Genomic DNA, 55,667 nt, shown 5'->3' with positions numbered 1-55,667 from the left:
TGGTGCCCAGGAGAAGACTCGAACTTCCACGGTGTTGCCACCGCTAGGACCTGAACCTAGTGCGTCTACCAATTCCGCCACCTGGGCACTGGAGTCGATGATTACTCATCGTTTCCGTGTTACAACGTCTGTCTGACGCTGTGGGCGCGAACTATACGGAGAGCGTTTTCGCTTGTAAACCCCTGATGCGATAAAAAATTTATTCTTGCCCAAAGCTGACCGACGAGCGGATTTCGCGCTTCAATAAGCACATGGCGATCCATACCCCTATATATAAGGTGACCGCACTTTAATGGCCGATTGGCAAAACCTCGATCCCGAGGCCGCCCGCGAGGCGGAAAAATACGACAACCCCATCCCCAGCCGTGAACTCATCCTGGCGCACCTCGCCGAGCGCGGCGCCCCCGCGACGCGGGCCCAGTTGCTGGAAGAGCTCGGCCTCTTCGGCGAAGAGCCGGAAGAAGCGCTGCGTCGCCGACTGCGCGCCATGGAGCGCGACGGCCAACTTATCTATACCCGCCGTGGCGCCTACGCGCCGGTGGACAAGCTCGACCTGATCCTCGGCCGCATTGCCGGCCACCGCGACGGCTTCGGCTTCCTCATCCCCGATGATGGCAGCGACGACCTATTCCTCAGCCCGACGCAGATGCGCCTGGTGTTTGACGGCGACCGCGCCCTGGCGCGCGTGTCCGGCTTCGATCGCCGTGGTCGCCGTGAAGGCGCTGTAGTGGAAGTGGTCGAGCGCGCACACGAGACCATCGTCGGCCGTTACTTCGACGAGAGCGGCATCGGCACGGTCGTGGCCGACAACCCGAAGATCCAGCAGGAAGTGCTGATCCCACCGGGCAAGGCCGGCAAGGCCAAGCACAACCAGTTTGTCCAGGTGCGCATCGATGTCTGGCCGAGCGTGCATCGCCAGGCCCAGGGCGAGGTGGTGGAAGTGCTCGGCGACTACATGGCGCCAGGCATGGAAATCGAAGTCGCCTTGCGCAGCTATGACATCCCTCACACCTGGCCCGAGGCGGTGGAGAAAGAAGCGGCCAAGCTCAAGCCCGAAGTGCTGGAGAAGGACAAGGAAAAACGCGTTGACCTGCGCGCCCTGCCTTTCGTCACCATCGACGGCGAGGACGCCCGGGACTTCGACGACGCGGTCTACGCAGAGAAGCGCAAGGGCGGCGGCTGGAAGCTGTTCGTCGCCATCGCCGACGTCTCTCATTATGTGAAGGTCGGTTCGGCCCTGGATGAAGAGGCGGCCAAGCGCGGTAACTCGGTGTACTTCCCCGAGCGGGTGATCCCGATGCTGCCGGAGATTCTCTCCAACGGCCTGTGCTCCCTGAATCCGCTGGTCGATCGCCTTGCCATGGTCTGCGAGATGAATCTCTCCAAGGCCGGCAAGATGACCGACTACCAGTTCTATGAGGCGGTCATCCATTCCCATGCGCGCCTGACCTACACCAAGGTCAGCCAGTATCTGGAAACCCCGGACAGCCCCGAAGGCCAGCGCCTGAAGGAGCAACTGCCGGCGGTGGTGCCGCACCTCAACACGCTTTATGACCTGTACAAGGTCCTCGTCGGTGCTCGCCACGTGCGCGGGGCGATCGATTTCGAGACCCAGGAAACCCGCATCGTCTTTGGCGCGGATCGGAAAATCTCGGAGATCCGCCCGACCCAGCGCAACGACGCGCACAAGCTGATCGAAGAGTGCATGTTGGCGGCCAACGTGGCCACCGCCAAGTTCCTCGAGAAGCACGCCATTCCGGCGCTGTACCGCGTCCACGACGGCCCGCCGCAGGAGAAGCTGAACAACCTGCGCCAGTTCCTCGGCGAGCTGGGGCTGACGCTGTACCGCGGCAAGGGCGATCCGACCCCGGCGGACTACCAGAAGCTGCTGGAGTCCATCCAGGGCCGCCCGGACCTGCAACTGATCCAGACCGTGATGTTGCGCTCGCTGAGCCAGGCGGTGTACAGCCCGGAGAATGCCGGCCACTTCGGCCTGAACTACGAGGCCTACACCCACTTCACCTCGCCGATCCGCCGCTACCCCGACCTGCTGACCCATCGTGCCATCCGTGGCCTGATCCGCTCCAAGGCGGCCTCCGAGCATGTGCAGCGCGTCGGCGCCGCCAGCATGCCCAAGGCGCGCATCTATCCGTACGACGAGGCGCGTCTTGCCCAGTTGGGTGAGCAGTGCTCGATGACCGAGCGCCGCGCCGACGAGGCAACCCGCGACGTCACCAACTGGCTGAAGTGCGAGTTCATGCGTGAGCGCGTGGGCGAGACCTTCCCCGGCGTGATCACCGCGGTGACCGGCTTCGGCATCTTCGTCGAGCTGAGCGACATCTATGTCGAGGGCCTGGTGCACGTCACCGCGCTGCCTGGCGACTACTACCACTTCGACGCCGTGCACCATCGCCTGAGTGGCGAGCGCACCGGCCGCAGCTTCCGCCTTGGCGATACCGTCGAGGTGGTGGTGGCGCGTGTCGATCTGGACGAGCGCAAGATCGACTTCGAGCTCTCCGACAATGTGCTCAGCGCGCCCATCGGCCGCAAGAAGCGTGGTGAGAAGGCCGAGCCGGTCGCCAAAGGCAAGGCGGCCAAGGGCAAGGCGCCCAAGGGCGCGGTTGCGAAGGACAAGCCAGCCAGGGCGCCGCGTGCCGTCGCGGACGACCCCTACCTCGCTCCGGATGTCGCTGTGCAGCCGCGCAAGCGCAAGGTTGGCGTGGTCCAGGCGTTGCCGTCGGTGGCGCCGGAGATGCTCGCCAAGGCCGAGGAAATGCTCGGCAATACCGATGTGCGCAAGAGCCGCGAAGTGAAGAAGGCGCTGCTCGAAGAGGCCAAGGTTGGCGGCAACAAGCCGGCAGCCGGCAAAGGCAAGTCCGCGCCTGCTGCGGGCAAACCGCGCAATCCGTCGAAACAGAAAGCCCGGTCCGCCAAGCCGTCCAAGCACCGCAAGGGCTCTGCCGCACCCAAGGCGGGTGCCACTGGCGGCGCACCGGCAAGCAAGCGTAAGGCGAAGAAATGAGTCAGTGGGAAAAGGTCTACGGGGTCCATGCCGTAGAAGCGTTGCTGCGCCATCACCCGAAACGGGTCAAGCAGCTGTGGCTGGCCGAAGGCCGCCAGGATCCGCGCGTCCAGGCGCTGGTTGATCTGGCCGGCCAGGCGCGCGTGCCGGTGGGCACGCGTGACCGCAAGGAACTTGATGAGTGGGCCGAGGGCGTGCACCAGGGCGTCGTCGCCGAGGTCAGCCCGAGCCAGGTGTGGGGTGAGAACATGCTGGAGGAGTTGCTGGAGCGCTCCACCGGCCCGGCGTTGCTGCTGGTGCTGGACGGCGTGACGGACCCACACAACCTCGGCGCATGCCTGCGTACTGCCGATGCGGCGGGGGCGCTGGCGGTCATCGTGCCGAAGGACAAGTCCGCCACCCTCAACGCGACTGTGCGCAAGGTCGCGTGCGGCGCCGCCGAAGTGATTCCGCTGGTGGCCGTGACCAACCTCGCGCGCACTCTGGAGAAGCTCCAGCAGCGCGGCCTGTGGATCGTCGGCACTGCCGGCGAGGCGACCCAGATGCTCTACGAACTCGACCTCACCGGGTCGACCGTGCTGGTGATGGGCGCCGAGGGCAAGGGCATGCGACGTCTGACCCGCGATCACTGCGACTACCTGGCCAAGTTGCCGATGCAGGGCAGCGTCAGCAGCCTGAACGTCTCGGTGGCAACCGGCGTCTGCCTGTTCGAGATCGTCCGCCAGCGCCAGCTCAAGGCTGGCGCCTAAGTTTTTTGTAGGAGCGAGCTTGCTCGCGAACGGGCTCCAGCTCTGCGCTGACTCGTTTCGCGAGCAAGCTCGCTCCTACAAGTACCTGCTGCGTCAGCTGTACAAATAATCGTCAATTGCCTTGCGCCGCTTTCCCCCCTTCTCTAGAATGTCGGCCCTTGTCGTCCGGGCAGGCGTTTGCGCGTCCTTCCGAGCGGCAAGGAAAAAATCATTCACTCCTTGTCTGACCGCTTAGTCGGCAGGCTGCAATCCGTAAGGAGCATTTATGCGTCATTACGAAATCGTGTTCCTGGTTCACCCGGACCAGAGCGAACAAGTCGGTGGCATGGTCGAGCGTTACACCAAGGCCATCGAAGAAGACGGCGGCAAAGTTCACCGTCTGGAAGACTGGGGCCGTCGTCAGCTGGCTTACGCCATCAACAACGTGCACAAGGCTCACTACGTTCTGATGAACGTCGAGTGCACCGCCAAGGCCCTGGCAGAGCTGGAAGACAACTTCCGCTACAACGACGCCGTGATCCGTAACATGGTCATCCGTCGCGACGAAGCCGTTACCGGCCAGTCCGAAATGCTGAAGGCCGAAGAGAGCCGCAACGAGCGCCGTGAGCGCCGTGAGCGTCCCGAATCGAACGAGGGCGAGTCCGCTGACGGCGAAGATAGCCGCGACAGCGCTGACGAGTAATCCCGGACCAGTATTGAGGAGCCACACACATGGCACGTTTCTTCCGTCGTCGTAAGTTCTGCCGTTTCACCGCTGAAGGCGTGAAAGAGATCGATTACAAAGATCTGAACACCCTGAAGGCCTACGTTTCCGAAACCGGCAAGATCGTTCCGAGCCGTATCACCGGCACCAAAGCCAAGTACCAGCGTCAGCTGGCGACTGCTATCAAGCGCGCCCGTTACCTGGCCCTGCTTCCCTACACCGACAGCCACGGCCGTTGATCGGGCAGTCGACTGGAATTGATGGATAGATCGCATGCGCGCATTGGCTGAATTTGTCATGCGAGGCCGCATGCAGGCGACCCTGGTGGTCGTCGCAGCCGCGGTACTGCAGCCGTTGTTCTGGCTCGGTGCCGCAGCAGGCAGTCTGGTGCTGTTGCGCCGTGGCGCCGGCGATGCCTTTGGCATCCTGGTGTGGGCGCTGCTTCCGGCACTGGCCTGGTGGTACCTGGGTGACCCCAGCGTGAGTCTGGTTCTGGTGGGTAGTGCCGTGCTGGCGCAGGTTCTGCGCAGCAAGGTGTCCTGGAACCAGGTGATGCTGGCGAGCGTTGTGCTCGGTGCGGTGTTCGTGCTGCTGCTCAGCACGGTGTCGGCCGGGTTGGTCGCGGGTCTTGCCGATGCATTCGGCAAGGCACTGCCGCAGGTTCTGGCCGAAGCCAAGCTTTCGCCGGAACAGATGGCCGCCCTGCAGGCGGAGATGGTTCCGACCATCACCGGCCTGATGGCAGCCTCGCTGCAGACGATCAGCCTGTTGTGCCTGATGCTGGCGCGTTATTGGCAAGCAGTACTGTTCAACCCGGAAGGGTTTGGCCGCGAGTTCCGCGCACTGCGCCTGTCGCCGGGCACGGCTGTAGCGCTGCTGGTCGGCGTTGTGGCACTGCCTTTCGCAGGGCCCGCGGCCACCATGCTGGCGCCGCTGTGCATGATCCCGCTGCTGTTCGCCGGGATCGCACTGGGGCACGGCCTGGCCGCGCTGAAGAAGCTTCCGGGCTTCTGGCTGGCACCGCTGTACCTGCTGGTATTCGTACTGGGCAATGTGATCTGTCTTGTCGCCGTAGTCGACAGTCTGTTTGATTTTCGCGGTCGTCTGGCGAAACGCCAGAAAGCTGCGAACGGTGAAGGTTAAAAGTTAAGAGGTAAGACTCAAATGGAAGTCATCCTGCTGGAAAAGATCGCCAAACTGGGCAACCTGGGCGACAAGCTGAACGTAAAGGGCGGTTACGCTCGTAACTACCTGCTGCCGCAGGGCAAAGCCACCGCTGCCACCGCTGCCAACGTCGCTGCTTTCGAAGAGCGCCGTGCAGAGCTGGAAAAAGCCGCTGCTGAGAAAAAAGCCGCTGCTGAAGCTCGTGCTGCCCAACTGGCCGAACTGATCGTGACCATCGGCGCCCACGCTGGCGACGAAGGCAAGCTGTTCGGTTCGATCGGCACCCGCGACATCGCCGACGCCGTTTCGGCTGCCGGCTACCCGCTGGAAAAGAGCGAAGTTCGCCTGCCCGACGGCGCCCTGCGCGCTGTAGGCGAATACAACATCGAAGTGCAACTGCACATGGATGTTGATGCAACCCTGCACGTGGTTGTAGTCGCCGAGTAAGCGATCCGTCGCTAGGACGTTTCGCACATCTTGCATGGGCGAATCAGTCCGCTAACATCGGGCACGGTACTGAATCTCGGTACCGTGCCCTTTGTTTTTTCCGCCTTTGAATTTCTACGAAGAGCCCGCACGAAGCGCCCATGAACGACATCACCGTCCCCGAGCAATACGACCTGCAGACCGCTTCCCTCAAGGTGCCGCCGCACTCGATCGAAGCCGAACAGGCAGTGCTGGGCGGTCTGATGCTCGACAACAACGCATGGGAGCGCGTCTCCGACGCCGTGTCCGATGGCGACTTCTACCGCCATGACCATCGCCTGATCTTCCGCGCCGTCTACAAGCTCGCCGAAGCCAACCAGCCGATCGACGTGGTCACCCTTTCCGAGCAGCTCGAGCGTGAAGGCCAGCTATCCCAGGTCGGCGGTCTGGCCTACCTTGCCGAGCTGGCGAAGAACACGCCCTCGGTGGCGAACATCAAGGCGTATGCGGGCATCATCCGCGAGCGCGCCACGTTGCGGCAGTTGATCGGCATCAGCAGTGACATCGCCGACAGCGCTTTCAACCCCGAAGGGCGCAGCGCCAACGAAGTGCTCGACGAAGCCGAGCGCAAGATTTTCGAGATCGCCGAAGCGCGCCCCAAGACCGGCGGCCCGGTGGGCATCGGCGACATCCTGGTCAAGACCATCGACCGCATCGACCACCTGTTCAACACCTCGGACGCGCTGACCGGTATCACCACCGGCTTCACCGACCTCGACGAGAAGACCAGTGGCCTGCAGCCGTCCGACCTGATCATCGTTGCCGGCCGTCCGTCGATGGGCAAGACCACCTTCGCCATGAACCTGGTGGAGAACGCCTTGATGCGCAGCGACAAGGCGATCCTGGTGTACTCCCTGGAGATGCCCTCCGACTCCATCGTGATGCGTATGCTGGCCTCGCTTGGTCGCATCGACCAGACCAAGGTACGTACCGGCAAGCTGGATGACGAGGATTGGCCGCGCCTGACCTCGGCGGTGAACCTGCTCAGTGACCGCAAGCTGTTCATCGACGACACCGCCGGCATCTCGCCCTCGGAAATGCGCGCGCGGACCCGCCGCCTGGCGCGGGAGCACGGTGAGATCGGCATGATCATGGTCGACTACCTGCAGCTGATGCAGATTCCCGGTTCCGCCGGCGATAACCGGACCAACGAGATTTCCGAGATTTCCCGCTCGCTCAAGGCGCTGGCGAAGGAATTCAACTGCCCGGTGGTGGCGCTCTCTCAGCTCAACCGCTCGCTGGAACAGCGCCCCAACAAGCGCCCGGTGAACTCCGACCTGCGCGAATCCGGAGCGATCGAGCAGGACGCCGACGTGATCATGTTCGTCTACCGCGACGAGGTGTATCACCCGGAGACCGAGTTCAAGGGTGTCGCCGAGATCATCCTCGGCAAGCAGCGTAACGGCCCCATCGGCACGGTGCGCGTGGCCTTCCTTGGCCGCTACAGCCGCTTCGAGAATCTCGCGCCCGGCATGTACAACTTCGAAGACGAGTAACGATGCCGCATTCCGCGTGACCGACGGGCGCCTTAAGATAGGCGCCCGTTTTCATTGCAGAGGCCGCCATGCGCCCGCTCGTCGCCCACGTCGATCTAGCCGCCATTCGCCACAACTACGCCGTCGCCAAGCGCTGCGCGCCCGGCCGTGAGGCCTTTGCGGTGGTCAAGGCGAACGCCTACGGGCATGGCGCGCGTGAAGTGGTGAGCTGCCTGCATGATGACGCTGACGGCTTTGCGGTGGCCTGCCTGGAAGAAGCCGCCGAGGTGCGCGCCTTGCACGCCGACACCCGCATCCTGTTGCTGGAAGGTTGCTTCGAGCCGGCGGAATACCTGATCGCCGCCCAACTGCGCCTGGACGTGGCAGTGCAGGGCCCCGAGCAGGCCCAGGCACTGCTCGCCGCGCAACTGCCCAGTGCGCTCAATGTGTGGATGAAGCTGGACACCGGCATGCACCGCCTGGGCTTCTCGCCCGAGGCACTGCGTGACTGGCATCCGCGCCTGCGCCAGGCGCCGCAGGTGGCCGAGCTGAACCTGATGAGCCACTTTGCCAATGCCGACCTGCGCGGCGACGAGCTGACCGAAGATCAGGTGGCGTGCTTCCTCAGTGTGCTGGATCTGGATTTCGACCAGCGTTCGCTGGCCAACTCCGCCGCCGTGCTGACCATTCCCGCCGCGCACATGGACTGGATTCGTCCCGGCATCATGCTCTATGGCGCCACGCCCTTCGCCGACATCGGCGCGACTGAACTGGGCCTGCGCCCGGCCATGAGCCTCGAGGCGCAGCTGATCGCCGTGCGCGAGGTGGCGGTCGGTGAGAGCGTTGGTTACGGCGCGAGCTGGGTGGCCGAGCGGCCGTCGCGCATCGGCACCGTGAGCTGCGGGTATGCCGATGGTTATCCGCGCCACGCGCCGAGCGGCACGCCGGTGCTGGTGGATGGGCAGCGCACGATGCTGGCCGGGCGCGTGTCCATGGACATGCTGGCGGTGGACCTGACTGATCTGCCCAACGCCGCTGTAGGCGACCGTGTCGAGTTGTGGGGCGCCAACCTGCCGGTGGACGAGGTGGCGGCCCATGCCGGGACCATCGGCTACGAGCTGCTGACCAAGGTCACCGCCCGCGTGCCGCGCCGCTACCGCAGCTGATCAGGCACGGTCCTCGCTTTCCAGCCATTCGTTTTCCTGCCAGAGCTCGCTGGTCTCGCCAGCAGGCTCGCTGGCCATGGCATAGGCCGCCCGGCCGTTGCCCTTCACCTCGTAGAGCGCCTGGTCGGCGGCCTTGTAGAGCTTGCTGAACTGCATGGCATGGCTGGGATAGATGGCCACGCCGATGCTCGGCGTGACGCGCAGTTCCAGGCTGTCGAACTTCACCGGGCGTGACAGCTCGTTGAGGATGCGGCAGGCGATTTCCTTGGCGTGCCCCTCGGCATCCGGGCCCGAGATCAGCGCGGCGAATTCATCGCCGCCCAGGCGCGCCACGCAGTCGCTGCCGCGCACGCACTGGCGCAGGCGGTTGCCGACGTTCTGCAGCATGAAGTCCCCGGCGTCATGGCCGTGGCTGTCGTTGATCGGCTTGAAGTGGTCCAGGTCGATCAGCATCAGGGCCAGCGTCTCGCCATTCTGCTGCGCCCTGGTCAGGGCGTGCTCGGCGTGTTCCACCAGATAGCGACGGTTCGGCAGGCCGGTCAGCGGGTCGTAGTGTGCGGCGTGCTGCAACTGTACTTCGCGTTCGCGCAGCAACTGGTTGCTCTGGGTGAGTTCGGCGGTGCGCTCGGCCACGGCGGTGGCGAGGTCCTGCTGGGCGCTCTGCATCAGCGTCAGGCGCGCGCTTTTCTCGCGGTCGGCCTGTTCCAATGCCTGGGCGCGTTCGCGCTTGAGGCCCTGGATGCGTGAGGTGAGGGCGAAGGAGAACAGCACCGATTCCATGGCCACGGCGATGGGGAAGATGTAGGAGGTCAGCGGCGAGGGTTGTACGACACCCGCGGCGCGCAACACCGAGATGCTCACGCTGGTCAGCACCAGGCCGAAGCCAAGCAGGTAGAGGAAGGCCGGGAAGGAACCCTGGCGCCAGCGCACCAGGGCGCCGCCGAGGGCTGCCGGCACGCCGATCAGGGTAATCGCCACCAGCATCCAGCCGGCTACGCCACGCAGGTGCAGGGCGCCGAGGACGATGGTCAGCACATACAGCGCGCAGTTCAGGTTCAGCAGCCAGTGCGACCAGCGCACATGGCGACGGGTTTGCAGCAGGGTGATGGTGAAGCGGTGCACGCACAGGCCCCAGAGTGAGGGCAGGGTAATGCGGTCCAGCCACCAGGGTACCGGGTGGTTCGGCCAGAAGTACTCGAAACCGTGGCCAGTCATGCCCAGGCTGAACAGCAGCGCGCTGGCGGTGGTCAGCACGTACCAGAAGTACGCCCGGTCGCGGAGGGTCAGCAGGATGAACAGGTTGTACAGCAGCAGCGCGGCGATCAGGCCGTAGATGAAACCGAGGAACAGGCTGGTATCGGCGCGATGGTCCTGCAGGTCGTTCAGCGACCAGATGCGCAACGGGAAGGAGTTGCCAGCCGGATCGTAGACGCGGGCATAGAGGCGTACCGGGCCGGTGCCTTCGGGCAGGTGGAAGACCGGGCGGCGATAGTCGCGATCTCGCCCTTCGGCGAAGGGCACGGCCTCGCCGGACAGCACCTGGCGGTAATTCCCCTGGGCGTCCGGCAGATAAAGGCGCAGGTCCTTCAGGTTGACCGCATCTACCTCCAGCCACCAGCCACCCACCGGCGAGGTGCGGCGGTCGAGGTCCAGGCGCAGCCACCAGCCGTCGGGGCTCTGGCCGACACTGGTGCGGCCGTTGGCCGGTACGAAGTCGCGGCTGGCCTGCACGGCCTCCAGCGTCATGGGGCTGCCGTGTTCCTGCAGCAATTCGAGGTGATCATTGAGCCAGGCGCCGCTGGCCTTGTCGTCCAGTTCGAAGGCGAGCGCCGTATGGCAGAACAGCAGGGTAAGCAACAGCACGAAGGCACGACGCACGACAGGCACTCCCTGGCCTGGTCGGGATGGCCAGGCGTACTGCGGATAGTGGCTGAAGTATAGCCAGATGATGGCATTGGCAATCTACCGTGCGCCGGTTAAATGCCCCCCTAAATCTGAGTTCGATGGTCGGATTTGTACACTTTTTGTGCTATATTCCGCGCCCGCGTTTTTCCGCGATACCTACTTAGAGATACCCGGTGCCCGTGATGCAAGCCGCCAAGCCGTTGTTCGACTATCCCAAGTTCTGGGCCGAGTGTTTCGGCCCGGCGCCGTTCCTGCCCATGAGCAAGGAAGAGATGGATCAGCTGGGTTGGGATTCCTGCGACATCATCATCGTCACCGGGGATGCCTACGTTGACCATCCGTCGTTTGGCATGGCCATCATCGGTCGTCTGCTGGAGGCCCAGGGCTTCCGCGTGGGCATCATTGCCCAGCCGGACTGGCGCTCGAAGGACGACTTCATGAAGCTCGGCCAGCCGAATCTGTTCTTCGGCGTGGCGGCGGGCAACATGGACTCGATGATCAACCGCTACACCGCCGACAAGAAGATCCGCAGCGACGATGCCTACACGCCGGGCGGCCTGGCCGGCAAGCGCCCGGATCGCGCCAGCCTGGTCTACAGCCAGCGCTGCAAGGAAGCCTACAGTGACACGCCGGTAGTTCTTGGCGGCATCGAGGCTTCGCTGCGCCGCATCGCCCACTACGACTACTGGCAGGACAAGGTGCGCCGCTCCATCCTGATGGACGCCACCGCCGACATCCTGCTGTACGGCAACGCCGAGCGTGCCGTGGTGGAGATCGCCCAACGCCTGGCGGCCGGCGAGCAGGTCGAGCAGATCACCGACGTGCGCGGCACCGCCTTCGTGCGCCGCGACACCCCTGAAGGCTGGTTCGAGGTGGACTCCACCCGCATCGATCGTCCGGGCAAGGTCGACAAGATCATCAACCCGTACGTGAACACCCAGGACACCGCCGCCTGCGCCATCGAGCAGGAGAAGGGCGAGCAGGAAGACCCGAACGAAGCCAAGGTCGTGCAACTGCTGGCCCACCCGCGACTGGAGCGCGAGCGCACGGTGATCCGCCTGCCGTCGTTCGAGAAGGTGCGCAGCGACGCGGTGCTCTATGCCCACGCCAACCGCGTACTGCACCTTGAGACCAACCCGGGCAACGCCCGCGCCCTGGTGCAGAAGCATGGTGAGGTGGACGTGTGGTTCAACCCGCCGCCCATCCCGATGAGCACCGAGGAAATGGACTACGTGTTCGGCATGCCCTATGCGCGCGTGCCGCACCCGCTCTATGGCAAGGAGAAGATCCCGGCCTACGAGATGATCCGTTTCTCGGTGAACATCATGCGTGGCTGCTTCGGTGGCTGCACCTTCTGCTCGATCACTGAGCACGAGGGGCGGATCATCCAGAACCGCTCCCACGAGTCGATCCTCGCCGAAATCGAGGAGATGAAGAAGGTGCCGGGCTTCACCGGCGTCGTCTCCGACCTCGGCGGCCCGACCGCCAACATGTACCGCATCGCCTGCAAGGACCCGGAGATCGAGCGTCACTGCCGCAAGCCGTCCTGCGTGTGGCCGGGCATCTGTGAGAACCTCAACACCGACCACTCCTCGCTCATCGAGTTGTACCGCAAGGCCCGCGCCCTGCCGGGCGTGAAGAAGATCCTGATCGCTTCCGGACTGCGCTACGACCTGGCCGTGGAGTCGCCCGAGTATGTGAAGGAACTGGTGACGCACCACGTCGGTGGCTACCTGAAGATTGCCCCGGAGCACACCGAGGAAGGCCCGCTGTCGAAGATGATGAAGCCGGGCATCGGCACCTACGACGCCTTCAAGCGCATGTTCGAGAAGTTCTCCAAGGAGGCGGGCAAGGAGCAGTACCTGATCCCGTACTTCATCGCGGCGCATCCGGGCACCACCGACGAGGACATGATGAACCTCGCCCTGTGGCTCAAGCGCAACGGCTTCCGCGCGGACCAGGTGCAGGCGTTCTATCCCTCGCCCATGGCCAGCGCGACCGCCATGTACCACTCGGGCAAGAACCCGCTGCGCAAGGTCACCTACAAGAGCGACGGCGTGACTATCGTCAAGAGCGACCAGCAGCGCCGCCTGCACAAGGCCTTCCTGCGTTACCACGACCCGAAGGGCTGGCCGATGCTGCGCGAAGCGCTGGAGCGCATGGGCCGCGCCGACCTGATCGGCAACGGCAAGCACCACCTGATCCCGACCTACCAGCCGCAGACCGACGAGTACCAGAGCGCGCGCCGCAAGAACTCCACTCCGGCCGGCAGCAAGAAGACCGGCAAGCCGCTGCTGACCCAGCATACCGGCCTGCCGCCGCGGGCCAGCAACGGCTCCAAGCCGTGGAACAAGGCCGAGGAAGGCAAGGCCAGCGGCTACGCCAAGGGCAAGAAGCGGACCACCAAGCGGCAGCCGAACATCCCGCGCTGATCCGTCCGCCTGTGCTGTAAAAAAGGGCGTGCCCGCTAAGCGGTCACGCCCTTTTGCTTGAAGAAGCTCACGTAGGCCTTGTCCACCTTCAGGATGTGGTGGATCAGCCAGGCCTTGAGCAGCTCCAGCGCCTCGACTGAAACAACCTCGCCATCCTCGTGGCGGTACAGCAGGTCGATGATCTGCCGATTGAAGCGGTCATGCTCGGCCCGGTGTGCCTCCTCCTCGGGATAGCCCAGGCGCTGGAACAGCACTTCCTCGACGATGAAGTGATTCATCGTGTATTCCACCAACTGCTCCAGCAGCTCACCGATGGGCTGGCCCTCGCCATCCGGGCCGTTGAGGCTGTCGTACAGCGCGTTGGTGAGGTCGACCAGCCAGCGGTGCTGTTCATCGATCCGCTCGATTCCGATCACGAACTCGTCGTTCCAGGGCATGAAGCTCATCCGTGCACTCCTTGGATTGGAAGCGCCGATCATCCCGATCCGTGGCGGGGAAACAGTGACGTCAATCAATCAAAGTGCGATGCGTCTGAAGGGCTGGCGTGGCGCGGGATGTAGGAGTATTCTCGGGCTTAATTGGTACGATAGTTCCATATGATAAAAACAAGACCGGAGCCCGCCATGCGTCTCGCTACCCTCTCCCTTCTCGCATTCTCCATTGCCCTGGCCGCCTGCGGCGAAGGCGACAAGCCCACCGCCGCCGTCAGCAGCGATTTCCAGAAGGACCTGCAGGCCCGCCTGATCAAGGCCAAGGCCGGTGATGTCATCGACATTCCCGCCGGTACCTACCACCTGGACCGCAGCCTCAGCCTGAAGGTGGACGGCGTGACCATCCGCGGCGCCGGAATGGACAAGACCATCCTCAACTTCAAGAACCAGAAGGCCGGTGCCGAAGGGCTGTTCGTCGACGCCTCCGACTTCACCCTGGAGAACCTCGCCATCGAGGACACCAAGGGCGACGGCCTGAAAGTCATCGGCGGCAAGAACATCGTCATCCGCAACATCCGCACCGAGTGGACCAACGGCGCCTCCACCGAAAACGGCGGCTACGGCATCTATCCGGTGCAGACCGAGAACACCCTGCTCGAAGGCAACGTCGCCATCGGCGCCTCGGACTCGGGCATCTACGTGGGCCAGTCGCGCAACGTGGTGGTGCGCAACAACCGCGCCGAGCGCAATGTCGCCGGCATCGAGATCGAGAACACCATCGGCGCCGATGTCTACAACAACGTCGCCACCGACAATACCGGCGGCATCCTCGTCTTCAACATGCCCAACCTGCCGCAGCCAGGGCGCGGCACCCGTGTCTTCGACAACGACGTGCAGGGCAACAACCACGAGAACTTCGGCCACAAGGGCACCCCGGTGGCCAGCGTGCCGGCGGGCTCGGGCGTGGTGGTGAACTCCAACGACGACGTCGAGATCTTCAACAACCGAATCGGCAACCACAAGACCGCCAACGTCATCGTCAGCAGCTACTTCAGCACCGGCTATTCGGACAAGGCCACGCAGCCGAACTTCGACCCCTACCCCGAAGGCATCTTCATCCACGACAACACCTTTGGGCCCGGCGGCGACAGCCCCGACCACCTGGAGCTGAAAGCGCTGAAGATCGCCAAGTTCGGCCTCAACGGACGACTGCCGGACATCCTCTGGGACGGCTACTTCAACCAGAAGAAACTGGTCGACGGCAAGCTGCCCGAAGCCCTGGCCATCTGTATCGACAACGGCAACGCCGGCATCGTCAACGTCGACGGCCCCAACGGCTACAAGAACATCAGCACCGACATCAGCTCGCACCAGTGCAAGCTCAAGCCGTTGCCCAAGATCGAACAGGCCGGGCTGGGTGAGAAGGGCAACAAGGCATGATGAAACCTGCTTCGTTCCTGTTGTCGCTCGCCCTGGCCACGTTGGTGGCCGGGTGCGGGCAGGAGAGCAAGCCGCGTTACCAGCCAGAAGGCGACGACTACCCGGAAAAGCTCAGTGGCTGGGGCATGCTGCACCTGGCGGGCGGGCACCTGACGCCGGCTGCCGAGGTACTGCCCTATGACCTGAATACCTCGCTGTTCACCGACTACGCGCACAAGCTGCGCACCGTGTGGATGCCCGAAGGGCAGTCCGCGCAGTACGCCGAGGACCGCTTCGACTATCCCGTCGGCACCGTGCTGACCAAGACTTTCTATTACCCGAAGGACGCCCAGGGCAACCTGCTGCGGAACAACCAGGACGACCGCGACCCCAAGGCCGGGCTCGACATGGCCAAGGTGCACCTGGTGGAGACCCGCGTGCTGGTGCGGCAGAAGGACGGGTGGGCGGCGCTGCCCTACGTGTGGAATGCCGACCAGAGCGAAGCGACCCTGGAGGTCGCCGGCGACAGTCCCGCGCTGGAGCTGACCGCCGAGGACGGCACGAAGACCGCCTTCACCTACATGGTCCCGGACGCCAACCAGTGCTCCGAATGCCACGCCGAGCAGAAGGGCGGCGGCATCGCGCCGCTGGGGCCCAAGGCGCGGCACCTGAACAAGGACTTTGCCTACGCCGAGGGTAGCGACAACCAGTTGCAGCACTGGCAGGCGCGCGGCTTCCTCAAGGGCTTGCCGGCGCTGGCGCAGGTGCCGCAGAACGCCCTGTGGGGCCATCCGCGCCCCGGTGAAGACCTGGAGAAACAGGCGCGCAGCTACCTCGACGTCAACTGTTCGCACTGCCACAACCCCAAGGGCGCGGCGCGCACTTCAGGTTTGCACCTTGATCCGCACACCCCGGTCTCCATTGCCTATGGCCTCTGCAAACCGCCGGTGGCAGCAGGCGGCGGTACCGGTGGGCGGCTTGAGGACATCCACCCCGGCAGCCCGGAAAAATCCGTACTGAGCTACCGCGTCGGCAGCGACAAACCGGGCGACATGATGCCCGAACTGGGCCGCACGCTGGTGCACCGCGAAGGGTTGGAAATGCTCAACCACTGGATCGCCTCGCTACCCGGCGACTGCTAGTGGAATGATGCCCGGAGCCCGCCAGGGCTCTGGGCTGAGCACTGCGACGAGCAAACGGCTGGGGCCGTGCTAGCGTTCATCTGGTCCCTTTCTCTCGCAGGTGCGCTTCCATGGACGATACGAACATCATCAATGTGGGTACGGAGAAGATCAACGCACTGTGGGCGACGGTTTCGCAGTACGCGCTCGCTTTCGGTGTAAAGATTCTCGTCGCCATTCTCTTCTGGGTGCTCGGCCGCTGGTTGATCAGCTTCGCGGTCGGACTGGTGGAAAAGGCCCTGGCTCGACAGAGTGTCGACCCGACGGTCCTGCGTTATGTGGGCTCCTTCATCACCGTCACCCTGAACATCCTCCTGGTCGTCGGCATCCTCGGCTATTTCGGCGTGCAGACCACCAGCCTCGCCGCGCTGATCGCTGCCATCGGCCTGGCCATCGGCATGGCCTGGTCCGGCTTGCTGGCGAACCTCGCGGCGGGCGGTTTCATCATCGTGCTGCGGCCGTTCAAGGTCGGTGATTTCGTCACCGCTGGCGGCGTGACCGGCACCGTGAAGGAGATCGGCCTGTTCGCCACCGCCATCAACACCCCGGACAACGTCCTGACCCTGGTGGGCAACAACAAGATCTTCAGCGACACCATCCAGAACTACACCCACAACCCGTACCGCCGCGTGGAGCTCAAGGCGCAGCTCTCCGGTGCCGCTGACTATGCGGCGGCTGTCGCCGTGCTCAAGCAACGCGTCGCGGCCATCCCCAACGTGCTGAGCGACCCGCCGGTGGATGTGGAGATCCTCGAGTTCAACCTCGTCGGCCCGGTGCTCGCCGTACGGCCGTATTGCCACAATGACAACTACTGGCAGGTCTACTTCGACACCAACCGCACCATCAAGGAAGCCCTGGGCACCGACTTCCCGGCGCCGATGCCGGCGCAGACGGTGATCGTCCAGCAGTCGGCGAACGGCTGACGGCTCCCGCTCCTGCAAAGGCCGCCGCGAGGCGGCCTTTTCTTTTCCTGGCGAGAGTTTGTTTTGCTTTCTGCTCAGGGAGCGATGGGCGTGCAGCATAATCTTTTGATATTTTGGTTATTCCCTTGTTGGCTCGGCTTCACTCATTAGTGTTCGAGTGCGGCGAATCAGGGCTTCGCAAATAGGTAGTTCATATTTGCAAAGGTCCGCTTCAAGTTTCCTTGCTCGGAGTGCCTTCTCATTTTCTGTGATAAAGATGGCGACAATTGTGAAGATGAAGAATGAGGCAAAACCTAACGGGTAGCCCCAGGCTCCGAAGGTGGCGAAAAGTAAAATCCATGATATTGATCCAAGTCCATAGGAAAGCCATGCATAGTTAAGAGGAATCTCAATGTTGGCAAGGGCCCGGGGCTGTTGATAAATTTTATGCTGCCGTCGTCTTCTGGGCTAATATAGTTTGCCATGTTTTTTAGTCCGTTATGTGGTAGGAGCCCGTGTTGGCACAGATGTCCGAGGGCAATAACGGTTCTCCAGGGTACTTTTATATTTGTTGCAACGTGGAAAGATTCAGTCTCGATCAATTGCTGGAGGTAGTCGTAAAGGGCGGAGGACTGACCAATACTTTCTTGAAGCGCTTTCCTTGATAAAACTCGTCTGCGTGAGACCTTTCCCCAACCGTCGATGAATCCAGGAATCTTTCCAAAGAGCCAGGAAAACCCCAGGGGTATTAGTAATGCTAAAAGTATCCACTGTCCTGCTGTGGAGTCTTTTGATTCGTTTGCATTTGGAATTAATATCGCCAGGAGTTGGAATGCCTTGTCCATGTGTATATCCTTTTTTGATCTGTTTTTTTTGATGTTTTACTTTTAGTGCGAGTGATGTTTTTTCGTTCAATGGTGAGTGCTTTTTTATTGCTTCCATTCGAGATGAAGGGAATATAAGGCTGTCGATTTTTAATGGGGGAAAGGGGTGGGTTTATTTTTGGGTGCGCTAACCCTGAGTCCATACATGGTTTGGGGTGGGAAAAATAAATTTGTCCCATTTTCTAAATATTTTAATTCTCGCAGTATAGCCTGCACCCCTCTCCTGGGCTTGGGAATGGTGATTTAGGCTCGTCGAAGTACTGTATTGCCCAGTAGAAATATGGATCTTTTATTCCTTCGAATCCTGGGTAGGTGAAATATTTGGCTCTTCCTCCTCTTAAGCTAACTGCATTGTCACAGTCACCGTCCAGCCAAAATCTATCCATGTTTAATTCTCTTTCTTTTTTGGCGGGTCGGGCAGGGCAATAGCCGCCATTAGTTCCCTTAATTAGACCGTTTGGATAAGTGGAGCTCCAAGCGTTTTCACTTTCATTGCGATCGCTGCTTATGATGTTGAATACCGTCGCTCCAATCCACAACGGGCTACCGTTTATCAGGACCTGCCTCAGGTATTTCGATGTCTTTCCTGTTGCGTCTTTTTCTATCTGGTAGTCCCCGTCGTAAAGCACGTTGCCATCTTCGTCAAATTCATAAAGCTCATCAGACGCGCCAATGTATAAGGCTCTGACGGGCCAGGATTTTTGGGCTGTGAATGTGACATTCAGTGGGTCGCCTTTGGATAGGGACTTGAAGATGTTTTGTGTTGCTATGGTTTTTTTGGGCGGGATCGGATATTGGTACCAAATTCCCATTTCTTCGCTATAGAACCCCTCGTTGGTCTCAGCTTGATTTTCGGCTAGTGAAACTTGCCATATGCAGATTAGAATGAGTGATGTGAGATGTTTGAGCTTCATTTTGATGCGTTTCTATAGTTTATGGTGCGCTCATATGTAGATGGTGTTTATGTACTTCATCGGTTTTTATGAAAATTGTGCTTCCTAAAAGGCCTACTTGGTTGTAGGTGAGCTGCCAGGGCCCTCCCAGCCATCCAAGGTCTCCGGCCATTTTATGTTCTGCAAGATACGTATGAACCGCTAAGGAGAAGTCCCGCTTTCTGATGCTGCTGACAGAAGTTGCTGGAGGGTTTCCGATAGGATTCGAGTCCGGATCAGTGTTGCGATGGAAATGTATGGTTACTTCGACTTCTCCTCCCGTTTGAGTGGTTACACGCGTTCGTAAGTGAGTGATATCTAATGATGCGGCATAGCGATGCAGAGATGATCCAAAATGTGGTCGCCAGGCCCCGGTCGAGCGTGCATAGTGGATGTTTAGTTCCTCCATCAACTCTAATAATAGTTCCAGCGTTCTAGGGTAGGTGCGTCGTAAGGTTTCTCCGGCAGTCATCATCATTGATGGCTGACCATTGTTTGGTAAGAATGATCTGGTGCTGCGCCCTCCGTTAGTTGATTGCGGGTCAAATATTATGGTTCTTGTGCCATTCTCTATCGAGGCTGTTAGCGCGTGTTGTGGGGATTCCGGGAGTTGCTCTTGGTAAATCTCTTCCAATATTTCTCTAAATGCGCTATTAGATATTAATTGATGATGAGCGCCATAGGCTCGGCTAGCGTCCGACCACAACTGGCGAGTTATTATGTAATCGCCCAGATTCAGGGCGGAATTCTGCTGAGTGTGTATCTGCGTCAGGTTTTGCTGCGATCCCGCTGGAGGATATTCTAATACGTTCCTGTTTAGGTCGTTTGGATGTTGTTGGATTATTGTGTGGTTTTCAGCAGAAGCGTCGGTGGTCACCGACACAGCAAGCCAAGGCTGCACGGCGTGCTCACTATCTATTGCTGTACTGAGAGCGTGAAATGGAATTTCGTATGGATCGCCAATTTCATCGTTAAATGACGGCTCTTTTATATAGGCGCGGTATCTGCCTGGTCCGTTTATTTTGAGAGTCAGCAAGGTCGCAGGCGGTGTGTGAGTTACCGATTGGCCAGTAGTGCCCGTAGAAATTATAATCCAAGCACCTTCTTGGTCATCTGACTCTTTGACCCACACATAAGGGATTGCGCTTGCTGCGCGTTGAGTGATAGTCCCATTTTCCTCGTGTTGGTTCATCGATACATATATCTTTATCCAATGCGTGGTCGGAATTACATACGTATTTACCTGTGGTTCGATTGGTTGTTGGGATGAGTCTATGGCTTGTGGTTGGTTGGTGATTTCGTTCATTTGATACCTTCGGAGCTGTCGCGGGACATAAGGAAAGGAAAGGCGATTGAGTTGGCCTCAACATTGATCTGCTTTTGCTTTCCATCCTCCAGCTTGAACTCACCAATTCGTTTCCAGCTGCCATCATCTCGGCAGATATCCAGAGCAATGGGTTGGCCTATCTGGTCTTCGGGGACTAGCCATATCATCTTGTAGGAATGGTGCGTGGCCGCTTCTTTGCTCAACAGCCCTATTGAAAAACCTTCCTCGTCGGATTTACCTCGGATGATCTTTCCGGAACGCAGAGTGAATCGATATCCCAAGCCAGCGATTGGGGTGCCGATCGAACTGAAATGGATATGCGCACTGCATGGATGAATATGCATCTGTTCCTTTCTCCTTGATTCGGCTCCATTGCTCAGCAACAGCCGTGTTCATCATCCGTGGAAATCTCAACTTCGCTGACCGTCCAGCCACCTTGGCCGATATAGGCGGTTGCATTGGCGCCTTCGTGACTGACGACCTCGATACTTTTTCCGCTCTGGTCGGTTACGCCCGACGCCAGAACCAATCCAGATGGACTGACAACTTTGTAGAACCGGTCGGGAATCGGCTTCTTATGCTGATCAATCAGAGCAAGAACTCCGCGATACTTCCCGCTGCTGATGGGGGGCAGAATTTGTAGCGCTGCGTCTAGATTGGCCGGCCCGCGCATGTCGAAATGCGCCGACTTGATCAGATGGTCGCCCTGGGTGCCGTACTCGATGCCACAGGCGTCCATGCGGATGTAGCTGCCGCCGGCATTGATGATGATTTTCTTCTTGGCGCTGATGCGGATTTCGCTCTCGGTGCTGACGATATCCACGGCCTTGCGGGCGAGCAGTTCCATGCGGTCGTTCTGCGCCTGGATGCTCACCGGGCCCTGGTTGGCGAAGAGCTTCATGCCCAGCTTGCGCACAAAGACGCTGATGTTCTGACCAACGGCGGCCGTGAAGCGCCTGACCACGCTGACGTCCATGCTGCCGCTGGCGGTGGCGATGAGGTTCCGCGCGGCGGCAATCTGCAGGTGTTGGCCGCTGGTGAGGGCGATGCCGTCCGGGGCGCTGGCGAGGATGCCGGGTTGCTGGAGCAGATCGAGGGCACCCTTGAGTTGTTCGGGAGCGTAGAGGTCCGGCGCGTCGACGATGGCGAGGGCGGCGTCGCGGGCCATGTTGCGCAGTTGTTCGAAGGATTCCTGCAGCTCCCGCAGGGCTGCCTGCATGTCCAGGCTCTGGCCTTGGGCACCGGGCTGCGCGTCGGCGCTGATGAACAGGCCCTTGCCGGCGCGCACCGCACCCCAGCCGTCGGTGCGCAGTTCGAAGCCTTCGCCGCGCTTCTGCCGTTTGGCATCCACTAGGTAGCCGAGGTTGAGTTGGCTCTTGCCGCTGTATTCCGTGCCGAGCTTGATGTGCTCCTGGCCGCGTGTGTCGTCCAGCCGCAGCTTGTTGTTGGCCGGCGTGCGCAGGACGTTGCGCTTGTAGTTCTGGATGGTGACGTGGTCGGGCTGCAGGTCCGTGTGCAGGGCGTGAGCGATAAACGGCCGATCAGGATCGCCCTGTTCGAATGCCACGGCCACTTCGGTGCCAGCCAGCAGCGGCAGGTGCAGACCATAGGTATCGCCGGCGTATGGTCGTGCCAGGCGTAGCCACATGCTTTCGCGGCCGGCGGGCCAGGTGTCGCGGTCGAACAGGAAGTTGACGCGGTAGCGCCCTTCTCCATCGATGTCGCTGTAGGGGTCGTTCCGCTGCGGGCTGGTGACGCGCGCCGGGACAGTGCCGGCGATGCGCGGCTTGGCCGGTACTGCTGGGCGGAAGGCGATGTTGCCGTCAGGGATGGCTTCGAAGTGCACTTCGAAGCTGCGATCGCGGGCGGCGGTGCAATGGGTACGTACGATCAGCGCGCCTTCGCTGAACGCGGCGGGAGCGCCGCCTTTAACCTTGAGCACGTGGCCGGGGGCCAAGGCGGCGCTGCTGCTGGCGCCGTCGAGGCGGAGTTGGTCGTTCAGGTAGCGTTCGTGGGCCAGCTGCGCGTAGAACACGCCGCTTTCGGCATGACCTTCTTCGTCGCCGCGAGCGAGGGGATCGCCAAGGGTTTGGTAAGGCTCGTCGGCGTAGTGGTAGGCCTCGCCGTAGGTGGTGGTGGCGCCATGGGTGAGGTCGGCCTGACCGTCGAGGTTGGCGCCGGCGTCGCGAGAGTAGTAGGCACGGGTGCTGACCAGTTGCTGGACGACCTGGTGGCTGGCTTGCAGGTCCCACACGGCATCCTGGCCGGTGGTTTCCAGGCCGCTCAGGGGGCGTAGCGGTAGCGTAAGGTCGCGCTGGTAGTGCATGGGCGAGTCATGAAACTCGACGACGTCGATCTTCAGGCGCGCATCCATGCTGAAGCTGAACCAGATGCCCCGCTCGGCGCACAGGCGCTTGATGTAGGCCAGGTCCGTCTCGCCGTACTGCAGCAATTGCTCATGCTGCTTGTACGTCCTGCCGAGCTCGATGAGGAAATCCTGCCCGCGCAGGCCATGCCGGCGCAGGATGGCTTCCACCACTTCGGGCACGCTCTGGTTCTGGTAGATGCGGTACTGACAGCCTTTGTCGAGCAGGGCCAGACGCGGTTCAAGGGTCAGTTCGTAGCGTGCTTCATCGCGCGATGCCGAGAGCCTTCTGAAACGGGTTATGACTCCATGCAGGGTACGCAGCGGCGCGACCGGCGACGGCGTGAAACCACGAATGGTCACCGAGGGCGGCGCGGCGTGCAGGCTGAAGCTGGCGTCCTTGCCGAGCATCGTATCGGCGGCGATGTCGAAGTTGGGGCTGGTGACTTCGATGGCGTAGCTGAAGGTTTCGCTGAGAGCCTCGGTGCCGGAAAAGACCAACACGTCCAGCAGGGCGCTCTGGCCGTCCACGGTGAGGGTGTGCCGGCTATGGTCGAAGATCAGGAGCGGCGCGCTGTCCATGTTCAGGCCTCCCAGCCCTATGGAAAGCGCTCATCCCAACAGTTCGGACAAGTGCGGCCAATCAGACCGCTCCGCAACCCTTGTGCGACCAATCATCAGACCTGCAATCGCCGCGTACCGGTCGCCCTCGCCCCTCAACTCCTGGCAAATGCAGCCGATACCACCCGTGCGCGAGCACCTGTTGTTGCCGGCTCGCGAGGCAGACCCTATGCTGCGCCCGTCACGGCATATCCGTGATCGGGTTTGACAGCCCGGAACGTCGGCGCGATTGCGCCAACACAGGTGCATGCGAAAGCGGCGAACGCTTTTGCAGGCCCTGCTTCGACCCGAGTTTTTGGTTGAAGACGCTATGGCAGATCGCGCGGGGAGACCTCCTCGTGGGGTCTGCCGGCCCGACGTCCGGTCTGTCAACCCCGCGTGGTCTGCCTCCCTTCGATTGACAGCGAAGCGGCAGCTTTCTTCCTAAACGTCGGAGTTACGCAAATGTCTTCAGACAACACCCTCGACCCCGAATCAGACCTGCCGACCGGCGCCTTCACCGGTGACGTACCGCCCATCGACGACCAGCTCGGCTTGCCGCTGATCTGGCCCAAGGATGCACAGCCCGCACTGGACGATGGTATTCGCTGGGTGGAGCAATGGCTGAACGGCCAGGGCCACGCCTATCTCTGGACCAGCTACATCCGTGGCCGCATCACGCACTCCACGCCGGTGGACAAGACGGCCTACGAAGTGGGCTTCCTCACTCGCCTGCAGCAGCACTTGCGGCGCATGCCGCAGTAGCCAGGTTTGTTGGTAGCGCTCACAGCGAGGCCGCGAGCGCGCTTGGCCACTTTCCTACTCCGCTGGTTGTTCGGTGGCGGCTGGCGGATTTTTCCCTTCCATCTCCCAGCCAATGTCTGGCTGACCGCCCCGCGTTGTGCCCTGCACCCTTGAGGCTCACTCCTCACAGGCGAGGCGACGGGCATGGACGGCGGCAAGCGGAGCGAAGGATTCACCCTGGTGGAAGTGCTGGTCTCGGTGCTCATCCTCGGCATCGGATTGCTGGGGCTGGCAGGTCTGCAGAACGTCTGCATCGCCGCCGGCTACAGCTCGTTGCAGCGTTCCCATGCCTCCTGGCTGGCCGGCGATATGGCCGATCTGTTGCGCGCCAATCCGGACGCCGCCCGCGCAGGCGACTACGACACGAACTTCGCCGACGTGGCCGCTGGATGCCCGAAAGGCGGTGGCTCGACACGGGCTCAACTCGACCTCGGCCTCTGGCAGAGCAACGTTTGCACGGCGCTCGGGGGTACGGGCAGCGGCTCGGTGCAGGTAGTCCGCCGGGGCGATCTGTTCAGCGCAGTGATCGCCGTGCGCTGGAGTGACCGACGTGCCCGTGCTCACTTGGCGGCGTCCGGCGACGACTGGGAGACCTTCACCTACCAGGTCGGGTTGTGACATGCGCCAGCGCGGCTTGTCGCTGGTTGAGCTGCTGGTCGCCATGGCGCTCAGCCTGTTGCTCCTGGCGGGTGTCATCGAGATCGTTCTGGGCAGCAAGCGCAGCTATCAGGCCGGCAATGCCCTGGCCGAACTGCAGGAGAGCGGACGCTTCGCGCTGGAGGCCATGGCGCAGGATCTGCGCAACACTGGTTTCATCGGAGCCTGCCCGGGCGGGCTGGCCAATGCTTCGGGAATGGATACCGCGCAATACGCGCTGGAGAAGTCCGGCATCGAGGGTTACGGCACGGGTATGTCGGCGGTGTCCTGGTTACCGTCCGGGCGGCTGGCCAATACCGATGCGGTGCTGCTGCGCTATGCCTCGGAGCCGGTCCTCGAAGCGAAGTCGATTGTCGGTAATCGCCTGACTCTCGCAGCAAGCGGCGCCGTTGCAGGGGCGTTCTATCTGCTCGGTGATCAACAGTCCTGCCTGCTGCTGCGCAACGCCGGGAATGCCACGAGCCTGCTGGCGGATCGCTCGCTGGAGCACTTCCTGGCGTCGGCGACACGGGTCTATCGGTACCGCTACGCCATCTACTGGGTACGCCGGAACGATGATGGGACGTCGGGATTGTTCGTCACCGACAACAGCGAAACCTCAATCAAATCCAATACCGATGAACTGGTGAATGGTGTCGCCGGGATGAGCTTGCGCTATGGCGTGGCGGAGGCAGGCCGGGACGTGGTGGCGGCCTACAAGGCGGCGCGGGAAATGACCGCCAGCGACTGGCGCCGCGTGCGCACGGTGCGCATCAGCCTGTTGCTGCAAAGCCAGACCCGTGACGTGGACGAGGCACCGAAGGCGATGGAGTTCGACGGCCGGACTCTGGCGCCGGACGCGGAGCGAAGACTGCGGCTGGTGATGGGCAGCACCGTCGCGCTGCGCAATCCGTTGCCATGAAGGGGAGGACGCCGATGCGTGGTGAATCCGAGCGCGGGGCGGTGCTGCTGGTCGCACTGGTCATGTTGCTGCTGCTCACCCTTATTGGCCTTGCGGGCATGCGCATGGAGCAGTTGGAGGAGCGGATGGCCGGCAACCTGCGCGACCGGCAGATGGCGTTCCAGTCGGCAGAAGCGGCACTGAGCGCGGGGGAGTTGGCGGCGCGGGACATTCATCAGCGTAGCGACGCCGAGGCGTCTGCCTATGGCGCCGACGGCAGCGTGAGTGGCTTTGCGCAGATGGCCGCGGCGCCGGTTTACCAGTTGCGGTTCCTCCGCTGGCTGGGCAACGAAGGGCTGGAAGTGGGCAAAGGTGGTTCGGCCAGTGGGGTGGCCATCGAGGTACGCGCCATCGGCTTTGGCGTGCGTCGCCAGCCTTCGGGGGAACCGGTTTCCAGGGTTCGGTTGAGCAGCATCTACTTCATTCGATGACAGCAAGCAGGAGGTGGCGGTGAGGCTCGCAAGCGTTTGTCTCCTGTGGGGAAGCGCTGCCCTGGCGCACCCGGTGCTGGCCGCGCCGGTCAGCCAGGTGCCGCTGCAGATCGCCAGCGGTGCACCGGGCAATCTCCTGCTGTTGCCGTCTTCGGCCAGCTCGGCGACGGCAGCAGCGGCCAATCCGGAGCCTGCCTACGCTGCCGGCGAGCGATACTTCGGCTACTTCGACCCGGACAAGTGTTATGCCTACCGCTTCGGTGAAGCCCCGTCGGACCGCTATTTCCAACCTGTCGGCCCCGCCCAGGGCCATGCCTGTCGCCAAGCTTGGAGCGGCAACTTCCTCAACTGGGCGACGGCGCAAGCCATCGATATCTACCGCACAGTGCTGACCGGGGGCGATCGCTTCGTCGACAGCATCGGACAGACGCTGCTGCAGAAAGGCTTGAGCCTGGAGCAGGGCGAGGCTTTTGCGGATCGCGCCTTGCCGCCGAACGCTGTCGCGAGCGCCACGCCATTCTCTGGTACAGCGCTTCATCTGCGCATTGCGGGGCAGGGACGTAGCCTGTTGCTCAGTCGCAGCTCGGACTTTCCCGGTGAGCCGCAGGAGTTTGTGCCCGGCGAGCCGCTGTTGCCGGCGGCGTCCTACCGGTTGGCGGTGCGCGTGCAGGTCTGCGTTGCCGGTCAACTGGAGCGCAACTGCCAGCGCTACGGCGAGCACTACAAGCCCGAGGGGCTGCTGCAGCAGTACTCCGAGCGCTTGCGCTTCAGCGTCTTCGGCCGGTCGGAGCTGGGTGAGGGCGTGGTGCTACGCGCACCGCAGAAGTTTGTCGGGCCCAGGTTGGACGATGGGCGGGATAATCCGCAGGAGGAATGGTCGGCGCAGACCGGCGTATTCATCGATCGGCCGGCCAGTGTGATGGTCTCTCTCAACCGTTTCGACGAGGCCAAGCCGAGGTCGTCCGATGATGTGGGCGAGTTGCTCCATGCTGCCATTCGCTATCTGCGTCATCAGGACGGTGACGGAGGCTCGGCCCACTGGCGTGACCCGCTCACCAACGCCTGCCAGCGCAATGCCCTGCTTGGGCTCGGCGGCGCGGGCGTTGGCGAGGCAGGCGCGAGTCTGCTGCGCCTTGGTGATCCGGACGTGGCCCGGGCGGCGCGGCAGGTGGAGGCCATGCAGGGTGGCGCAGGCTCCGACGCCTCGCTTGCGTTGGCAGGCCTGGCCTATGACGCCCATGTGCGCGATCTGCGCCCGGACCTGCCAGGCCGGCAAAGCGCCTCCACCCACTGGCTGGCGACTCCCCAGGAAGTGACCGGGCAGGGTAGTGCGCTCTGGCTGACGGCCCTGTACGGCGGCTTCGCTGTCCCGCGTAGCTACTCGCCTGTGCTTGGCTCGCCACTGCCGGAAAGCCGATGGAAGGGGGTGGATGGCTGGCCCGCCAACCTGCTGCGGCTCGCCGAACCCGACAAGCTGCGCGATGAGCTGAAGCAGGCATTTGCTCGCGTGGCTGGCGATGATCCAGTGAGCGTCGGTAACTTCAGCGCGGGCCCGCAATCGAATGAGTGGTTCAGCACAGTATTGGAAGGACGCCGCTGGAGTGGCGATCTTCAGCTGTGGCGCGAGGGCGAGCGGCAGCCGCAATGGTCGGCCGCGCGAAAGCTGGATGAATTGAGCGAGGTACAACTGGCGGGGCGAAATCTCCTGTCCGTGCGGCTTGCCAGCGCGGCTGCGGATGGATCGCAGGTTGCCCGCGAAGGTGTGCCTTTCATCTGGAGCGCCTTGGACGACGAGCAACGTCGCAACCTGAGTGTTGAGCAGGGGCACGTGCTGATGGACTACCTGCGTGGTTCCCGACTGCTGGAGCACCGCGAGCCGGGCAGCGCCTCGTCGTTCCGCCAGCGCGCCAGCCGGCTCGGCGATATCGTCGGATCACGGCCGGTCTACTCCTGGCACGACCCTCAGCCCTACGACGAGCTGCCCAAGCCGCTGGGCAGCAGCTACCGAGAGTTTCTCACCAGTGCGCTTTATCAGAAGCGTGCGCCGCTGGTGGCGGTGGGCGCCAATGACGGCATGCTGCATGGGTTCGATGCGCGTGATGGGCGGGAGCTGTTTGCCTACGTGCCAGCGGCGGTACTGGGGCATCTGCGCGAGTTGGCCGACGCTGGCTACACCCATCGCTACTACGTCGATGGTTCGCCCACGGTTGGCAACGCCTGGATCGGCGGGCAATGGCGGACGCTACTGGTGGGAGGCCTGGGCGCTGGCGGCAACAGCCTGTTCGCGCTGGACGTCACCGACCCCGAGAGCGTGCGCCCAGGCAGTGTGCTCTGGGAATTCAGCCATCCCGACCTTGGCTACACGCTGGGGCGGCCAACGCTCATGGCCCTGGGGTCGGGCAAGTTCGTGGTGGCGTTGTCCTCGGGTGCCAGGGACCCGGAAAAACGCGGCGGGGACATCTGGTTGCTCGATGCCGAGGATGGTCATGTGCTCAAGCGCATTCATCTGCCGGACGCCGGCGATCTCGGGGCGGTGACGGCGATCAGCAGCCGGGGCGATGTCACCGCCAATCGCCTCTACGTGGGGGACAGCCTTGGCAATCTCTGGCGTGTGGACCTGTCGGGAGAAGCGGGCGGCGACTCTGCGATTCCGTCGTCACTGGGCGGCAAGCCGCTGTTCCGCGCTCTGGCGCCGGATGGCAGCCCACAGGCGATCAGCGCACCGGTGGCGGCCGCGCTGGACCGCAGCGGGCAGGTGCGTGTGCTGTTCGGCAGCGGTCGTTTCTACCGGGTGGGCGACGATGAACCTTCAGGGAAGATCGACAGCCTGTACGGCGTGCTGGATGACGGGCAGGCATTTGCTGGACGGCCCGACCTTCGGCCGGCGGGGGCGAGTGTCGACGTGGACGCCGTTCGTGGCTGGTATCTGGACCTGCCGGCCGACGGTTCGCGCAGCATCGAACAGGCGCAGATACGCGACGGTAAATGGGTGCTGTTCAACCTGGTTGCGCTGGCGGAGGACCCCTGCAGCAATCCCCTCATTCATTCTGCAGTCGTGCTGGATCTCGGCAGTGGGGAGGGGCCGGCCGGGCGCTTGCCCAAGGGCGATCTGTCGAACGATGACGGGGGGCAGCAGTCGAGTGGAGCGCTGTTCCAGGCCGATCCCGCCGGCGACCTGCGCCTCCTGACCCTGGATCGCGACGGCCGCGGGCAGAGCCGGAAGGTCGACCTGCCTCGCGACTCTGGCCGAAAGGCCTGGTGGGAGTCTCGCTGAGATGAATTCGCTGAGCCAACGAGTGGGCGGCTTCACGCTGGTGGAGCTGCTGGTCTGTCTGAGCCTGATCGGCATTCTGCTGGGGATCGCTCTGCCGGTGTACCAGGAGCACATACAGCGGGTACGCCGGGTGGACGCGCAGAAGTCCCTGGTGGAGTTGGCGCAGTCGCTTGAGCGCTTCTACACCAGCCGAGGCAGCTACATTGGCGCAACGCTGCCGTTCGCGCAGTCACCACGGGGCGCAGGTCAGGTGTTCTATCGATTGGGCTTCGTCGGGGAGCCGGACGAGTCAGGCTATGTCCTGCAGGCCGAGCCGGTGGGGGCGATGGCGCGGGACGCCTGCGGGGTGCTGACGCTGACCAGCAGCGGGCTCCGCGGCGCGGCCACGGAACGCTGCTGGTAGTCGTGCGTCAGGTTGGAGTGCGGTCGACCCACTTGGGCGCGGCCAGCGGCTTCCAGGCGGCCAGGGCATTGACCAGTTCGGCCGGCGAGGCGGCGCGCTGCAGCATGTCGCGGTGCGGCTGGCGCACGAAGCGCTCCTGCACCAGGTGGTCGAGGAAGGTCAGCAGCGGGTCGAAGAAGCCGTTCACTTCCAGCAGGCCCAGCGGCTTGGCGTGGTAGCCGAGCTGGCCCCAGGTCCAGACCTCGAACAACTCTTCCAGCGTGCCCAGGCCGCCCGGCAGGGCGATGAAGGCGTCGCTCAGCTCAGCCATGCGGGCCTTGCGCGCGTGCATGCCGTCCACCACTTCCAGGCGCGTCAGGCCGCTATGGCCGACTTCGGCGTCCTTCAGGCTCTGCGGAATGATTCCGATGACCTCGCCGCCAGCGGCCAGCGCGGCATTGGCGACCATGCCCATCAGCCCGACGGCGCCACCGCCGTAGACCAGTTGGATGCCGTTTTCAGCAAGGTAACGGCCGAGAGCTTCGGCAGCTTCCTGGTAGATCGGGGTGGCGCCGGGGCTGGCGCCGCAGAATACGCAGATGGAACGCAAGGTCATGGAGCTGTCCTCGATTTGCTGGCCTGTTTTTGCAGGCCGTCAGGGTAGCGGCAGAGCGAGGGGCGACCAAGCCGAAAATCCATTACTCCAATTCTGCCCGGCGGCAATCCCCGCCGCAGGCCCCGAGTGCATAGCAGGCGAGCAGGTGCTGTAACAGCGGGCTTTGTAACAGCGCAAGACGGTGCATGGCGTGAACTCCTGTTGGGCCGGGGGATGGGGTCTATGCTAGGCGGGGTGCGCTGATCTGCCTCGTTGATCCTGCTGATCGGCCTGATAGACAGTTCGTAGCTTGGCTCGTGGCCGATGGCCATTGATGCAGATCAGGGGAACCCCGATCACGTTCGGGCAGTCTTCCCTTTCAGGATTCTCCGCCCAACCTGCCTAGGAGGCATGTCATGTTCCGTAAACTCGCCGCTGTATCCCTGCTTGGCCTGTTCAGTGCCCCGCTGCTGGCCGCCGAATGCTCCGTGGACATCCAGGGCAACGACCAGATGCAGTTCAGCACCAACGCCATCAGCGTGGACAAGAGCTGCAAGACCTTCACTGTGAACCTGTCCCACCCCGGCAGCCTGCCGAAGAACGTCATGGGCCATAACTGGGTGCTGACCACCGCCGCTGACATGCAGGGCGTAGTGACCGACGGCATGGCCGCCGGCCTGGACAAGAACTACGTGAAAGAAGGCGACACCCGCGTGATCGCCCACACCAAAATCATCGGCTCCGGCGAGAAGGATTCGGTAACCTTCGACGTCTCCAAGCTGAAGGCTGGTGATGAATACGCCTTCTTCTGCTCCTTCCCGGGCCACTCGGCCATGATGAAGGGCACCCTGGCGGTGAAGTGATCCGGCTTTCGCTCGAAAGCCTGTGATCCGAAAAGCCCGACCCATGGTCGGGCTTTTTATTTAATAAAACCGAGGTAGGGTGTTGCGTGGTTGAAATCGTAACGGGGGACCCATGTACCACGGTGAACGCTTCAACGCCTGGACACACCTGATCGGCGCTGTGCTGGCGCTGGTGGGCGGCATCTGGCTGCTGGTAGCCACCAGCCTGGTGGGCGAGCCGCTGCGCATCGTCAGCGTGGCGGTGTACGGCACGACACTGACCATGCTCTACAGCATCTCCACGCTCTACCACAGTGTGCAGGGCCGGGCGAAGGTCATCCTGCGCAAGCTCGACCACCTGTCGATCTACCTGCTGATCGCGGGGAGCTATACGCCGTTCTGCCTCGTGACGCTGAAAGGCCCGTGGGGCTGGACGCTGTTCGGCATCGTCTGGTCGATGGCGGTGATCGGCATGCTGCAGGAGATCAAACCACGCTCCGAGGCACGGGTGCTGTCGATCATCATTTACGCGGTGATGGGCTGGATCGTGCTGATCGCGGTCGGGCCGCTGTACCGCGCCCTGGGCGGCGCCGGCTTTGCCTGGCTGGTGGGTGGCGGGGCCTTCTACACCATCGGCATCATCTTCTTTGCCTACGACAGTCGCTTCCGCCACTGGCATGGCATCTGGCACCTGTTCGTGATCGCCGGCAGCCTGCTGCACTTCATCGCCATCTGGCGCTACGTCATTCCCCAGCATTGATTGCCAGCGGCGCGGGATCGCTCGCGCCGCTGGCTGCCGTGTACTCAAGGCGCGGTGGGCAGCGCACGCTTGTGATGGGTCTTCTCGAAGGTGCGGACGATGATGTCGAAGGCTTCCTGGCTGACGTCCTGGCCGTGCAGGAAGGCATCGATTTCCTTGTAGGTCACGCCGTGGGAATGCTCATCCGGCTTGCCGGGGGCGAGGTCTTCGAGATCGGCGGTCGGCACTTTCTCCACCAGATGCTCCGGCGCGCCGAGGCTACGGGCAATGCTGCGCACCTGGTTTTTCACCAGGCCGGTGAGCGGGGCGAGGTCGCAGGCGCCGTCGCCGAACTTGGTGAAGAAACCCATCACCGCCTCGGCGGCGTGGTCGGTGCCCACCACCAGGCCGGCACGGGCGTTGGCGATGGTGTACTGGGCGACCATGCGGATGCGCGCCTTGGTGTTGCCAAGGGCGAAGTCGCGGGTGGCCGGGGCCAGGCCTTCCAGCGCCTGGGTCTCGGCGGCCAGCGCCTGTACCGATGGGCCGATGTTCACGGTGTGGCGCTCATCAGGGGCGATGCAGTCCACCGAGTCCTGGGCGTCCTGCTCGTCGCCCTGCACGTTGTACGGCAGGCGCACGGCGAGGAAGCGGTAGTCCGGGTTGCCGGTCTCGGCGCGCAGGCCTTCCACGGCGCGCTGGCAGAGCATGCCGGCGGTGAGCGAGTCGACGCCGCCGCTGATGCCCAGCACCAGCGTTTTCATGCCCGAGCCCTTCAGGCAGTCCTGGATGAAGCGCACGCGGCGCTGGATCTCGGCCTGCAGCTCGGCGTCGGACTGGAAGGGCGGCTGCACGTTGAGTTCTCTGGCGATGGCGGCCTGTCTGTCTTTCATCTGGAGGGCTCCTGTGGAAAGCGGGAAAAGGGTTACACCGGCACCTTGAACACGTGGCGCAGGTAGGCGACGAAGTTCTCGTCGCGGCATTGGGTCTTGCCCGGGGTGTCGGAAATCTTCGCCACGGGGTGGCCGTTGCAGGCCGTCATCTTGAGCACGATGTTCATCGGTTCCACGCCGGGGATGTCGCAGGTCAGGTTGGTACCGATACCGAAGCTGGTGTTGATCTTGCCACGCAATGCACGGAAGAGCTGCAACGCCTTGGGCATGTCCAGGCCGTCGGAGAACACCAGGGTCTTGGTCATCGGGTCGATTCCCAGGCGGCGGTAGTGGGCGACGGCCTTCTCGGCCCAGGCCAGCGGGTCGCCCGAATCGTGGCGCAGGCCATCGAAGAGCTTGGCGAAGTACAGGTCGAAGTCGCTGAGGAAGGCGTCCATGGTAATGCAGTCGGTCAACGCGATGCCCAGTTGGCCACGGTACTCGCGTACCCAGCAGTCCAGCGCGGCGATCTGGCTGTCGATCAGTCGCGGGCCGAGTTGCTGGTGCGCCATCAGCCATTCGTGGGCCATGGTGCCGATGGGCTTCACGTCGAACTCGCGGGCCAGGTGCACGTTGCTGGTGCCGACGAAACGGCCGGGGAAGTCGCGCTTGAGGATGTGCACGACCTCTTCCTGGGTACGGTAGGAGAAGCGCCGGCGGGTACCGAAGTCGGCCACCTGGAATTCCTTCAGTTCCTCTTCGCTGGCGTTGCCGGCAAGCCAGTCGAGCTTGCGGTACAGCTGCTCGCCGACCTGCTCCAGCACCACCTCGCGGTAGCGATAGCGGTTGCGCACCTCGCTGACGATGGCCAGCAGCGGCACTTCGAAGAGGATCACATGCAGCCACGGGCCACGCAGGCGAATGGCCAGTTGGCCGTCCTCGATGCTGGTGTGCACGTAGCGCAGGTTGAAGCGGAACAGGCTGAGGAAACGGATGAAGTCCGGCTTGATGAACGGGATGCGTTCGAGGAAGGCCAGTTGGTCCGGCGTGGCCTCCAGCTCGGCCAGGCGCTCGATCTGGTAGCGGATTTCCGCCAGGTATGGGCGCAGGTCTTCGGCGTTGCGGCAGCGAAATTCCCACTCCACTTCAGCGTTGGGGTAGTTGTGCAGCACCGCCTGCATCATCGTCAGCTTGTAGAAGTCGGTGTCCAGCAGGTTCTGCACGATGCGCTCGGCAAACACGCTCTCGGCCATGATCAGTTCTCCCTGATGCCCGCGAGGGCGCTATCCAATTCGTTCTCGTTCGCGCAGAGGATCACCCCGGCGCTGCGCATCTCGACGCAGGCGGCCTTCGCGGTTTCCTCCGCGATGGCGCGGCAGGCCGGCAGGTAGAGCAGCACCTCGAAGCCGGCGCGGCGCAGTTGCAGCGCAGTGGTCTTCACGCAGTAGTCCAGCGCCAGGCCGCCCACCAGCACGTGGCTGACCGCATTCTGCCGCAGGTATTCGATCACCCCGGTGCTGCGCCGTTCCGCCAGGTCGTGGAAGCAGGCGCCGTACGGATGCAGGTCCGGCTCCACGCCCTTCCAGATGAAGAAGTCGTAGTCCATCGGCTGCGGCAGTTCGTCCAGCAGCTCGAAGCCCGGCGTGCCCGGCACGCAGTGGCTGACCCAGGTGAGGTCGGCATTGGGCAGGCTGAGCGGTTGCAGCATCTGTGCCGGCTCACTCACTACCCAGGGCGCTTGCGGGCTGTGGGCGTCCTTGCTGCCCAGACGCAGGCTGGCGCGCTCGGCCATGAAGTTGAGGGCGCCGCCGATGGCGTCACCGCCGGGTACCGGCAGTTCATTGGGGCAGAGCGGTGTGAAGCCTTTCTGGGCGTCTACATCGAAGCTGGCGATCAGGTTCATGGAAGCCTCCGCTTGACCGGTGGTGATCTGTCGTGGCTACATAATTCACGACGTGAAATAAGTCGTCAAGCAGAAAGATGAAAAATGCTCGGAGGTGGAAGATGCTTTCTGTACATGGTGAAATAAGTCACAGGACTTCTTCCAACGAGGGAGCATTCGAGGAGCATCGATGAGTAGCGCTGAAGTGCTGGCCACCGTGGATATCGTGGCGCTGCGCCTGAACCCCGAGCGGGGGTTGGAGTTGCTGCTGATCCGCCGCGCCCAGGCGCCGTACGAGGGCCAGTGGGCGTTGCCCGGCGTGCTGATCAATGGCCGCTGCGCCGATCATGGCCTGGACGACGCGGCCCTGCGCGCGCTGCGCGAGAAGGCGCGGGTACAGCCGGCCTACATGGAGCAGGTGGCGACGGTGGGCAATGCGGTGCGCGACCCGCGTGGCTGGTCGCTGAGCGTGTTCTATCTCGTGCTGGTGGCGCCGGATACCGAACTGGCCGCCGACGATCTCGACTTCGTGCCGCTCGACGCCGTGCGCGGCGAGCGCCTGGCCTTGCCTTTCGACCATGCCCATCTGGTGCAGCAGGCTTGTGAGCGCTTGGCGGGCAAGTCGGTGTACAGCGCGTTGCCGCTGCACCTGCTGCCAGAACGTTTCACCGTGGCAGAGGCGCTGAAGGCGTTCGAGTTATCCATCGGCGAGGAAATCCAGCATTCCAGCCTGCGCGGAAGGCTGGAGCGGATGAAGGCAGCGGGCTGGGTGGAAGATACCGGCGAGCGCCACCAGCCGCCGATGGGGCGGCCGCAGCATGTCCTGCGCTTTACGCCGCAGGGAGCGGGGGCGTTTGTGTTTGATCGGAGTTTGTTGGTGTAGGTGTTCTCGGGGGAGTGCGGAGTTGGGCGTTCCCTCTCCCTAACCCTCTCCCTGAAGGGAGAGGGTTAGGGAGAGGGCGCCCCCGACCGCACAGAAATCATCCCTCCATCCGCTCCCCGATCCACTCCACAAACGCCCTGACCTTGGGCACCGCCGCCGCATGCTCGGGGTACGCCAGGTAGTACCCGTTGCGGCTCTGCAGCCCGTGCTCCCAGGCGATCACCAGCTTGCCCTCGCTCAGCTCCTCTTCCACCAGGAAGCGCGGCAACAGCGCCACGCCGCAGCCGGCCTGGGCAGCGCGAATGCACATGTAGAAGGTGTCGAAGCGCGGTCCGTGGTAGCTGTGCTCGCTGTGCTGGCCGAGGCTTAAGAACCACTCGTGCCACGCTTCCTGACGCGTGGCGTTCTGCAGCAGGACCAGGTCTGCCAGTTGGGTCGGGTCGGTCAGCGGCTGCGCCGGCAGGATCGCCGGAGAGCACACCGGCACCATTTCTTCGCCGAACAGCGCCACGCACTCCGCGCCGGGCAGGGTGGCGGCACCGAAGAAGAAGGCGATATCGCAACGCGACTGCAACAGGTCGCCGGGCTCCAGCTCCTGGCGCAGGTCCAGGTGGATGTTCGGGTGGCGATGGCGCCAGCCGTTCAGCCGCGGGATCAGCCAGCGCGCGCCAAAGGTCGGCGGCGTCGCCACGCGCAGCACTTCGGTTTCGCCGCCATAGGACAGCAGGTAATGGGTGGATATCTCTACCTGCGTAAGGATCTTGCGCACTTCCACCAGGTACAGGTCGCCCGCCGGTGTGAGTTGCAGGCGGCGACGCACGCGGCGAAACAGCAGGTGCTGGAGCATTTCCTCCAATTGAGCGACCTGCTTGCTGACTGCGCTCTGGGTCAGGTTCAGCTCTTCGGAAGCGCGGGTAAAACTCAGGTGCCGTGCCACCGCTTCGAAGCATTGCAGGGCGGTCATGGACGGCAGGTGGCGTTTGCTCAGCATGGCGGGCAGTTCATGAATTTACGGAATGATGTGCATAGGAAACGTTGTTTGTTGTGCCCAGGCAAGCCAGTTATTACTTCCGGCATTCCATAAGGTCATCCGAAACAAACAGGAGTCCGCATGATTTCCGCACTGCTCGAATCCCTCGGCGTCGATTCTCGCCTGGCCACCGGTGGCGATCAGGTCATCCACTCTCCCATCGACGGCAGCCGCCTGGGCGCGGTGCGCCTGGAAAGCGCCGCCGAGGTAGAACAGAAGGTCGGTCGCGCCGCCCATGCCTTCGACGCCTGGCGCAAGGTGCCGGCGCCGCGCCGTGGCGAGCTGGTGCGGCTGTTCGGCGAGGAGCTGCGGGCGAGCAAGGCGGCGCTGGGCGAGCTGGTGTCCTGGGAGGCCGGCAAGATCACCCAGGAAGGTCAGGGCGAAGTGCAGGAGATGATCGACATCTGCGACTTCGCCGTCGGCCTGTCGCGCCAGCTCTACGGCCTGACCATCGCCTCCGAGCGCCCCGGCCACCACATGCGCGAGAGCTGGCACCCGCTGGGCGTGGTCGGGGTGATCAGCGCGTTCAACTTCCCGGTCGCGGTGTGGTCCTGGAACACCGCGCTGGCGCTGGTCTGCGGCAACTCGGTGGTGTGGAAACCGTCGGAGAAAACCCCGCTCACCGCGCTGGCCTGCCAGGCACTGTTCGAGCGTGCACTGAAGAAATTTGGCGATGCGCCGGAATACTTGAGCCAGGTGGTGGTCGGCGATCGCAGCGCCGGCGAAGCGCTGGTGGACGACGTCCGCGTCGCCCTGGTCAGCGCCACCGGCAGCACCCGCATGGGCCGTGAAGTCGGCCCGCGCGTAGCGGCTCGCTTCGGCCGCAGCATCCTCGAGCTGGGCGGCAACAACGCGATGATCCTCGCGCCCAGCGCCGACCTCGATATGGCCGTGCGCGCCGTGCTGTTCAGCGCCGTCGGCACCGCCGGGCAGCGCTGTACCACGCTGCGCCGGCTGATTGCCCACGAGTCGGTGAAGGACGAGTTCGTCAGCCGCTTGAAGACGGCCTATGCCAAGGTGCGCATCGGTCATCCGCTGGAAGGCAACCTGATCGGTCCGCTGATCGACGAGCGCAGCTTCCTGGCCATGCAGGGCGCGCTGGAGCAGGCGCGCGGCGAGGGCGGTGTGGTGTTCGGCGGCGAGCGCCAGTTGGCTGAGCAATTCCCCGAGGCCTATTACGTGTCGCCGGCCATCGTCGAGATGCCCGAGCAGAGTGACGTGGTGCGCAGCGAAACCTTCGCGCCGATCCTCTACGTGGTGCCCTACAAGGACTTCAACGATGCGGTAGCGCTGAACAACGGCGTGCCGCAAGGCCTGTCGTCCTGCATCTTCACCACCGACCTGCGCGAGGCCGAGGCCTTCGTCTCGGCGGTGGGCAGCGACTGCGGCATCGCCAACGTCAACATCGGTCCGAGCGGCGCGGAGATCGGCGGGGCCTTCGGCGGCGAGAAGGAAACCGGCGGCGGCCGCGAATCTGGCTCCGACGCCTGGAAGGGCTACATGCGCCGGCAGACCAACACCGTGAACTACTCGCGGGAACTGCCGCTGGCCCAGGGCATAGTCTTCGACTGATCGCACCGGGGCCATGGGCCCCTGTAGGAGCGAGCTTGCTCGCGAACGGAGTCCGGCTGGACTTCGGCGCGATGCGGTTCGCGAGCAAGCTCGCTCCTACAGCCACCCCGGCCCACGAACGGGCCTGAAGTACAGAGTCATTCACAAGGTTCGCGTAGAAGGATCGCTGGATGTCGCTTCGCCAAGAGTGTTTGTGGGAATACCTGACGCCCGCCCGCCCGGAAGCTCCGGAGCTGCGCGGGGATCGCAAGGTCGATGTGTGTGTCATCGGCGCGGGCTTCACCGGCCTGTCCGCCGCGCTGCATCTGCTGGAGCGGGGCCAGAAGGTCTGCGTTCTGGAAGCCCACACCACCGGGCACGGTGGCTCGGGGCGTAACGTCGGGCTGGTCAACGCCGGCCTGTGGATTCCCCCGGACGAGATCGAAGCGGGCATGGGCGCGGAGATCGGTCAGCGGGTCAACCGCATGCTCGGCAACGCGCCCTCGCTGGTGTTCTCGCTGATCGACAAGTACGCCATCGATTGCCAGGCGCGCCGCGAAGGCACGCTGCACATGGCGCACAACGCCCGTGGCCTGGCCGACCTGCGCAGCCGCTGCGAACAATGGGGGCGCCGCGGCGCTCCTGTTGAGTTGCTCACCGGCGCCGACTGTGAACAAGCCTGCGGCACTGACAAGATCGCCGGCGCGCTGCTGGACCGCCGCGCCGGTACGCTCAACCCCATGGCCTACGTCAGCGGCCTCGCCCGCGCGGTGGTCGGTCTGGGTGGCGAGCTGTATCACCATTCCCCGGTGGTTGGCCTGGTGCGCGTCGGCAGCGCGTGGAACGTGATCACCGCCGGTGGCGTGGTCACCGCCGACAAGGTGGTGATCGCCTCCAGCGCTTACACCGAGGGTGAGTGGACGCAGCTGCGCCGTACCTTCTTCCCCGGCTACTACTACCAGGTCGCCTCGCGCCCGCTGGAGGGCGCGGAAGCTGCGCGCATCCTGCCGGGCGGGCAGGGCTCCTGGGATACCCGCCAGGTGCTCAGCAGCATCCGCCGTGACGCCGACGGCCGCCTGCTGCTCGGCAGCCTCGGCAAGGGCACCGGCAAGCCGGCGTGGTTCCTGAAAAGCTGGGCGGACCGCATCCAGCAGCACTACTTCCCGAAGCTGGGCAAGGTGGACTGGGAGTTCACCTGGACCGGCTGCATCGACTTCACCCCCGACCACCTCATGCGCCTGTTCGAGCCGGCGCCGGGGCTGGTCGCCATGAGCGGCTACAACGGTCGTGGCGTCACCACCGGCACAGTGGTGGGCAAGGCCTTCGCCGACTTTCTGCTGGACGGTGACGCCAGCGCCTTGCCGATGCCGCTGCGGCCTATGGAGGAAATCTCCGCGGTTGGCCTGCGCAGCTGTCTGTACGAAGCCGGCTTCTCCCTCTACCACGCCGGGCAGTGCCTGCGGGTGGTGATCTGAGACGGTTCAAAGTGGGGCGCGCGCCGCCCCGGTTTGACCCACCAACGCTCGCTGCACTTTGGTCTAGCCTCTTATGGTGCGTTACCCCGACGGGTCTGCACCGCGGATGTGCAGTTCGGTGACAGCGACGGTTACGGTTGGGGTTGCGCCTGTGGTGGCTGGAAAAAGCCAGCTCACGGGAAGGTTGGTTGCACCCTGCTGCCTGTTCGGTTGCACCTTTTTCTTTCAATGGGTTGCACGTGTCTAGCGCTTGATGTCTGCCAGCTTGCGCTGTTTTCGCTGTAGGACTTGGTTAATAACAAAAACGAATGGCACGCCGCTTGCTGTCGATATCTCGCTGAATCGCTTAAACGAGAAATCGCCAACAAGAAACACAACGCGCCATTACAAAAACCCTCAGGAGCAAAACTCCATGTCGCAGAAGATTTTCAGAAAAGGCTTTCTGGCTCTGGCGGTAACCACCGCACTGGGTGTGTCTTCCGTAGTACAGGCCGATGTCGTTATCGGGGTAGCAGGTCCGCATACCGGGGCGAACGCCTCGTTCGGGGAACAGTACTGGCGTGGGGCTAGCCAGGCCGCGGAAGACATCAACGCCGCTGGCGGTATCAATGGCGAGAAGATCAAGCTGGTGAAGGCGGACGACGCCTGCGAGCCGAAACAGGCCGTGGCCGTGGCCAACCGCCTGGTCGACCAGGACAAGGCGGTCGCCGTGGTCGGCCACTTCTGCTCCTCCTCCACCATCCCCGCCTCGGAGGTCTACGACGAGGCCGGCGTCATCGCCATCACCCCCGGTTCCACCAACCCGCAGGTCACCGAGCGCGGTCTCTCCGGCATGTTCCGCATGTGCGGCCGTGACGACCAGCAGGGCGTGGTCGCCGGCGATTACATCGTCGACGTGCTGAAGGCCAAGAAGGTCGCGGTGATCCATGACAAGGACACCTACGGCCAGGGCCTGGCGGACGCCACCAAGGCGCAGCTGAACAAGCGCGGCGTGAAGGAAGTGCTGTACGAAGGCCTGACCCGCGGCGAGAAGGACTTCAACGCCCTGGTCACCAAGATCCGCGCTTCGGGCGCCGAGGTCGTCTACTTCGGCGGCCTGCACCCGGAAGCCGGCCCGCTGGTCCGTCAGATGCGCGAGCAGGGCCTGACCGCCAAGTTCATGTCCGATGACGGCATCGTCACCGACGAACTGGTCACCACCGCTGGCGGCCCGCAATACGTCAAGGGCGTGCTGATGACCTTCGGCGCCGACCCGCGCCTGATCCCGGACGGCAAGGCCGTGGTGGAGAAATTCCGCGCCAACGGTTTCGAGCCCGAGGGTTACACCCTCTACGCCTACTCCTCGGTTCAGGCCCTGGCCGCCGCCTTCAATGGCGCCGGCAAGACCGACCCGGCCAAGGCCAGCGAGTGGCTGAAATCACACCCGGTCGCCACCGTCATGGGCCAGAAGGAATGGGACAAGAAGGGCGACCTGAAAGTCTCCGACTACGTGGTCTACGAGTGGGATGACAAGGGCAAGTACCACCAGCTCGACGCGATGAAGAAGTAAGCCCGCCTGACCGGCCGGCGCCGCTACCCGCGGCGCCGGCTTCCCCGCAGGTCGGCGGTACGCGCGCAGCTGGTCACAAGCCGGTGATTGCGCGAGCCGTCAGCCTTTCCTGCCCTGCTTGCGCGAGTACCCAATCGTGGACGGTATCTTTCTTCAGCAAATGATCAACGGGCTGACCCTGGGGTCGGTCTACGGTCTGATCGCCATCGGCTATACGATGGTCTACGGCATCATCGGCATGATCAACTTCGCCCACGGCGAGGTGTACATGATCTCTGCCTATCTCTCCGCGGTGGGCCTGGCCCTGCTGGCCTTCTTCGGCCTGCAGTCGTTCCCGCTGCTGATCCTCGGCACGCTGGTCTTCACCATCTTCGTCACCGGCGTGTACGGCTGGGTGATCGAGCGGATCGCCTACAAGCCGCTGCGCAACTCCACGCGCCTGGCTCCGCTGATCTCCGCCATCGGCATGTCGCTGATCCTGCAGAACTACGTGCAGTTGGCCCAGGGCCCGCGCCAGCAAGGCGTGCCGACCCTGCTCGACGGCGCCTTCAAGTTCCACATCGGCGAAGGCTTCGTGCAACTGACCTACACCAAGGTGTTCATCCTCATCGCCGCCTTCGTCGGCATGGGCGTGCTGACCTACGTGATCCAGTACACCAAGCTGGGGCGCATGTGCCGCGCCACCCAGCAGGACCGCAAGATGGCCTCGATCCTGGGGATCAACACCGACCGGGTGATCTCCTACGTGTTCGTCATCGGCGCCGCCATGGCCGCGCTGGCCGGCGTGCTGATCACCATGAACTACGGCACCTTCGACTTCTACGCCGGCTTCATCATCGGCATCAAGGCATTCACCGCCGCGGTGCTCGGCGGCATCGGCTCGCTGCCCGGCGCCATGCTTGGCGGGCTGATCCTGGGCGTGGCCGAGGCGCAGTTCTCCGGCATGGTGAACACCGACTTCAAGGACGTGTTCGCCTTCGGCCTGCTGGTGACCATCCTGATCTTCCGACCGCAAGGGCTCCTGGGTCGTCCCCAGGTATCGAAGGTGTAAGCATGACGTCCGTTACCCAGACCTCTGCCGCGCCGAAAGCAGCGCGCATCGATATCCGGAAGAGCCTCGTCGACACCGTCCTCGCCGGTCTGATCGCCCTGATCGTGTTTGGCCCCATCGTCGGCATCGTGCTCGATGGCTACAGCTTCAAGGTCGAACCGGTCCGCCTTGCCTGGATGATCGGCGCGGTGATGCTCGGCCGCCTGCTGCTCAGCCTGTTCCTGCAGACGCCCGCCGGCCTGCGCATCATGGATCGCTTCGAAAGCTCCGACTCGGGCATCAGCGTCCTGCCGCCGGGCTACAAGACGCGCCTGCGCTGGATAGTCCCGCTGGTGATCCTCGCCGCGGTGATCTTCCCGTTCTTCGCCAGCAAGTACCTGCTCACCGTGATCATCCTCGGGCTGATCTACGTGCTGCTGGGCCTGGGCCTGAACATCGTGGTCGGCCTCGCCGGGTTGCTCGATCTGGGCTACGTGGCCTTCTACGCCATCGGCGCCTACGGCCTCGCGCTGGGTTACCAGTACCTCGGCCTGGGCTTCTGGACGGTGCTGCCGCTGGCGGCCATCGTCGCCGCGCTGGCGGGAGCGTTATTGGGCTTCCCCGTGCTGAGGATGCACGGGGACTACCTGGCCATCGTGACCCTGGGCTTCGGCGAGATCATCCGCCTGATCCTCAACAACTGGCTGTCCTTCACCGGTGGCCCGAACGGCATGCCGGTGCCGTCGCCGACTTTCTTCGGCCTCGAGTTCGGTCGCCGGGCGAAGGAGGGCGGCACGCCTATCCACGAGTTCCTCGGCATCGATTACAACCAGAACTTCAAGTTCCTGTTCATCTACGTGGTGCTCTTCCTGGTGGTGCTACTGGTGCTCTACATCAAGCACCGCCTGACCCGCATGCCGGTCGGTCGCGCCTGGGAGGCCCTGCGCGAGGACGAGATCGCCTGCCGCGCCATGGGCCTGAACCACGTGCTGGTGAAACTCTCGGCGTTCATGCTCGGTGCCTCCACCGCAGGTCTGGCCGGCGTGTTCTTCGCCAGCTACCAGGGCTTCGTCAACCCGTCGTCCTTCACCTTCTTCGAGTCGGCGCTGATCCTCGCCATCGTGGTGCTGGGCGGCATGGGGTCGACGGTCGGCGTGGTGATCGCTGCCTTCGTCCTCACTGTCGCGCCGGAACTGCTGCGCAGCTTCGCCGACTACCGCGTGCTGCTGTTCGGCATCCTCATGGTGCTGATGATGATCTGGCGTCCGCGCGGGCTGATCCGCATCAGCCGTAGCGGCTTTGCCGTACGCAAGGGGGTGGCGCCATGAGCGGTGACAAGATCCTCAGCGTCGAGCACCTGATGATGCATTTCGGCGGCATCAAGGCGCTCAACGACGTCAACCTCGACGTGGAGCGCGGCTCCATCACTGCGCTGATCGGCCCCAACGGCGCTGGCAAGACCACGGTGTTCAACTGCCTCACCGGCTTCTACAAGGCCACTGGCGGCAACATCCTGCTCAACACCCAGGGCGGCACCACCGACGTCATCAAGGTGCTCGGCCAGCCGTTCCAGGGCGGCGACTTCGTCAACCCGGCGCAGTTCGGCAACCGCCTCTACTACAAGATGTTCGGCGGCACCCACCTGGTGAACCGCGCGGGCCTTGCGCGCACCTTCCAGAACATCCGGTTGTTCCGCGAGATGTCGGTGGTGGAGAACCTGCTGGTGGCCCAGCACATGTTCGTCAACCGCAACCTCATCGCCGGCGTGCTCAATACCCCCGGCTACCGACGCGCGGAAAGCGAAGCGCTGGACCACGCCTTCTACTGGCTGGAAGTGGTGGACCTGGTGGATTGCGCCAACCGCCTGGCCGGCGAGATGTCCTACGGGCAGCAGCGTCGCCTGGAGATCGCCCGCGCCATGTGCACGCGGCCCGAGCTGATCTGCCTCGACGAACCGGCTGCTGGCCTCAACCCCGCTGAAACCCAGGCGCTGGCGCGCATCGTTCGCTACCTGCGTGACCACCACGGCATCACCGTGCTGCTGATCGAGCACGACATGGGCATGGTGATGAACATCTCCGACCACATCATCGTGCTCGACCACGGCGTGGTCATCGCCCGTGGCGGCCCGGAGGAGATTCGCCACAACGACAAGGTCATTGCCGCCTATCTCGGCGCAGACGAAGAGGAGCTGGCATGACGGCGCCGATGTTGGAATTCCGTGAGGTCGATGTGTTCTACGGGCCGATCCAGGCGCTGAAGAAAGTCTCGCTGACCGTCAACGAAGGGGAGACCGTGGCGCTGATCGGCGCCAACGGCGCGGGCAAGTCGACGCTGCTGATGTCGATCTTCGGCCAGCCCCGCGCGGCCGGCGGCGCGATCCTCTACAAGGGCCAGGATATCCGCCACAAGTCCGCGCACTACGTGGCCTCCAACGGCATTGCGCAGTCGCCGGAAGGGCGCCGGGTGTTCCCCGACATGACGGTGGAGGAGAACCTGCTGATGGGTACCATCCCCATCGGCATGGACCACGCTCAGGAAGACATGCAGCGCATGTTCGATCTCTTCCCGCGCCTGAAGGAGCGGCGCAACCAGCGCGCCATGACCATGTCCGGCGGTGAGCAGCAGATGCTCGCCATCGCCCGCGCGCTGATGAGCCGGCCCAAGCTGCTGCTGCTCGACGAACCCTCGCTGGGCCTGGCGCCCATCGTGGTCAAGCAGATATTCCAGACCCTGCGCGAGCTGGCGCAGAGCGGAATGACGCTGTTCCTCGTGGAGCAGAACGCCAACCATGCGCTGAAGCTGTCGGACCGTGGCTACGTGATGGTCAACGGTGAAATCCGCCTGAGCGGCACGGGCGCGGAATTGCTGGGTAACCAGGAGGTTCGCAACGCGTATCTGGGTGGGCACTGACACCGTCGCCTTTCGTAGGAGCGAGCTTGCTCGCGAACATCTCCGCAGCGGGGCTTGTTCGCGAGCAAGCTCGCTCCTACAGGTTCTTCGCCGCTTTGTAGAGGGGTTTCCATGCAAGACCTCCGCTTCCTCACCAACGCCGACGTCGCCCAGCGCCTGGGTTATCCCCAACTGATCGAAGCCCTGCGCATCGGCCTGGCCGGCGCCTGCGAAGCGCCGGTGCGCGGTTGCCACGAACTCCCCGAAAACGCCTCGCTGCTGACCATGCCGGTGTGGCGGCCGGGGCAGGACATCGGCGTGAAACTGGTCACCGTATTCCCCAATAACAGCGCGAAGAACCTGCCGGCGGTGGCCGCCTTGTTCTGCCTGTTCGACGGGCAGACCGGCCACCCCCTGGCGATGCTCGAAGCGTCGGAAATGACTGCGCGGCGCACCGCCTGCACCTCCGCACTGGCCGCCGATTACCTGGTGCGGCGCGATGCGCGACGGCTGTTGGTCGTTGGCAGTGGCACCCTGGCGCCGCATATGGTCCGCGCCCATTGCTCGGTGCGCGAGTACGAGGACATTGCCCTCTGGGGGCGCCAGGAAGACAAGGTGAACGCCCTGGTGAAGCAGCTGCAGGACGAGGGCTATCCCGCCCACGCCTGTGTCGATCTGCGAGGTGGCGTGGCGGCAGCGGATTGCATCAGTTGCGTCACCACCTCCCGCGAGCCAATCGTGCTCGGCGCATGGCTGCGTTCGGGTTGCCACCTCGATCTGGTCGGCGCCTTTCTTCCGAGCATGCGCGAGACCGACAGCGAAGCCGTGCGCCGTGCGCGTATCGTCGTCGATACCTGCGAAGGTGCGCGGGAGGAAGCGGGCGATCTGCTGATTCCCCTGGGCGAAGGCGTGATCGATGAGAGCGCCATTGGCTGCCAGTTGGCCGACCTCCTGCAGGGGCGCGGTGCACGCAAGGATGACAGCGAGATCACCCTGTTCAAGTCCGTCGGTTATGCACTGGAAGACCTGATCGCGGCGCGTCTGCTGGTCCTGTGAAGTTGTCCCGAAATTCTGTGGGCGGGGCTGTGGATAACGTCTGGGAGAACCTTGCGAGCCCGCGTCGCCACAGGCGCCGCCAAAGCCGCTCGATTTCTGTTCGATTGCCCTGCAACCCCTGTATGGATGGACAGGTACGGCTTCGCGGAAAAGTTCCGGGAAGCTGACAATTGTCCCCGTCTGCCGTTGAAAGACTTGTGGATAACCTTGGGAAGAACTTCTCCAGCGCAGCGGCGGCGCGGCTTGCAGGCAAGCGCTCGAAAATCGTCCAGCGGAAAACGCCATTCCGCTTGCCCACAGAAACCGTGGAGCAGCCTGTGGACAAGGTGGGTGCAGATCTCGGCGGGCCTTTAGCCATGGGGCTCTCAAGCGGCTGTTCGGGTTTTATCCAGCACGGCTGTAACGCAACGCGGCAGGCCCGGGCTGTTATGCTCGGCCGACCGACAAGAACGCGCACCGCACGAATCTCCGGCATGCACCGGTGACGGCGGCGCCAGCAAAGAGGATTTCAGTGATGACCACTCCCACCCTGTTCATTACCGGCGCCACCTCCGGCTTCGGCGAAGCCTGTGCACGGCGCTTCGCCCGTGATGGCTGGTCGCTGGTGATCACCGGCCGCCGCGAGGAGCGCCTGAACGCGCTGGCCCAGGAACTGTCCGCCGAGACCGACGTGCTGCCGCTGGTGCTCGACGTGCGTGACCGTGCCGCGATGACCGCCGCCGTGGACAGCCTGCCGGAGAAGTTCGCCAAGCTGCGTGGCCTGATCAACAACGCCGGCCTCGCCCTGGGCACAGACCCTGCGCAGGAGTGCGAGCTGGATGACTGGGACACCATGGTGGACACCAACATCAAGGGCCTGATGTACGCCACCCGCCTGCTGCTGCCGCGCCTGATCGCCCATGGCCCGGGCGCGAGCATCCTCAACCTGGGTTCGGTCGCCGGCCACTGGCCCTATCCGGGCGGTCACGTCTACGGCGCGACCAAGGCCTTCGTCGAGCAGTTCTCGCTGAACCTGCGCTGCGACCTGCAGGGCACCGGCGTGCGCGTCACCAACCTCGAGCCGGGCATGTGCGAGAGCGAGTTCTCCCTGGTGCGCTTCGGCGGCGACCAGGCGAAGTACGACAAGACCTACGCCGGCGCCGAGCCGATCCAGTCCGCGGACATTGCCGAGACCATCCACTGGATCATGAACCAGCCGCCGCACATCAACATCAATACCCTGGAGATCATGCCGGTGAGCCAGGCCTGGGCGGGGTTCTCGGTGCATCGCAAGGGGTGATGTATGGTCGGGTAACCGTCGCACTCAGGGGGGGCGTGCCGGGATTTCTCCCTCACCCCAGCCCTCTCCCAGAGGGAGAGGGGGCCGTCTGAGCCGGCTGACGCCGAGGCTTCATCCTGCACCAAACGGTCGTCTCACCCTCTGGGAGAGGGGGAGGGGCTTTTGATCTTGTAGGAGCGAGCTTGCTCGCGAACCAATCCCGCTGCGAGGCCGTTCGCGAGCAGCTCGCTCCTACAAAGAGCAGGTCAGCCGGCGAGCAGCCAGGCGCCGGCGCCTGCCGAGGCCAGGCCTGCGAAACGTATCAGCGGCGCCGCGGCCTGCGGCAGCACGCGAACCAGACCGTAACCCGCCGCATGCAGCGCGGCGGTCGCGCCGACGAAGCCGGCGGCGTACAGCCACGGGCTGCTCAGGTCCGGCAGTTCCAGCCCGTGCGCCACCCCGTGGGCGAGGGCGAACAGCGCCGTCGCGCCCATCGCCAGGAACAGCGGCGGACGCACCGCCAGCGCCACGCACAGGCCCAGCGCCAGTACCGAAGCGGCGATACCGGTCTCCATGAACGGAATCTCCAACCCCTCGAATCCCAGCAGGCCGCCGATCAGCATGGTGCCGACGAAGGTGCAGGGCAGCGCCAGTCGCGCGGCGCCTTGCTGCTGGGCGGCCCAGAGGCCGACGGCAACCATCGCCAGGAGATGGTCGAGGCCGGTGATGGGGTGGGCGATGCCGGCGATCAGGCCGTGGTCGCCGTGGCCCGGATGAGCGAAGGCCACCGCCGGGGTGAGGAACAGCGCCAGGCTGTAGAGGGCTTTACGCAGGGTCATGGTCACTCCTTGGTCTGTGGGTCTGTTCAGGCTGCGGTCAGCAGGCCCTGGCGCTCGATGAAAGCGATGATCTCGGCCAGGCCCTGGCCGGTCTTCTGGTTGCTGAACACGAACGGCTTCTCGCCGCGCATGCGGGTGGCGTCCTGGTCCATCACGTCCAGCGAGGCGCCCACCAGCGGGGCGAGGTCGATCTTGTTGATCACCAGCAGGTCGGACTTGCAGATGCCCGGCCCGCCCTTGCGCGGGATCTTGTCGCCGGCGGAGACGTCGATCACGTACAGCGTCAGGTCCGACAGCTCGGGGCTGAAGGTGGCCGAGAGGTTGTCGCCACCGGACTCCACCAGGATCAGGTCGAGGCCCGGAAAGCGGCGGTTGAGCTGATCCACGGCTTCGAGGTTGATCGAGGCGTCCTCGCGGATCGCCGTGTGCGGGCAGCCGCCGGTTTCCACGCCGATGATCCGCTCCGGCTCCAATGCCTCATTGCGCACCAGGAACTGCGCGTCTTCCTGGGTGTAGATGTCGTTGGTGACCACGGCGATGTTGTAGCGCTGACGCAGGGCGCGGCACAGCGCCAGGGTCAGGGCGGTCTTGCCGGAGCCCACCGGGCCGCCGATGCCGACGCGAAGGGGTTGAGAGTTCATGGCAGTTCTCCTAGGAGCGGAACAGACGGCTGTATTGGGTTTCGTGATTCATGCAGGCCAGCGCGAGACCGAAGGGCGCGCCGCCGTGGGGATCGTTTTCCAGCGCGGCCTGGCAGGCGGCGTCAAGTTCGGGAAGCAATTGCGAGGTAAGCTTCTGCGCGGCCAACTGGCCCAGCGGCAGGGTCTTCATCAGCACCGCCAACTGGTTCTCCAGCCAGCTCCACAGCCAGGCACCGAGGGCCTGTTCCGGGGAAAGCGCCCAGGCGCGGGCGGCCAGCGCCCAGGCGGCGGCGAAGGAGGGTTCGGCCTGCTCGGCGAGCCACAGGCGAGCGGGTTCGTCCAGTTCGGGCAGGGCTTCGAGCAACTGGCCGAGGGAGAAGCCCATCTGCCGGTTCTCCAGGCCCAGTTCGCGGGTTTCGCGGCTGGCGCGATGGCGCTCGGCGGCATCGCCCAGGGCGGCCCAGTCGGCGCTCTGCGCGGCGCGCAGCAATTCGGCCAGCAGCGGGCCTTCGAAGCGCGCGAGGTTGAGATGCAGTTGATCGACGAGCCAGGTGCGGGCGCCATCGGCGTCCTTCACCTGGCCCTGGTCGATGGCGCTTTCCAGCCCTTGCGAGTAGCTGTAGCCGCCGATGGGCAACTGCGGGCTGGCGAGGCGCAGCAGCGGCCAGAGGTTCGAGATTTCAGTCACGAGCGACTATCTGCCAGGGCATGCTGTTCGGCTCCCTCGCCCTTCGGAGCGGGGCGCGCAGCCGGGGTTGGGGAGAGGGTGCTAACCCGTTGCGCCGAGTTCACCGGCGCACTCCGAACTGATGCAGCTTCGGCGCGTAGTTGAACTGCTCTTCGCCGTGGTGCGAGTGATGATGCCCACCACCATAGGCGCCGTGCTCGGGCTGGAACGGCGCTTCGATGGCTTCCACCGTGGCGCCGAGCTGGTCGAGCATGGCCTTGAGCACGTAGTCGTCGAGCAGGCGCAGCCAGCCGTCGCCGACTTGCAGGGCGACGTGTCGATTGCCCAGGTGATAGGCCGCGCGGTTCAGCTCGCGGGCATTGGCGCAGGTGACGTGCAGCAGTTTCTCGGGCGCCGCGCAGACGCGTACCACGCGACCATCGTTGGCCAGCAGGCACTCGCCGTCGGCCAGCGGCGACTGGCCGCGCTCGAGGAACAGGCCGACGTCTTCACCGGTACTGGTGAAGCAGCGCAGGCGGCTCTTGCTGCGCGCTTCGTAGTTCAGGCGCAGCTCGGCGTCACAGTGTTCGCGGGGTTCGATTCGTTGGTGGATGACCAGCATGGCAGCGTCCGGCAGTAGCAATGACGGTGCTAGAGCAAGGGGCTTGCCAGCGCAGGTGCATGTCAGCGCTGGCGCGGGCTGGCGGGGTTGTCCGGGCGATCAGGAATGGTGCGCGTGGGCAAGGATGGTGCGCACGAAAACGGTGCGCACCAATGCGGGGCGATGCGGATCTTTGTAGGAGCGAGCTTGCTCGCGAACACATTCCGCAGTGCAGCGGTTCGCGAGCAAGCTCGCTCCTACAGGTCGGGCAGGGGGCGAAGGGCGGTCGGGGGTCAGGGCCGTGAACCGATCCCGGTCCAGTGCTTGGCGCCGATCATGATGAAGCGCAGCTGCTGGGTGATCTTGGCCTGGGGCGAGAGGTGCGTGGGCAGCGAGTCGGCCGGAGGGTCGATCAGCTCGGGCAGGGTGGCGAACACCGTCTTCACCACCAGGTCGGCGATCACGTCGATGTCCTGGGCGGTGAGGTGCGGCAGCTTGTTGAGCAGCGCCAGGTCGGCGGCCAGGTCGTCGGTGATGCGCTGGCGCAGAGCGCCCACGGCCTGGCGGATCGGGTGCGAACCGCCGTACTGCTCGCGGGCGAGGAAAAGGAACTGGGTGCGGTTGGCAGTGACGGCATCGAGGAAGATGCGCACCGACGCCTCGATCACGCCGCCCAGTTCGAACTCGTTGTGGCGCACCACGCGAAGGGTTTCGCGGAAGGTCTCGTCAACATCGGCGACCAGGGCGAGGCCGAGCTGGTCCATATCGGCGAAATGCCGGTAGAAGCCCGCCGGGACGATCCCCGCGGTTTTCGCCACTTCGCGCAGGCTCAGGGTGCCGAAGCCACGGCCGCTGTCCATCAGGCTGCGCGCGGCATCCATCAGGGCCAGGCGGGTCTGTTGTTTCTGTTCGGCGCGGGGAGTGGACATACGACTGGGCTATCCAAGGCGAAGGCGCAGGCACTCTAGCAAATGCCGCCTGGCGTTGGGGAAGTTCGTGATCAGTCCAGTGAACAGGTGTTGACTGAAAAGTCCTGTGCATGCGATTTTAAGTGAACACGTGTTTACTGTCTGGTGTTCGACCATGTCCCTGTTTCCCTTCGCCGGCCTGCGTTTCGTATCGCCGCTCTTGTCGCCGTTGCGTGCATTGGTGCATGGCCAGTGGCTGCGCGAGTCGGACATCGATGCCGTGCTGCGCGCCTGCAATAGCGGCTGGTCCTTGCAGCGCGTATTCGCGCGGGTCGAGGCGCGGCAGTGGGTGGCGGACGACATGCTCGAACTGCGCCTGCGCCCCAATGCGCACTGGCGTGGCGCGCGGCCCGGCCAACACCTGCAACTGTTCGTCGAGCGCGATGGAATTCGCCATAGCCGCAGCTACAGCCTGACCCGTGTCGCCGACGACGGCTGCCTGGAGTTCGCCGTGAAGTTGCAGCCGGGCGGGCGGATTTCTCCCTTCCTGCTGCAGCAACTCTGCGTCGGGGACGTGCTGGAACTGGGCCAGCCGGACGGCGACCTGAGCTGGCCAGCCGATGGCCAGGGCGTGCTGCTGCTCGCCGCCGGCAGTGGCCTGACGCCCTTGCTCGGTCTGCTCCGCGAGGCGCTGGCGCGCGGCTACAGCGGGCCGGTGACGCTGCTGCATTACGTCCGCGAGCGTGGCCAGAAGGCCTTCGTCGTTGGGCTGGAGGCGCTGGCGCGGCAATACCCGAACCTCGAACTGCGCTGGGCGCTGAGTGGTGATGCCGCACGGGAAGGCGAGCTGTCCGGGCGCCTGCAGCGTGATCACGTTGCTGATCTGGCTGGTCGTCATGTGCTGGCTTGCGGCCCCGGCGGCTTCGTCGAAACCGTGCGGCAGGTGCTGGGTGCGAGCAGCCGAAGTCTGCAGGTGGAAAGCTTCAGCCCGCCCGCCTGGGACGAGAACGAACCGGCCAAGTCAGTGACCCTGCGCTTTGCTCGCAGCGCACTGCAAGTGCAGGGCGACAGCCGTCGTAGCCTGCTGGAACAGGCTGAAGCCAGTGGCCTGCGCCCCGTACATGGTTGCCGCCAGGGCGTCTGCACCAGCTGCACCTGCACGCTGGTCAGCGGCTGTGTGCGTGACCTGCGCAGCGGCGAGCTGTTCAGCGAACCGGGCCAGCCCATCCGCATTTGCGTCAGCGCGCCCCAGGGCGACCTGGCCGTCGATCTCTAGGAGCTCTCATGCGCGAAGACCGCGACCTTACTGCCGCCGAGCTGGCGGCCTTCGGTGCCGAGCTGGACGCCCTGCGCCAGCGCACCCTGCACGACCTGGGCGAGAAAGACGCCCGCTACATCCGCCGCATCCGCGCGGTGGTGCGCTTCTGCTGCTGGAGCGGGCGCGCGTTGCTGATGGCCGGCTGGTTCCCGCCCACCTGGCTGCTGGGCACCTTTCTGCTCGGGCTGGGCAAGATCCTGGAGAACATGGAGCTGGGTCATAACGTCATACATGGCCAGTACGACTGGATGAACGATCCGGAGTTTTCCGGGCAGAACTACGAGTGGGACATCGTCGGCCCTTCGGACTTCTGGCGGCACACGCACAACCATGTGCATCACACCTACACCAACGTGCTGGGGATGGATGACGACGTTGGTTATGGCGTGGTGCGGCTGTTCCCCGAGCAGAAGTGGAAGCCGTTCTACCGCTGGCAGCCGATCTGGGTGACCCTCCAGGCGCTGCTGTTCCAGTACGCCGTGGCGGTGCAGCACCTGCGCCTGGACAAGTACGTGAAGGGGCGGATGAGCAAGGAAGAACTGCGCCCGTTGCTGCGCCAGTTCAACGCCAAGGTCGGGCGCCAGTGGGTGAAGGATTACCTGGTTTTCCCGCTGCTCGGGTTGTTCACGGGGGCCTGCGGCGCAGTGCTGCTGGGTAACGTCATCGCCAACCTGATGCGCAACCTGTGGACCTTCACCGTGATCTTCTGCGGCCACTTCACCGAGAAGGCGGCGGTGTTCCCGCCCGAGGTGCTGCAGGGCGAGACGCGCGGCCACTGGTACCTGCGCCAGTTGCGTGGGTCGAGCAATCTGGAAGGCGGCCCGCTCTTCCACATCCTCACCGGCAACCTCAGCCACCAGATCGAGCACCACCTCTACCCGGACCTGCCGGCACGCCGCTATGCGCAGCTGTCGAAGGAAGTGCAGGCGATTGCCGCGCGCTACGGCCAGACCTACAACAGCGGCCGGCTGTCGGCGCAGTTCGCCACGGTGCTCAAGCGCATCTGGGTCCATCGCCGGCCGACACAGCCGGCGGTCGCCTGAGCCGAATCAGGCACGGCGGGTCATCGGCGAGGCGATCTCCTCACGCAGGGCGCGCAACTCGGCGGCGTCCTGATTGAGATGGTGGATGGACTTGAGCAGCTTCTGTCGGAGCAGGTCATCCTGGACCTGTTCGACCGCCCGCATGACTTCCAGGGCCGTGGCCTCGTTGTTGGCGGCGACGGCGTCGAGAGTCTTTCGCAGGCTGCGGGTTGCGTGGTTCACGTTGGTGTTCTCCTGAAAACTGCACGCACCCTACGACCTGAGTATTTCCAATAAATTTCAACAAGTTGCTTTCCGATCGACGGTCATGATGTCGCACCAGTGGCGCATCGGTTCAGGAAAGCATGCACACCGCCAGCAGTGGCACCAGGTTGAGCAGCAGCACGCCGATCTTGTAGATCGCCATGCCGCCGTAATGAATGCCATCGAATTTCTCCACCGGCAGGGCGAACCAGCGGGTGTGCAGGCGATAGACGAAGTCGTGGGCGAGGGTAAAGGCGGCGAACCAGACCAGCAGGATGGCGTAGTTGATCAGGGTGCAGTAGAGCAGGAAGGGTTTCAGGTCCATGAGCGGCATGAGGATTCTCCGGCCACATACTGCATTGGAGTCGCCGCCGGGCGCAGGGTTTCACCGGTTGCCGGCGAGCGCGCGTCCGATAGCCGGGGCGCTGGCCGACGGCCATAATGCGGATCGCGGCAAAGCGTGTGATCTTTGCCTCACCTGCGCTGTCCGATGTCCGGGCGGTCGCCGATGCCGCCACAATCCCATCCCTCTCTGCCTGCCGGACTCGCCATGTTCAGCCCGCTCGTCACGTTCCCTGCGCTCTATACCGCCACGCTGTTGATGCTCGCCGGCTCCGGCCTGTTCACCACCTACATGGGCCTGCGCCTGACCCAGGAAGGCGTCAGCGACCTGTGGGTCGGCGGCCTGATGGCGGCCTACTATTTCGGCCTGGTGTGTGGCGGCAAGTTCGGCCACAAGCTGATCGCCGGCTTCGGCCATATCCGTTCCTACGTGGCCTGCGCCGGCATGGCGACGGTGATCGTGCTGATCCACGCGCTGGTCTCGCAGCTGGAGGTGTGGATCGTCCTGCGCTTCGTGATGGGCGCGGTGATGATGAACCAGTACATGGTCATCGAGAGCTGGCTCAACGAGCAGGCCGAAGGGCACCAGCGCGGCAAGGTGTTCGCCGGCTACATGGTGGCGGTGGACGCCGGCCTGGTGGTCGGCCAGGGCCTGCTGGCGCTGAGCCCGGCGCTGGATTACAAGCCGCTGCTGCTGGTCGCCATCTGTTTCTCGTCCTGCCTGATCCCGCTGGCGCTCACCCGCCGCGTCCACCCGGCCAAGCTGGTGGCGGCGCCGCTGGAGATCGGCTTCTTCTGGAAGCGCGTGCCGCAGTCGCTGGGCACCATCTTCGTCGCCGGTCTGATGGTCGGCGCCTTCTACGGCCTGGCGCCGGTGTATGCGGCACGCAATGGCCTGGACACATCACAGGCGAGTTTCTTCGTCGGCATGTGCATCGTCGCCGGCTTCTGCGCACAGTGGCCGCTGGGCTGGTTGTCGGACCGGGTGAACCGCAGTTGGCTGATCCGCGCCAACGCCTTGCTGCTGTGCCTGGCGGCGGTGCCGATGTGGGGCCTGATCGAGCTGCCCTATACCCTGCTGCTGGTGAACGGTTTCGTCACCGGCATGCTGCTGTTCACGCTCTACCCGCTGGCCGTGGCGCTGGGCAACGACCATGTCGAGCAATCGCGCCGCGTGGCGCTGTCGGCGATGCTGCTGACCACCTACGGCGTCGGTGCCTGTATCGGCCCGCTGTTCGCCGGCGCGATGATGCGCCACTTCGGCCCCGGCATGTTCTACATGCTGGTGTCGGCCTATGCGCTGATCCTGATCTTCTGGGTCCAGCCCAAGCGCGTCACCGGTGTGCACCGTGTCGACGAGGCGCCGCTGCACCACGTGGCGATGCCCGATACAGTCAGCCCAATGGCCGCGGCGCTGGACCCGCGCGTCGAGGAAGTGCCGGATGAGCTGGTGGTGGAAGCGCCGGCGACCATTGGCCGCTCCGATGGCGAGCCGGACAGCGCCGAGAACAAAAGCTGATCGCGCTCAGCGAATCGCGGAAATGAGAAAGCCCGGCAGATGCCGGGCTTTTCTTTCGCCTGTTCGGCGTATTTCGCTGGATCAGGAAACACGCTTCAGGTGGGCATCGAACACGGTGTCGCCACCGGACTCGGCGACCATGTTGCTGTGCAGTTTGTCGATGGTGTGCTCGGAGCCGTTCTCGGCCACGCGGACGTCATCCATTTGCTTGTGCAGGCGGTCGATGGTGCGTTCGGAACCGTTGTCGGCCACGCGGACGTC

At 63.9% G+C, this 55,667-nt stretch carries 52 protein-coding genes, 1 tRNA gene and 1 pseudogene; 33 read left to right on the top strand and 21 right to left on the bottom strand.

All coding sequences use genetic code 11. From position 1 onward, the window contains the following. Positions 1-87, bottom strand: a tRNA-Leu gene (locus ACNFH5_RS30185). Positions 88-292: 205 nt separating this feature from the next. On the opposite strand from ACNFH5_RS30185, the gene rnr reads away from it, so the two are divergent. From rnr to alr, 8 genes are all read left to right on the top strand, one after another. Continuing rightward, a complete protein-coding gene (gene rnr, locus ACNFH5_RS30180) occupies positions 293-3,022 on the top strand; it encodes a ribonuclease R (protein ID WP_416752551.1) in 2,730 nt (909 codons plus the stop codon). Beyond that, a complete protein-coding gene (gene rlmB, locus ACNFH5_RS30175) occupies positions 3,019-3,771 on the top strand; it encodes a 23S rRNA (guanosine(2251)-2'-O)-methyltransferase RlmB (protein WP_416752549.1) in 753 nt (250 codons plus the stop codon). The genes rnr and rlmB overlap by 4 nt, the downstream gene beginning before the upstream one ends. A 265-nt stretch (positions 3,772-4,036) precedes the next feature. Then, entirely contained in the window at positions 4,037-4,453 is a 417-nt protein-coding gene (gene rpsF, locus ACNFH5_RS30170; RefSeq protein WP_054906367.1) for a 30S ribosomal protein S6, read from the top strand. Positions 4,454-4,482: 29 nt separating this feature from the next. Continuing rightward, positions 4,483-4,713, top strand: coding sequence for a 30S ribosomal protein S18 (gene rpsR, locus ACNFH5_RS30165; RefSeq protein WP_003095634.1), 231 nt, complete (start codon positions 4,483-4,485; stop codon positions 4,711-4,713). 34 nt (positions 4,714-4,747) lie between these two features. Continuing rightward, positions 4,748-5,617, top strand: a complete 870-nt coding sequence (locus tag ACNFH5_RS30160) for a hypothetical protein (protein ID WP_037012089.1) — start codon at positions 4,748-4,750, stop codon at positions 5,615-5,617. 21 nt (positions 5,618-5,638) lie between these two features. Continuing rightward, a complete protein-coding gene (gene rplI, locus ACNFH5_RS30155; protein ID WP_015479134.1) occupies positions 5,639-6,085 on the top strand; it encodes a 50S ribosomal protein L9 in 447 nt (148 codons plus the stop codon). A gap of 140 nt (positions 6,086-6,225) precedes the next feature. Further along, a complete protein-coding gene (gene dnaB / locus ACNFH5_RS30150; protein ID WP_138524151.1) occupies positions 6,226-7,620 on the top strand; it encodes a replicative DNA helicase in 1,395 nt (464 codons plus the stop codon). A gap of 68 nt (positions 7,621-7,688) precedes the next feature. Continuing rightward, positions 7,689-8,765, top strand: coding sequence for an alanine racemase (gene alr, locus ACNFH5_RS30145; RefSeq protein ID WP_416752544.1), 1,077 nt, complete (start codon positions 7,689-7,691; stop codon positions 8,763-8,765). Here the strand turns inward: alr and ACNFH5_RS30140 are convergent, their stop codons facing one another. Then, positions 8,766-10,643 carry a diguanylate cyclase domain-containing protein gene (locus ACNFH5_RS30140; protein ID WP_416752542.1) on the bottom strand — a complete coding sequence of 626 codons (1,878 nt, stop codon included), beginning with the start codon at positions 10,641-10,643 and terminating at the stop codon, positions 8,766-8,768. It abuts the gene before it with no gap. Positions 10,644-10,852: 209 nt separating this feature from the next. Between ACNFH5_RS30140 and ACNFH5_RS30135 the strand changes: the two genes are divergently transcribed. Then, the gene (locus ACNFH5_RS30135; protein WP_416752555.1) at positions 10,853-13,102 is read left to right on the top strand and encodes a YgiQ family radical SAM protein; all 2,250 of its coding nucleotides are present in this window, start codon (positions 10,853-10,855) and stop codon (positions 13,100-13,102) included. Between the two features lie 35 nt (positions 13,103-13,137). Here the strand turns inward: ACNFH5_RS30135 and ACNFH5_RS30130 are convergent, their stop codons facing one another. Then, positions 13,138-13,548, bottom strand: a complete 411-nt coding sequence (locus ACNFH5_RS30130) for a bacteriohemerythrin (protein ID WP_416752540.1) — start codon at positions 13,546-13,548, stop codon at positions 13,138-13,140. Between the two features lie 177 nt (positions 13,549-13,725). Between ACNFH5_RS30130 and ACNFH5_RS30125 the strand changes: the two genes are divergently transcribed. The 3 genes from ACNFH5_RS30125 to ACNFH5_RS30115 all read left to right on the top strand — a co-directional run bounded on the left by ACNFH5_RS30125 (position 13,726) and on the right by ACNFH5_RS30115 (position 17,056). After that, entirely contained in the window at positions 13,726-14,973 is a 1,248-nt protein-coding gene (locus ACNFH5_RS30125; protein WP_416752538.1) for a parallel beta-helix domain-containing protein, read from the top strand. Further along, positions 14,970-16,094 carry an SO2930 family diheme c-type cytochrome gene (locus tag ACNFH5_RS30120; RefSeq protein ID WP_416752536.1) on the top strand — a complete coding sequence of 375 codons (1,125 nt, stop codon included), beginning with the start codon at positions 14,970-14,972 and terminating at the stop codon, positions 16,092-16,094. The genes ACNFH5_RS30125 and ACNFH5_RS30120 overlap by 4 nt, the downstream gene beginning before the upstream one ends. Positions 16,095-16,204: 110 nt before the next feature. Continuing rightward, positions 16,205-17,056: a mechanosensitive ion channel family protein gene (locus ACNFH5_RS30115; protein ID WP_416752534.1), complete on the top strand. Its 852-nt coding sequence runs from the start codon at positions 16,205-16,207 to the stop codon at positions 17,054-17,056. A gap of 293 nt (positions 17,057-17,349) precedes the next feature. Here ACNFH5_RS30115 and ACNFH5_RS30110 read toward each other — a convergent pair whose 3' ends face one another. The 5 genes from ACNFH5_RS30110 to ACNFH5_RS30090 all read right to left on the bottom strand — a co-directional run bounded on the left by ACNFH5_RS30110 (position 17,350) and on the right by ACNFH5_RS30090 (position 23,125). Further along, positions 17,350-17,880, bottom strand: a complete 531-nt coding sequence (locus tag ACNFH5_RS30110; protein ID WP_416752533.1) for a hypothetical protein — start codon at positions 17,878-17,880, stop codon at positions 17,350-17,352. Between the two features lie 230 nt (positions 17,881-18,110). Further along, positions 18,111-18,833: a hypothetical protein gene (locus ACNFH5_RS30105; protein ID WP_416752531.1), complete on the bottom strand. Its 723-nt coding sequence runs from the start codon at positions 18,831-18,833 to the stop codon at positions 18,111-18,113. A gap of 19 nt (positions 18,834-18,852) precedes the next feature. Beyond that, a complete protein-coding gene (locus ACNFH5_RS30100; protein WP_416752529.1) occupies positions 18,853-20,157 on the bottom strand; it encodes a hypothetical protein in 1,305 nt (434 codons plus the stop codon). Continuing rightward, positions 20,154-20,522 (bottom strand): hypothetical protein, encoded by a 369-nt coding sequence (locus ACNFH5_RS30095; protein ID WP_416752527.1) that lies wholly within the window; start codon positions 20,520-20,522, stop codon positions 20,154-20,156. Before ACNFH5_RS30095 ends, ACNFH5_RS30100 begins: the two co-directional genes overlap by 4 nt. Positions 20,523-20,554: 32 nt before the next feature. Further along, complete coding sequence (locus tag ACNFH5_RS30090) at positions 20,555-23,125, bottom strand: type VI secretion system Vgr family protein (RefSeq protein ID WP_416752525.1); 2,571 nt, start codon at positions 23,123-23,125, stop codon at positions 20,555-20,557. A gap of 483 nt (positions 23,126-23,608) precedes the next feature. Between ACNFH5_RS30090 and ACNFH5_RS30085 the strand changes: the two genes are divergently transcribed. From ACNFH5_RS30085 to ACNFH5_RS30060, 6 genes are all read left to right on the top strand, one after another. Continuing rightward, on the top strand, positions 23,609-23,908 hold the full coding sequence (locus ACNFH5_RS30085) for a LasR-specific antiactivator QslA (RefSeq protein WP_416752523.1): 300 nt from the start codon (positions 23,609-23,611) through the stop codon (positions 23,906-23,908). A gap of 183 nt (positions 23,909-24,091) precedes the next feature. Further along, positions 24,092-24,565, top strand: a complete 474-nt coding sequence (gene pilV / locus ACNFH5_RS30080) for a type IV pilus modification protein PilV (RefSeq protein WP_416752521.1) — start codon at positions 24,092-24,094, stop codon at positions 24,563-24,565. 1 nt (position 24,566) lies between these two features. Then, positions 24,567-25,505 (top strand): PilW family protein, encoded by a 939-nt coding sequence (locus ACNFH5_RS30075; protein ID WP_416752519.1) that lies wholly within the window; start codon positions 24,567-24,569, stop codon positions 25,503-25,505. Positions 25,506-25,519: 14 nt separating this feature from the next. After that, positions 25,520-25,975 (top strand): pilus assembly PilX family protein, encoded by a 456-nt coding sequence (locus ACNFH5_RS30070; RefSeq protein ID WP_416752517.1) that lies wholly within the window; start codon positions 25,520-25,522, stop codon positions 25,973-25,975. 19 nt (positions 25,976-25,994) lie between these two features. Further along, positions 25,995-29,249: a pilus assembly protein gene (locus ACNFH5_RS30065; protein ID WP_416752515.1), complete on the top strand. Its 3,255-nt coding sequence runs from the start codon at positions 25,995-25,997 to the stop codon at positions 29,247-29,249. A gap of 1 nt (position 29,250) precedes the next feature. Beyond that, positions 29,251-29,652 carry a type IV pilin protein gene (locus tag ACNFH5_RS30060; RefSeq protein ID WP_416752513.1) on the top strand — a complete coding sequence of 134 codons (402 nt, stop codon included), beginning with the start codon at positions 29,251-29,253 and terminating at the stop codon, positions 29,650-29,652. A gap of 7 nt (positions 29,653-29,659) precedes the next feature. Here ACNFH5_RS30060 and ACNFH5_RS30055 read toward each other — a convergent pair whose 3' ends face one another. Beyond that, positions 29,660-30,247 carry a TIGR00730 family Rossman fold protein gene (locus tag ACNFH5_RS30055; protein WP_416752511.1) on the bottom strand — a complete coding sequence of 196 codons (588 nt, stop codon included), beginning with the start codon at positions 30,245-30,247 and terminating at the stop codon, positions 29,660-29,662. 395 nt (positions 30,248-30,642) lie between these two features. Between ACNFH5_RS30055 and azu the strand changes: the two genes are divergently transcribed. Both azu and trhA read left to right on the top strand, forming a co-directional pair. Beyond that, entirely contained in the window at positions 30,643-31,089 is a 447-nt protein-coding gene (gene azu / locus ACNFH5_RS30050; protein WP_045216277.1) for an azurin, read from the top strand. Positions 31,090-31,201: 112 nt separating this feature from the next. Then, positions 31,202-31,828, top strand: a complete 627-nt coding sequence (gene trhA / locus ACNFH5_RS30045; protein WP_416752508.1) for a PAQR family membrane homeostasis protein TrhA — start codon at positions 31,202-31,204, stop codon at positions 31,826-31,828. A gap of 44 nt (positions 31,829-31,872) precedes the next feature. Here trhA and nadE read toward each other — a convergent pair whose 3' ends face one another. Genes nadE through ACNFH5_RS30030 form a run of 3 tightly spaced genes read right to left on the bottom strand, consistent with a single transcriptional unit; the run spans position 31,873 to position 34,582 of the window. Continuing rightward, positions 31,873-32,700: an ammonia-dependent NAD(+) synthetase gene (gene nadE, locus ACNFH5_RS30040; protein WP_416752506.1), complete on the bottom strand. Its 828-nt coding sequence runs from the start codon at positions 32,698-32,700 to the stop codon at positions 31,873-31,875. 32 nt (positions 32,701-32,732) lie between these two features. Then, the gene (gene pncB, locus ACNFH5_RS30035) at positions 32,733-33,932 is read right to left on the bottom strand and encodes a nicotinate phosphoribosyltransferase (RefSeq protein WP_416752504.1); all 1,200 of its coding nucleotides are present in this window, start codon (positions 33,930-33,932) and stop codon (positions 32,733-32,735) included. 2 nt (positions 33,933-33,934) lie between these two features. Next, positions 33,935-34,582: a nicotinamidase gene (locus ACNFH5_RS30030; protein WP_416752502.1), complete on the bottom strand. Its 648-nt coding sequence runs from the start codon at positions 34,580-34,582 to the stop codon at positions 33,935-33,937. A gap of 169 nt (positions 34,583-34,751) precedes the next feature. Here ACNFH5_RS30030 and ACNFH5_RS30025 point away from each other — a divergent pair, with 169 nt between their 5' ends. Continuing rightward, positions 34,752-35,444, top strand: a complete 693-nt coding sequence (locus ACNFH5_RS30025; protein ID WP_416752500.1) for an NUDIX hydrolase — start codon at positions 34,752-34,754, stop codon at positions 35,442-35,444. Positions 35,445-35,541: 97 nt separating this feature from the next. Here ACNFH5_RS30025 and ACNFH5_RS30020 read toward each other — a convergent pair whose 3' ends face one another. Beyond that, complete coding sequence (locus ACNFH5_RS30020) at positions 35,542-36,435, bottom strand: LysR family transcriptional regulator (RefSeq protein ID WP_416752498.1); 894 nt, start codon at positions 36,433-36,435, stop codon at positions 35,542-35,544. Positions 36,436-36,555: 120 nt separating this feature from the next. Between ACNFH5_RS30020 and ACNFH5_RS30015 the strand changes: the two genes are divergently transcribed. From ACNFH5_RS30015 to ACNFH5_RS29975, 9 genes are all read left to right on the top strand, one after another. Next, a complete protein-coding gene (locus ACNFH5_RS30015) occupies positions 36,556-38,046 on the top strand; it encodes an aldehyde dehydrogenase family protein (protein WP_416752496.1) in 1,491 nt (496 codons plus the stop codon). Positions 38,047-38,216: 170 nt separating this feature from the next. Further along, positions 38,217-39,500, top strand: coding sequence for an NAD(P)/FAD-dependent oxidoreductase (locus ACNFH5_RS30010; protein ID WP_416752494.1), 1,284 nt, complete (start codon positions 38,217-38,219; stop codon positions 39,498-39,500). A gap of 412 nt (positions 39,501-39,912) precedes the next feature. Beyond that, the gene (locus ACNFH5_RS30005) at positions 39,913-41,049 is read left to right on the top strand and encodes a branched-chain amino acid ABC transporter substrate-binding protein (RefSeq protein WP_416752492.1); all 1,137 of its coding nucleotides are present in this window, start codon (positions 39,913-39,915) and stop codon (positions 41,047-41,049) included. Positions 41,050-41,185: 136 nt separating this feature from the next. Further along, entirely contained in the window at positions 41,186-42,100 is a 915-nt protein-coding gene (locus tag ACNFH5_RS30000) for an ABC transporter permease subunit (protein WP_054906392.1), read from the top strand. A gap of 2 nt (positions 42,101-42,102) precedes the next feature. Further along, on the top strand, positions 42,103-43,407 hold the full coding sequence (livM, locus tag ACNFH5_RS29995) for a high-affinity branched-chain amino acid ABC transporter permease LivM (protein WP_416752490.1): 1,305 nt from the start codon (positions 42,103-42,105) through the stop codon (positions 43,405-43,407). Continuing rightward, positions 43,404-44,279 (top strand): ABC transporter ATP-binding protein, encoded by an 876-nt coding sequence (locus tag ACNFH5_RS29990; RefSeq protein WP_024765989.1) that lies wholly within the window; start codon positions 43,404-43,406, stop codon positions 44,277-44,279. Before livM ends, ACNFH5_RS29990 begins: the two co-directional genes overlap by 4 nt. Beyond that, a complete protein-coding gene (locus ACNFH5_RS29985; protein WP_045216300.1) occupies positions 44,276-44,992 on the top strand; it encodes an ABC transporter ATP-binding protein in 717 nt (238 codons plus the stop codon). Before ACNFH5_RS29990 ends, ACNFH5_RS29985 begins: the two co-directional genes overlap by 4 nt. Positions 44,993-45,103: 111 nt before the next feature. Continuing rightward, complete coding sequence (locus ACNFH5_RS29980) at positions 45,104-46,027, top strand: ornithine cyclodeaminase family protein (protein WP_416752487.1); 924 nt, start codon at positions 45,104-45,106, stop codon at positions 46,025-46,027. Between the two features lie 514 nt (positions 46,028-46,541). After that, positions 46,542-47,306, top strand: a complete 765-nt coding sequence (locus ACNFH5_RS29975) for an SDR family oxidoreductase (RefSeq protein WP_416752485.1) — start codon at positions 46,542-46,544, stop codon at positions 47,304-47,306. A gap of 245 nt (positions 47,307-47,551) precedes the next feature. Here the strand turns inward: ACNFH5_RS29975 and ACNFH5_RS29970 are convergent, their stop codons facing one another. The 5 genes from ACNFH5_RS29970 to ACNFH5_RS29950 form a co-directional block, all read right to left on the bottom strand. Further along, positions 47,552-48,124 carry a HupE/UreJ family protein gene (locus tag ACNFH5_RS29970; RefSeq protein WP_416752483.1) on the bottom strand — a complete coding sequence of 191 codons (573 nt, stop codon included), beginning with the start codon at positions 48,122-48,124 and terminating at the stop codon, positions 47,552-47,554. 26 nt (positions 48,125-48,150) lie between these two features. Further along, positions 48,151-48,765 carry an urease accessory protein UreG gene (gene ureG / locus ACNFH5_RS29965; RefSeq protein ID WP_416752481.1) on the bottom strand — a complete coding sequence of 205 codons (615 nt, stop codon included), beginning with the start codon at positions 48,763-48,765 and terminating at the stop codon, positions 48,151-48,153. Between the two features lie 10 nt (positions 48,766-48,775). Further along, positions 48,776-49,444, bottom strand: coding sequence for an urease accessory protein UreF (locus ACNFH5_RS29960; protein ID WP_416752553.1), 669 nt, complete (start codon positions 49,442-49,444; stop codon positions 48,776-48,778). 109 nt (positions 49,445-49,553) lie between these two features. Then, complete coding sequence (gene ureE / locus ACNFH5_RS29955; RefSeq protein ID WP_416752479.1) at positions 49,554-50,054, bottom strand: urease accessory protein UreE; 501 nt, start codon at positions 50,052-50,054, stop codon at positions 49,554-49,556. A gap of 272 nt (positions 50,055-50,326) precedes the next feature. Next, a complete protein-coding gene (locus tag ACNFH5_RS29950; protein ID WP_416752477.1) occupies positions 50,327-50,962 on the bottom strand; it encodes a TetR family transcriptional regulator in 636 nt (211 codons plus the stop codon). A gap of 154 nt (positions 50,963-51,116) precedes the next feature. Between ACNFH5_RS29950 and ACNFH5_RS29945 the strand changes: the two genes are divergently transcribed. Together ACNFH5_RS29945 and ACNFH5_RS29940 are read left to right on the top strand one after the other, a co-directional pair. Further along, entirely contained in the window at positions 51,117-52,217 is a 1,101-nt protein-coding gene (locus ACNFH5_RS29945; RefSeq protein WP_416752475.1) for a ferredoxin reductase, read from the top strand. Positions 52,218-52,225: 8 nt separating this feature from the next. Next, positions 52,226-53,302: a fatty acid desaturase family protein gene (locus ACNFH5_RS29940; RefSeq protein WP_416752473.1), complete on the top strand. Its 1,077-nt coding sequence runs from the start codon at positions 52,226-52,228 to the stop codon at positions 53,300-53,302. 6 nt (positions 53,303-53,308) lie between these two features. On the opposite strand, the gene ACNFH5_RS29935 is transcribed toward ACNFH5_RS29940, so the two are convergent. Further along, positions 53,309-53,524, bottom strand: coding sequence for a hypothetical protein (locus ACNFH5_RS29935; protein ID WP_296289626.1), 216 nt, complete (start codon positions 53,522-53,524; stop codon positions 53,309-53,311). 112 nt (positions 53,525-53,636) lie between these two features. Next, the gene (locus ACNFH5_RS29930) at positions 53,637-53,879 is read right to left on the bottom strand and encodes a DUF6868 family protein (RefSeq protein ID WP_416752471.1); all 243 of its coding nucleotides are present in this window, start codon (positions 53,877-53,879) and stop codon (positions 53,637-53,639) included. Between the two features lie 216 nt (positions 53,880-54,095). Between ACNFH5_RS29930 and ACNFH5_RS29925 the strand changes: the two genes are divergently transcribed. Then, positions 54,096-55,406 (top strand): MFS transporter, encoded by a 1,311-nt coding sequence (locus ACNFH5_RS29925; protein ID WP_416752469.1) that lies wholly within the window; start codon positions 54,096-54,098, stop codon positions 55,404-55,406. Positions 55,407-55,487: 81 nt separating this feature from the next. On the opposite strand, the pseudogene ACNFH5_RS29920 reads toward ACNFH5_RS29925, so the two are convergent. After that, positions 55,488-55,667 (bottom strand): annotated as a pseudogene (locus tag ACNFH5_RS29920) (phage infection protein); the annotation flags it as partial.

Source organism: Pseudomonas sp. NY15435 (genome assembly GCF_048068295.1).
Classification (GTDB): domain Bacteria; phylum Pseudomonadota; class Gammaproteobacteria; order Pseudomonadales; family Pseudomonadaceae; genus Pseudomonas.
The sequence above is the reverse complement of the archived record's forward strand: the minus strand, read 5'-3'. Positions and strand labels throughout refer to the sequence as shown.

What these genes read in the sequence shown, in the direction of transcription:
- azu (WP_045216277.1), top strand. Translation starts at nt 30,643, where the DNA reads ATGTTCCGTAAACTCGCCGCTGTATCCCTGCTTGGCCTGTTCAGTGCC.
- ACNFH5_RS30085 (WP_416752523.1), top strand. Translation starts at nt 23,609, where the DNA reads ATGTCTTCAGACAACACCCTCGACCCCGAATCAGACCTGCCGACCGGC.
- pncB (WP_416752504.1), bottom strand. Translation starts at nt 33,932, where the DNA reads ATGGCCGAGAGCGTGTTTGCCGAGCGCATCGTGCAGAACCTGCTGGAC.
- ACNFH5_RS30135 (WP_416752555.1), top strand. Translation starts at nt 10,853, where the DNA reads ATGCAAGCCGCCAAGCCGTTGTTCGACTATCCCAAGTTCTGGGCCGAG.
- ACNFH5_RS29940 (WP_416752473.1), top strand. Translation starts at nt 52,226, where the DNA reads ATGCGCGAAGACCGCGACCTTACTGCCGCCGAGCTGGCGGCCTTCGGT.
- ACNFH5_RS30105 (WP_416752531.1), bottom strand. Translation starts at nt 18,833, where the DNA reads ATGAAGCTCAAACATCTCACATCACTCATTCTAATCTGCATATGGCAA.
- ACNFH5_RS29985 (WP_045216300.1), top strand. Translation starts at nt 44,276, where the DNA reads ATGACGGCGCCGATGTTGGAATTCCGTGAGGTCGATGTGTTCTACGGG.
- ACNFH5_RS30110 (WP_416752533.1), bottom strand. Translation starts at nt 17,880, where the DNA reads ATGGACAAGGCATTCCAACTCCTGGCGATATTAATTCCAAATGCAAAC.
- ACNFH5_RS30055 (WP_416752511.1), bottom strand. Translation starts at nt 30,247, where the DNA reads ATGACCTTGCGTTCCATCTGCGTATTCTGCGGCGCCAGCCCCGGCGCC.
- rpsR (WP_003095634.1), top strand. Translation starts at nt 4,483, where the DNA reads ATGGCACGTTTCTTCCGTCGTCGTAAGTTCTGCCGTTTCACCGCTGAA.
- rpsF (WP_054906367.1), top strand. Translation starts at nt 4,037, where the DNA reads ATGCGTCATTACGAAATCGTGTTCCTGGTTCACCCGGACCAGAGCGAA.
- ACNFH5_RS30160 (WP_037012089.1), top strand. Translation starts at nt 4,748, where the DNA reads ATGCGCGCATTGGCTGAATTTGTCATGCGAGGCCGCATGCAGGCGACC.
- dnaB (WP_138524151.1), top strand. Translation starts at nt 6,226, where the DNA reads ATGAACGACATCACCGTCCCCGAGCAATACGACCTGCAGACCGCTTCC.
- rnr (WP_416752551.1), top strand. Translation starts at nt 293, where the DNA reads ATGGCCGATTGGCAAAACCTCGATCCCGAGGCCGCCCGCGAGGCGGAA.
- ACNFH5_RS29945 (WP_416752475.1), top strand. Translation starts at nt 51,117, where the DNA reads ATGTCCCTGTTTCCCTTCGCCGGCCTGCGTTTCGTATCGCCGCTCTTG.
- ACNFH5_RS30130 (WP_416752540.1), bottom strand. Translation starts at nt 13,548, where the DNA reads ATGAGCTTCATGCCCTGGAACGACGAGTTCGTGATCGGAATCGAGCGG.
- rlmB (WP_416752549.1), top strand. Translation starts at nt 3,019, where the DNA reads ATGAGTCAGTGGGAAAAGGTCTACGGGGTCCATGCCGTAGAAGCGTTG.
- livM (WP_416752490.1), top strand. Translation starts at nt 42,103, where the DNA reads ATGACGTCCGTTACCCAGACCTCTGCCGCGCCGAAAGCAGCGCGCATC.
- trhA (WP_416752508.1), top strand. Translation starts at nt 31,202, where the DNA reads ATGTACCACGGTGAACGCTTCAACGCCTGGACACACCTGATCGGCGCT.
- alr (WP_416752544.1), top strand. Translation starts at nt 7,689, where the DNA reads ATGCGCCCGCTCGTCGCCCACGTCGATCTAGCCGCCATTCGCCACAAC.
- ACNFH5_RS29950 (WP_416752477.1), bottom strand. Translation starts at nt 50,962, where the DNA reads ATGTCCACTCCCCGCGCCGAACAGAAACAACAGACCCGCCTGGCCCTG.
- ACNFH5_RS29975 (WP_416752485.1), top strand. Translation starts at nt 46,542, where the DNA reads ATGACCACTCCCACCCTGTTCATTACCGGCGCCACCTCCGGCTTCGGC.
- ACNFH5_RS29970 (WP_416752483.1), bottom strand. Translation starts at nt 48,124, where the DNA reads ATGACCCTGCGTAAAGCCCTCTACAGCCTGGCGCTGTTCCTCACCCCG.
- nadE (WP_416752506.1), bottom strand. Translation starts at nt 32,700, where the DNA reads ATGAAAGACAGACAGGCCGCCATCGCCAGAGAACTCAACGTGCAGCCG.
- ACNFH5_RS30005 (WP_416752492.1), top strand. Translation starts at nt 39,913, where the DNA reads ATGTCGCAGAAGATTTTCAGAAAAGGCTTTCTGGCTCTGGCGGTAACC.
- ACNFH5_RS29990 (WP_024765989.1), top strand. Translation starts at nt 43,404, where the DNA reads ATGAGCGGTGACAAGATCCTCAGCGTCGAGCACCTGATGATGCATTTC.
- ACNFH5_RS30125 (WP_416752538.1), top strand. Translation starts at nt 13,726, where the DNA reads ATGCGTCTCGCTACCCTCTCCCTTCTCGCATTCTCCATTGCCCTGGCC.
- ACNFH5_RS30090 (WP_416752525.1), bottom strand. Translation starts at nt 23,125, where the DNA reads ATGGACAGCGCGCCGCTCCTGATCTTCGACCATAGCCGGCACACCCTC.
- ACNFH5_RS29980 (WP_416752487.1), top strand. Translation starts at nt 45,104, where the DNA reads ATGCAAGACCTCCGCTTCCTCACCAACGCCGACGTCGCCCAGCGCCTG.
- ACNFH5_RS30025 (WP_416752500.1), top strand. Translation starts at nt 34,752, where the DNA reads ATGAGTAGCGCTGAAGTGCTGGCCACCGTGGATATCGTGGCGCTGCGC.
- ACNFH5_RS30015 (WP_416752496.1), top strand. Translation starts at nt 36,556, where the DNA reads ATGATTTCCGCACTGCTCGAATCCCTCGGCGTCGATTCTCGCCTGGCC.
- pilV (WP_416752521.1), top strand. Translation starts at nt 24,092, where the DNA reads ATGGACGGCGGCAAGCGGAGCGAAGGATTCACCCTGGTGGAAGTGCTG.
- ACNFH5_RS30120 (WP_416752536.1), top strand. Translation starts at nt 14,970, where the DNA reads ATGATGAAACCTGCTTCGTTCCTGTTGTCGCTCGCCCTGGCCACGTTG.
- rplI (WP_015479134.1), top strand. Translation starts at nt 5,639, where the DNA reads ATGGAAGTCATCCTGCTGGAAAAGATCGCCAAACTGGGCAACCTGGGC.
- ACNFH5_RS30095 (WP_416752527.1), bottom strand. Translation starts at nt 20,522, where the DNA reads ATGCATATTCATCCATGCAGTGCGCATATCCATTTCAGTTCGATCGGC.
- ureE (WP_416752479.1), bottom strand. Translation starts at nt 50,054, where the DNA reads ATGCTGGTCATCCACCAACGAATCGAACCCCGCGAACACTGTGACGCC.
- ACNFH5_RS30100 (WP_416752529.1), bottom strand. Translation starts at nt 20,157, where the DNA reads ATGAACGAAATCACCAACCAACCACAAGCCATAGACTCATCCCAACAA.
- ACNFH5_RS30020 (WP_416752498.1), bottom strand. Translation starts at nt 36,435, where the DNA reads ATGCTGAGCAAACGCCACCTGCCGTCCATGACCGCCCTGCAATGCTTC.
- ACNFH5_RS30115 (WP_416752534.1), top strand. Translation starts at nt 16,205, where the DNA reads ATGGACGATACGAACATCATCAATGTGGGTACGGAGAAGATCAACGCA.
- ACNFH5_RS30030 (WP_416752502.1), bottom strand. Translation starts at nt 34,582, where the DNA reads ATGAACCTGATCGCCAGCTTCGATGTAGACGCCCAGAAAGGCTTCACA.
- ACNFH5_RS30060 (WP_416752513.1), top strand. Translation starts at nt 29,251, where the DNA reads ATGAATTCGCTGAGCCAACGAGTGGGCGGCTTCACGCTGGTGGAGCTG.
- ACNFH5_RS30070 (WP_416752517.1), top strand. Translation starts at nt 25,520, where the DNA reads ATGCGTGGTGAATCCGAGCGCGGGGCGGTGCTGCTGGTCGCACTGGTC.
- ureG (WP_416752481.1), bottom strand. Translation starts at nt 48,765, where the DNA reads ATGAACTCTCAACCCCTTCGCGTCGGCATCGGCGGCCCGGTGGGCTCC.
- ACNFH5_RS30010 (WP_416752494.1), top strand. Translation starts at nt 38,217, where the DNA reads ATGTCGCTTCGCCAAGAGTGTTTGTGGGAATACCTGACGCCCGCCCGC.
- ACNFH5_RS29925 (WP_416752469.1), top strand. Translation starts at nt 54,096, where the DNA reads ATGTTCAGCCCGCTCGTCACGTTCCCTGCGCTCTATACCGCCACGCTG.
- ACNFH5_RS30075 (WP_416752519.1), top strand. Translation starts at nt 24,567, where the DNA reads ATGCGCCAGCGCGGCTTGTCGCTGGTTGAGCTGCTGGTCGCCATGGCG.
- ACNFH5_RS29930 (WP_416752471.1), bottom strand. Translation starts at nt 53,879, where the DNA reads ATGCCGCTCATGGACCTGAAACCCTTCCTGCTCTACTGCACCCTGATC.